Below are 57,671 nucleotides of genomic sequence, written 5' to 3'. Positions count from 1 at the left end.
AATATCTGTCTGCTAATAAAAACATCCCTGACCTCATGGTTATAATAGTCGAACACGGCACGCAGAGTTACGGTACTGTCACTAAACATAATGGCATCGTCCGTTTCTAGTGCAACCATTTCTCTGATGGCATTTTGGGCTGAATAGATGCCATGCGCACGGACAAAATCATTCTCCTGCACCATCTCCAGAGATTTAGAATCAAGAAGACTATCCAGTTTATCTTCCATTCCTTCAGGATTTTGCATGAGGGAAGCCTGAAATTGTTCGGTTGTCATAAGCCCGGGTAAAATGGCAGTATGGTAGCTGTTTACAGGGCTGAATTTACCCCCGACTCCGTGATGAATGAATGAGACCATTAATATGGAGATGATGGTGAAGGCTAATACCAGAACTGATTTTTGCAATAGTTCTGTTCCCTTTCTTCTGACTGAAATTAAGCCAAAAATCATGAATAGTGTTGACAGAAAAACCATTGATAACATGTTGGAAGGATCCATACTACAACTAAAAACAAATATGACCGAAACGAGAATGAAATCCCTACGGCATATTTCTTTAGCAAAGAGCAAGATTCCACCTGATAATACACTCAAACCACTAAAAATGTGCGGTTCAATGGTGCTAACAGTAACCGACGCAGTTGTGAACCCCGTTATAAAGGTGATGAACCCTAAAGCCCACAATGGATATTCTGGCAATTTTATGAAATACTTAAAGAATAGATATATGAGAACGGCCATAAGTCCAGCCTGAAAAAAGATCACCAGCCACAAGGATGATGCCCAGCTTGCATGGGTAATTACCAGGCCATACCATAAATTGCCGAACCAGGGCACCTCGCGGGTAAAGCCACTGTTAATAAAGGTCCCCGAGGCCGATGTTAACAAGGGATATTTATTGGTCCACCCCATATAACAGAGAAGAATTGCCCCTAGAATAATTATCAGACGATTTTTGTTCATTGTTGTGTTATAAAGCGGTTCATCTTAAATCACCAATTATTTTAGTTTCTCCGTCCGGTATAGATAACCGGACCAACTTTGCCTATGATTGAAAATTCCGGGACAAAGCCCCAGTATCTGGAATCCATAGAATGGTATCGGTTATCACCCACCAGAAAAAAATAATCCAGATGGAATGTATAGTTTTTGGATGCTTTCCCATTTATCAATATTTTGTCATTCTCAACTTCCAGTGTATTTCCCTCGTAGCGGGTAATGACATCTTTATAAAGAATAACATTAGAGGAGTCCAGAGAGACAGTCATCCCTTTTGCCGGAACTAATAATGGTCCGTAATTCTCCCTGGTGTATTGCCTGTTATGTGGAAACAATTGTGGTCCGGGCGCCCCAATTTGAAAGTTATCCATAACAACAGAATCAACAAGAGTACAATTTCTAAAGGCCTTCGCAGTCCCTGAGGTCATGGCATAGTGATGCGCGCCATTCGATTGCCACAAATGGTCACGGGCAACAATACCATACTGATTCAAGCTGTCCTCCAGCAATTCTTTCTCGTGAGTATATACGCAATAGGAAAACTTTACAGAAAATGGTTCTGCTTCCTCTTTTCCACCAACATACCTTCTGTTATTGATGATGGCGATGGTATCCCCGGGCAGAGCCACGCACCTTTTGACCAACTTTTCCCTGCTCCATGGTGCAGGATGATCAAAAACAACAACATCACCTTGCTTAATCCCGGCAAAACCTGGTATGCGACGGTATTCCCAAGAGATATCATGGATACGGTCAGCCTTTCCAAACATAAAAGCTACTGCTTCGGCAAAAGGAATATCCCCGATCCGCATGGGAAACCTTATCCCATAGGCCAACTTATTCACCACCACTATGGATCCATCAGAATAGGTCTCTTCCATGCTGAACTGCTTAACCTGAAAAAACTCAAAAGCCAGCATTCGAAACACAATTAGACCAATGCCAATCAACAACACAATAAATATCTTCTTTAAATAACGCATATTTTTATTAGTTAGCTGTAACCGTTATTCATTGGTCATTTTCTGCTTTTCTTTTACTAGATAATAGAGGTTATCGAGAAATATGCCAATAAGAATTAACAAAAAAGGAATGACAGGCAACAATACCCTTTCCCAGGTATCATCGTCTATCCCTGCTAATATGGAAGTCACAATAAGACCGGCAGCGGATATCAAAAGGAAAATATTAAACCACTTCCATTTTCTTTTGGCAAAAAGAAAAAAGGTTATAAGAAGAAAATCCAACATTAAAATCAAATAAATAATGACTCCCCGTACACCAAAAAAATTTCTTTGGGCAAAAGCTTCAAACTTCCATATTAGATAAGAAGAATAAGAGCGCGTTTTCATTGCCTGTTTTACCAATGGATCAATATTTTCCCGGTCATAACCATATGAATTGCCTGGAATACGTTGTATGCTCCTCATGTTTTCTGTATAAGGGTAGTAATCGGGGAACGATTCAAACCGATTCTTATTCTTTTCGAAGTCATTATTAAGGTAATAAACAGTGTAGTATTTTCCTGTTTGGATGGTTGTGTCGATAATACTAACAAGCCTTTGATCGGGAAATTCTTTATAAGCAGAACTCAGTATTACGTTCATAAAGTTATTGTCATGGGTAACCGTGGATAAAGCCAATACTTCATTTTGCTTACTATTAAGCCAACAATAACCTCCCAATAAAGCAAACACTATCATTATTATTCCCATAAAGCCTGGCAATAGATGTGATCCCCGATTTTTATACAATTGAAAAAACAAGGTGGTATTAATCAATACACATAGCACAACCATACCCGGCTTCAACATAATCAGCCATAAGAGAACAAGCTGGACAAGGACCAGTTTTCTCCAGGAAAAAGCTTTTAACAACGTCGAAATGAAGTACAGAAGTACTACTATTGAGGATATAAGAATGGATTCAGGGAATATGGCATTATTGTAATTAAGAAGAATTGGATGTAAAGCGAAAATAATGGATACAAAGAAAACTAGCACCCTGCTTTTTATCCAGCTTTTACATATAAAGTAAAACGGAACAATGCTTAAAAATGAAAAAACATGTTGAGCAGTTATTATATGAGAAAGGAAATTACCATCTCCCAGAATTTGCACTATCCTTATAAAAATTGGGTAGCCCGGCGTTCTCAACTCATCAATAATTCCTTTAAAAATATTGTTCGCCGCATAAGTGTAGGAAACAGTATCTGCATTATAAAAAACACCTCCATATAACTGTTGATATATATTGCGAAAAGTAAATGCCAACAATAATATCCAAAAAATATCTTTTTGGAAAAATTTTAAAAATACCGCCATTCTAGGATGCTCCATATTTCCGTAATTCATTAAGAAAGCCACGTTCAATTAATTGTTAATTGGGGCTCATCATTTTGCCACTACATTAAGTTTGATGCTATCACCAATAAGACCGGGAGCCTTGAAGCTAACCGTAATATCTCCTTCTTTGTCTAAAGACTGTATGTAAGCCTTAATTTTCCCTTTATGACTGCTCCGGTAAGGAAAAGAGTAAGACTCGGTATTCAACGGATTTCCATCTTCAAGGGCCAACAAACGTGCAGGTCCTTGCACTAAACATTCAATTTTATGATTCCCTTCCGGAATGATGTTTCCATTAAGGTCTGTTATCCATACAGAAATTTGAGAAACATCCTCCTTGTTTGCTCTCAGAGTTAATTCGTCGGCATCGACTTTAAGAGCAAAAGCTGCTTTATGCGTCTCCAATTCAGAAAAAGCAACCGGTTTTCCATTCAAATAACCAACAGCACGCAGCTTTCCAGCTTTATATGGCAGTTCCCAAATCATAATTTTAGAAGGGAAATCCTGCATCTTGTTAATGCCCAGGCTCTTCTCGTTTAAAAATAGCTCAACCGCTTCACAATTTGTAAAAGCCGCCACAACCACATCTTGCTTTTCTTTATAATTCCAAACCGGCCAACTGGACTTCAATTCACTAAGTTCTCTATTTCCATCAGATTGTTGCTCCAAGGTGGATAACTCAAGTACAGGAGAAGCCTGCCACAAACTCTTCCAAAAATAATATTCTGGTAATTTGTTGCCTGCCAAATCACAAATTGCATTAGAAAAGGATCTGAAAGGAAACTCTTTTGCCTCTCCTAAGAAATCAAATCCTACCCACAGAAACTGTCCAAGGAAGTAGTCATTGGATTCGGCGAAAGTCCAGGTTTCCAATGACCGGTCCGATTCACTTGAATACATAATACGGTACGGATAATTGTCCTTTTCCCTTTCAATAATTCCTTCAAGATAGTTATAACCTACTACATCTAAAGCATCAATATAACCAATGGCAGTTGCTAAATGAGGCATTGTTATGCCAGACGTTACCGGCCGTGTGTTATCCAGCATTTTTACATACATGGAAAGGTTTCTGGCAACCTGCCCTAATCTGGAAGCATCTGGCAGGGCACTCTGGTATCCTGCCCAATGATACCTGGCAGGCTTTTCTTCGCTTTCAAGTAAAGGGTGTGAGTAGGGGTCATTAGGATAATCAATTTCATTACCAATGCTCCACATGATGACGGAAGGATGGTTCCTGTCCCGCCTCACAATGGATTCAATATCTTGCCGATGCCACTTTTTAAAATAGGCGGCATAACCCTCATGGCCGGGATAGCCAGCATTCCGCCCATTTATCCATTTTCGCTTTGGTAGCTCCCATTCATCAAACGCTTCAACAATGACCAACATACCCAATTCGTCGCACAAATTCATAAACACGGAGGAATGTGGGTTATGAGCCAGACGCACTGCATTGCAGCCCATTTCTTTCAGGATTTTTAACCTGTCTGCTAATACCATTGGTGGAACTGCTGCACCCAAACCACCTGCATCATGATGGATACAAATCCCTTTCAACTTAACGGTACTGTCGTTAATGGAAAAACCTGTCTTTTCGGAAAATGATATATCCCGGATGCCAACACGTGTTTCCTTTTCATCCATCACAACACCTTCACGGGTTAAACGGGTTATTAATCTGTATAGATGTGGATTGTCCATGTCCCATAAATGTGGGGCTTCAACTTCAAGATTTTCAATCAGATTGTCCTGGTTCCCGGATTTCAGACTAACTGTACTGGAGGTTTTAAATACAGTATCCAGGTCAAAAACCAGATAGTTCTCAACATTGAAAGTTGCATCTGCCGACAACTCATTAACAAACTCAACTTCAGCTTTTACAATGGCTTTTCCTGTTGAAACCTCAGGTGTTGTTACATAAACACCCCATGGTACAATATGCAATGGATGAGTAGTAATTAATTCAACATCCCGATAAATCCCGGATCCGGTGTACCATCTTGAATCAGCATATTGAGAGTGGTCTACCTTTACCGCCAGAACATTCTCCGCGCCATGCTTAACATGATCCGTAATATCATATTGGAAGGCCACATAGCCGTTGGGTCTGTAACCTACCTGTTCACCATTAATCCATACCGTACTGTTGTTATAAACCCCATCAAAACGAATAAAGACCTTTCGGTTTAACGCTTCTTTTCCAATAAAAAATCTCTTCCTGTACCAGCCAATTCCTCCGGGAAGATATCCTGAGCAGCTGGCCCACATAGTATCCATCTGTTCTTTTATGGACCAATCATGCGGCAAATCAACAACATCCCATGAGGCGTCATTAAAATCCAGTTTATAGGCACCTTCGGCATCTCCTTTGTGAAAGAGCCAATCGTAATTAAAATGGCCTTCTAACCTTCCCGCCAATTCTGGAGAATCATATCCTGTAGTGCACGAAACAAAATTTGCTATCAAACCGCCAATCAGAAGACTTCTGAATGTATTAATAAATTTTCCTTTCATTATTGCTTTTTTTCGGTTGCTGATCGTTGTGATAGATTGTTTATTTGATAATTCGTGTGTAACAGGAACTTTCGGGCGGTGAAATTCCAGACCAAAGTAATGGCGGTTGCAAAAATCTTGGATAACATAAAATACAATCCAGCTTTCTCAGTGAAATACCAAACCAACCCCGTGTTGATGACCAAGCCCACCGCAGTAATAACCATGTATAGCAAAAACTCAAAATACCGGTTAGAGATAACCCTGGTTTTAAAAATCCATGCGACACATAAAAAGTAGTTAACAATGGCACCCGTCATAAACGAAATCATCGATGACACGAGATAGTTTAAGTCCACAGCAGTTGTCAGGTAGTACAATAACGCAAAATCAATTATTGCACAAGAACCTCCCACAATAAGATACTTGGATGCCTGGGTTAGAAAGGTTCTGTTAACCATGTTAGTTGTTTTTTGATGCCAAAGCCCTTAGATAGCTTTTTACCAACTCAGTTGACTCACTTGCAGCAATCTGAAAGTTCGAACAAGTAAAGCTTTCATCCACCTCAAAGAAATAGGGTTCATCAATTACGTCTATGGGCAGGTCAAGACTGCTGGGCAGGTAGTAAACAGGCCATTTTAGTTCAAACATTTGGGTAAAAATGCGAACTTTGCGCAAATTGCTGAATTCTCCTAACAGAAATAGGTTATCAGGCATTTCCGCATCCATCATATCCAAAACACGCTGAAAGTTCTGTTGCGTACAATCAGAACAGTTGGATTCAGAAAATTTTAGGATTCGAATGTTGCTGTCGATGATTTCACTGAAAGGGATAGTTACCCCTTCCAGATTAACAACAGCAACCTTTTTGTCAATTTTAAGACCATTGGAACGAGCTTCAAAATCACGGAACATGGCAATACCATTTAGCGTGGACTGGTATCTTTTGATGCTATCTGTTTGCACGCTTTGCCCAGCAATGGAAGCATCGAGACGGGCTCGCGCATTCAAATTTAGCCATAGGCTTAGTATCAAAGCAAAAGTTAGGATTACCGGAATCGTATTGATCTTTTTCATAATATCTTGATAAAATTGGTGCTCAAGCAAATTATTCCTTGATGTCCTTTTAATCATTCTATGTTGGACCTGTTAACAATCAACTGGCATTCTCAAATATTAAAGATGAACCTGTTAATGGTTTTTCAGTATTAATCAAACTTTGGACGGTAAAATACCAGTGCCGGATTAGAATCATAAGTAAGATCATCCGGGATAGAAAAGGCTATTTCTTCTTTATTTTCAACCAAACCTGCAGCATCTACCCAAGTTATATTACTGTTTTGGTGATGACCAATTGACGACCAAAAAAAGGCCCCATGCAATAAATCATTTTCCAAACTGTTGTTAAATATTTTTATAATGGAAGTCCTCCTATTGTAAAAGCAAAAATATAAATATCGCTTGAATACGAATTCGAAAGAGATGAACTCTTCGTTGCTAATGAATAAATTGACAAAGTGCATCTTTTGAATTGGAGGGTGATTTATAATATTGTATACAGTAAGCTTTAGGACTTCTTCAATTTCTTCAACTGTCATTGACTTTTCAAAATTCACATAATACTCTGGTTTTATCTGGTTTTCGGTGACAGTATAAATGGTGTCAATATAACTCCGGGATAAAAATATTGTCCCTAAAGCATTTTTTGTTAAATGTCTAGGCCAGGAGATGTCCATTGTTCCCAATCTATTAATATGAGATGAAATAAAAGCCTCCTTTTTCAAGTTATACAAATGATAATGATAGCGTGCCGAAGGATGATAGAATAGAATTGTTTCACTATTGACCATGCTGAAGTAAATATAACCATGATCAAGTGGGATATCATCGGTCCAATTTATGTCAATCGACTTTACAAAATTTAGATTTTTATCTAAAACGAAGAATTGGTTGGGCTCTCCAAAAACATATATTTTATCTTGATAGAATGACACATCTTCTATTTCAATATATTCTTGGGGACCTCTACCAATAGCATTGTATGAATTTATAAAATTCCCCTTCCTGTCAAAGCAAAAAATACTTTTGGCTGATTCCCTGTCAACTACAAAGATTCGATCCTCGGATACCAGGACTTTATCAATTTCTCCTATAATCGATTCATCAGTGTATTCCAAAAAGACCAGAGAATCGATTGAAACAACATCTGACAGTTTCCCATTATCTATTATGTCACTCTCCTTTACATCAATGGTTGTAATCTCATGAGATAAAGGTTTTGACTCTTGTGATGTTCTAATGCACGAACCAAAAATAAAAATTACGATAATCAAATATGTTGGTTTCATATAAATTTTTTATTATTTCTGAATTTTTGTAGGGAGCCAGAAAACCGGGCTCCCTACAAAGGATGAGAAAGATGCTTTAAGTTTAGTCACAGCCCAGATACTTTGTTGATCCACTAACACATCCGGTCACATCGTCTGGTGCAACGACCTTTTGGCAAGTAAATTTTTGTCCTGTGATGGATTTACCTGGACATATAGCATTATTATCACTAAGTTTAAATACCCATCTGAGTGTTCCACTCCCCGAACCACTACCACTCGTTCCATCAGCCAAAATCTTCCCTATCACATCCCACTTTAGAAAAGCAGGAGTTTGTTCGCTGGTAACCACGTGCACGTTGAGTGCTACAATGGCCACAATGGCCAAAGTGGATACCCCATTAAAAAACTTCTTTTTCATAATAATAAAAGATTAAATAATTAATTTTGCGTCAATTGTATCCGGGACGCATTTCCGGGTTTGTTGCTTACACAGAGAGCGCGAAGCTTTTATCAAGTTCTGAATTCGATGTGAGGCTTATGCGCATCTCTGTGTAACTTTTATGTGCTTTAACTTATCACTTCATCTTATTTCCATTTTTCATCATATTTCGAATGCTTTTGCATCCTGCTTTGTACTAAGGTCTTTTGCATAGCTAAAACAAGGCTGTCGACCAACAGAGTCCCCTGCACCATCACGAAAGGGATAATTGGTAACAATACCCTGTTGCGGGTACCATCATTCACCCCACCCACAAAAAAAGCCAACAGTAAGCCTAATAGCATGAGCAGGTTTAAAGCACGTGCATAATCAATAGTTTTGAACTTAATTGTATTCCTTAAAATCAATACCATATCCAACAGAATAAGGATATAAACTGTCAGCCCTGTTATGAAAAAGAACCTGAAACTTGCAAAATCAAATACTTTTTTGAGTATATACCGGGCATAGGTTGTTGTGCGGGCTGCGGTTTTAAGGTATGGTCGTATGTTTTCTGTCGTGTAGCCCAGCTCGTTGGGCGGGATGATGTATATGCCCCACATATCATGCTGGTGTCTGTACTCCAATGGATAATCGGCAAAACCTTTTTGGTATCTGTCATGGTCGTTATTCAGATAAAAAACGGTATAGTAGTGCCCCTTGTGGATAACTGTGTCGATGGTGGTGATAAAATCCTTATCAGGCAATTCGCGATATGCTCCGCTGAAAATCACGTTGATAAAGGTATTGTCGTGGCTGATGGTGGTTAGACCCGGATACCCGTTTTGAATATTGTTTAACCCGCAATAACCTGCCAATAGAAGCACAGACGCCAGAAAAGAGATGGCAACAGGTTTAAGATGTTTTGCATCACGGTTGGTCCAAAACCATAGCACCCAAACAAAAGCTATCACGCCGTAAAAGACCAGACTGACGGGTTTTACCATGACCATGAAAAACAGGAACATGTTAAGGGCAATGGCTTTGCCTGTTGTAGGGGTCTGCACAAAGCCCGAAAACAAGTAAAGAGTAAATACCAGGGAGGCAATGAAAATGGCTTCTGGAAACAGGGCATAGTTGTAGAACAGCAAAGGCGGAAAACAGGCATATAGAACGGTCAATACGTTCACAATTGCCCGGTTTTTAACAACCCTCTTGGCAAACAGGTAAAAAGGTATAATACTGAGAAATGAGACCAGATGTTGAAATGCCACAAGGTATTTGAAAGGATGTGCTGGTGTAATCAATTCAGACACTCTCATCAACATTGGATATATCGGAGTTCGGGAGGCGTCAATAGCGCCCTTGAAAATATTTTGGGCAGCGTAGTGGTATGTTACACTATCGGCATTCTGCGGCATTCCCGGGTTGACAAGGTGGTATAAATTTCTTATAGTGAAAGAAATGATAAGCACCCAAAAGAGGTCACTTTTGAGGAAAGTCTTGGTTTTGTATGTTAAGGTTTCAATTTTCACTTTCTCTACTGTTTAACGAGTCCGGTACTGGTAATGACACACGATTCCTGGTAGGTGTCGTAATCAGAATTGATTCCTCCTAAGTCGTGACCGGCATTGTGCATGATATTTTCTGCGGCCATAATCCCCATTAGTATGCTGTGGTCTTGGTTGTTATATTTAAAAGAACCGTTCCGACCTATTACGTGTAAGCCATCTATGGAAGAAGTGTATTTTTCTATGGGATCAAGCGCATCCTTATAGCCCCGATTGTAAACAGGATAGGATTTTGGTAGGCGGAAAACATGGCCTGCTTCGATATCACCGGGTGCTACCAGAGTGGTAGCCACAATCTCTTTCTTTGCCAGACTAATCAGGCGATCATCATCGTAACCCCAGAGTGGTTCATCATCATTGCTCCAGTATTCCAGAGCGAGGATTGATTTTTGTTCATGGCCATATAGTCCCGGCACCCAATTGCGAAAATTGGTTACCCTGCCCATGTGCATATCAGGGGCGTGGATGTAGAGCCAGTTATCGGGAAAAAGTTCGGTTTTGTTAACCAGTAGATATACAAGAATGGTATTGCGGTATTTCAATTGGGCAGCTAAAGCCTTTAATTCTTGTGGAGCCTCCGGTAATCGTTCAATCATCATGGTAAAAGGCATGGTGGATACCACATGGTCGTATTCCTTAACTGTGCCATCCATTAATTCTATGCCTGCTGCCTTATGGTTTTGCGTGAGGACGCGGTACACTGGTGTTTTAAGATACACATTGTTTCCATTCTCTTTAACTCTGTCGGCCATTTCTTCATAAACCGATCCTGAACCGCCTGTTGGGTAGGCAAATTGGTCCACCAAAGTGCGGTGTTTGTTGGATTTGCTTTCTAAAAACGCATTTTTCACGGCTTCAAAGAGGGAAAGTTTTTTGATTCGCTGGGCTGCGAAGTCAGAATCCAGTTCCTTGCACGAGATGCCCCAAAGCTTTTCAGTGTATGTTTTAAAGAATATCTCGTAAAGCCGCCGCCCAAACCTGTTTTGTACCCACGATTCAAAGGAGCCGTCCCTGTTTTCGGGTGTTGCTTTCTGGTAAAAGTAGCTTAACATGCATAATGAAGCCTCAACAATACCTAAGTTTTGAAGAGCATTGAAAGGTTTGAGCGGATAGTTGTAAAACTTGCCTTTGTAATAGATTCGCGTAAGCCGATCAACCATTTCATAATTGTCTTTTACAATTTCCAGCCAAAGCTTGTTTACCCTGGCGTCGCTACTGAAAAAGCGGTGAGGCCCCAAGTCCACTTTTTGCCCCCATAAAGGGATGGTACAGGCCAACCCGCCAATTTGCGGACTGGCTTCATATACATCAACGTGGTGATTGTTTTTCGAAAGAAGATAGGCGGCTGTCATCCCGGCTGGACCGGCACCGATTATGGCAATTTTCATGGGTGAGTAGGAGTTTTACAATTAAGGTCTATTATTTCAAAAATAAATCAAGCAATAACATCAATGAAATAACACTTTATGGACCTAGTAGGAGCATATATGGCGTAATTTCAAGAGACGACCCCAGCAGAAAGAAATGAGGTGATTAAAGACAAGGAATTGGAACTTGTTTATCTGTGAAGATCCCTCTTTTAGTATCAAATTTACTAAAAATGGGATGCCAAGAATTTTGTGTGGAGCGGTGAAAAAAATCGTAGGTTGTTAGCATGGGATAGATATTAAGGTTAAAATAACTAATTTTTTATTGACACAAATTTGCTTAAAAAATCTTTGTAAATCCAAATCTTAAGGATGGAATTTGGCGATAAGTCGATTTTGTGATATCTTTTTTAAAAAAAGTCACAATACTGTATAAGAGTTGTAGTGTTGAAAATCAGGTTCGGCCAGCCTTCAAAAAGCTGCCAGAAACAAGGAATGGATCGTTATCACCGGCTGGAAACCTCACTACAAGTGGGTCAATTACGACATCAAACATCTGGAAGATCCCCAAGGCATCTTCCCAAAAGATGTTTGTGGCATCGTTTCCCGCAAAGGTTTTGAAGAGGATAAGCCCAAAGCGGCAAAATTCTTCAAAAACTTCAACCTGACCGAAAGCCAATTGTATGCGTTGCTTGCAACCATTGACAACAATGGGGAAAAGACCGGTTCCATGTAATTTTGGTAGGATTTGAGATAATAAGCTTAAATTTGTCGCCAAAGCAAGTTTTTGCTGGCGTCATTCAAATAATATATGCTACGCACATTCCTATGATATTTACGTTGCTGTAATTAAACCATTTTAATCTTGAGTTGTCTTTATACCTATCAACCTAATAACCCAATGACCTATCGACCTAACAACCTAACGACCTAATGACCTAACGACCTATTTTAAAAATATAACATCATTTGATCAATGAAACGAAAACTTTGGATTGCCCTCGCGGCTTTTGGCCTTCTTCTGACAGGAATTCTGGTAATGTTCCTGCTTTTTTCTTTGAAAGAAGAGCCACAAAAAACATCAAAACCACAACATGATATATTTGTAGAGGCAGAAACGGTAAGCTATGGCGATATGCAAGCCGTGGTCACCTCGTCGGGTCGTCTGCATACCTACAATGAATTGGTGGTCAGTTCCGAAGTGTCGGGTCGCTTAAGCGAAGGCGATGTGGCTTTCAGACCGGGCCAGACCTTTCGCAAAGGTCAGGTGATTGCCAAAGTGCTCAATCCTGAGTTTCCGCTCAGCGTAAAGGCGCGCAAAAGTCGGTTTCTGCAAACACTCGCTTCTGTTTTACCCGATCTGCGACTCGATTATTCCGATTCGTACGATCAATGGTATCGGTTTTTTGAACAAATAGACATCGAAAAACCCCTGCCTGAATTGCCCGAATCGCTTTCCTCCCAGGAACGAATTTTTCTGGCTTCCCGCAATATAATCAGCGATTATTACACCATTTTGGGAGATGAAGCGCGTTTGCAAAAACACAACATCACAGCCCCCTTTGCCGGCGCCTTTAATGAAGTGGTTCAGGACCCGGGAGTGGTTGTTAATCCGGGCACGCAGCTGGCCACCATTGTCCGCACCGACCTTTACGAACTGGAAGTGCCGGTCACCATGGAAGAGGTCAAACTATTGTCGGTAGGTGATTCCGTAAAAGTCTCTACGGACAACGACCTGCAGGAGTGGTTGGGTAAAATCAATCGCATAGGTGCGGTGGTGAACCCCTCCTCACAGGCCGTAAGCGTTTTCGTTGTTGTTAACGGGGATGAAGGCATGTATGACGGCATGTACCTCACCGCTCGTTTATATGGAAGTATGCTCAATGATGTCATGGAAATGCCGCGAAATGCCATCTTCCAAAAGAACAAGGTCTACGTTTTGGAAGACAAAACACTGGTTCAAAAACCCGTCACTATTGTGAAACGCAACCCACAGACGGTTTATTTCAGAGGGCTTGACGAGGGTGATGAGCTGATTGTAGAACCACTTCTGAATGTGACAGGAAATCCCAATTACCAAATTCTCCGATAAAAAGTTATGCGCAAACTAATAGAAACCTTTGTCCGGTATCCCTTTTATGCCAACCTCTTTATCGTGGTCATTGTCATCTCGGGCGTATACGGATTTCTGGAACTTAAAAAATCGTTTTTTCCTCAAAGGGAATCCCGCAATATTTATGTAACGGTGAGCTACCCCGGTGCCAGTCCCAAAGAAATGGAAGAGGGCATCACGGTGAGAATTGAACAAGCCATCCGGGGACTGGTGGGCATTAAGGAAATCAACTCCAACTCGCGCGAAAATTTTGCCCGGGTCAGCATTGAAACCACCGGCGAATATGACATTGACGAAGTCTTGCAGGAGGTCAAAAATGCCGTTGACGGCATTTCAAGTATGCCGGTAGATGCCGAGCGCCCCATCGTTTACAAACAACGATCGACCACGCCGGCCATCCGGCTGGGTCTTTATGGCAGCGCCGATCTGATGCGACTGAAGACGCTGGCCCAGCGGATTGAAGATGATTTTTTGCAAAGCGGACTGATGAGTCAAATCAGCATCGGCGGTTTTCCCGCCCTCGAAATTGCTGTAGAAATTGAGGAAGAAGTACTCCTGCGTCATGGTCTGACCCATACCGATATAAGCAATGCCATATCGCGCAATAACCGGGATGTATCGGGCGGAGAATTGCGCAGTGATGAACAATATTTAATAATTCGCTATCGGTCGCGGACGGTCCATCCCGACGAAATAGCCAACTATGTGGTCATGGCCGACCCCAATGGGAAAACCATTCGCATCAGTGATCTGGGAAAAGTGTTTTTACAGTTTTCTGAAACACCGAGCGGCGCCTGGCTGAATGGTGAACGGGCGCTTTATCTGTCAGTCAACAAACTGATTACTGAAGACCTTGAGGCCATCTCCAATTATGTCAACCAATATGCCGATGAATTTAATGAGAAACACGCCGATGCGGAACTCATTGTCACCTTTGATTTTCTGGATTTGCTCAATTCCAGGTTGCATCTGCTGTATAGGAACGGGGGAATGGGCTTACTTCTGGTTGTCATTATTTTGGCGTTTTTCCTGAGTTTCCGACTTTCCTTATGGGTGGCATGGGGCATTCCCTCTTCCTTTCTGGGTATGTTTGTGCTGGCCAGCATGTATGGCGTTACCATTAACATGATATCCCTCTTCGGAATGATTCTGGTCATTGGTATTTTGGTGGACGACGGAATTGTGGTGGCCGAAAATATCTTTTCACATTTTGAAAAGGGAAAATCACCCCGGCGGGCGGCCGTTGACGGTACTTTGGAAGTACTGCCCGCGGTAATCACCTCTGTTACCACCACCATTATTGCTTTTGTCCCCCTTATGCTGATCCAAGGAAATATGGAAATGATGGGTGAGATGGCTTTTGTCGTGGTATTCTCTCTGGCCTTTTCATTGATTGAGGCCTCGCTGGTATTACCCGCACACATCGGTTCCCCTCATATTTTGCAGCGCCGCAATGATGCCGTCAACTTTGGAAATCGCTTCCGGAATCGACTTGAGCGTTATATATTCTGGATGCGCGACCGTTTTTACGGGCGCATTCTGGCCTTCATTCTTCGTCATCGGCACATTGCCCTGGTGGTACCGCTTGTCCTTATACTGATTACGGCCGGACTCTTTGGGGGTGGTTTCATATCCTCCACTTTTTTCCCGAACATTCCACCCGACAGTTTTAATGTCAATGTGGCTTTTACACCCGGTGAAGGCGAAAAGCAAACCCATGATTATCTTAGCCGTTTTGAAAAGACCGTATGGGAGGTCAATGAGCAACTAATGGAAGAACACAAGGATACGGCCAATTTTGTGGATTATACCTATCTGGTGATGGGCAGTTCGTTTGACGGACTGGAGAATGGCACCCATGCCGGGCACATATCTGTGAGCTTACGCAACCTGGAGGGAAGCGACATTTCTGCATTTGATATTGCCACCAGAGTGCGTGAAGCCATTGGGCGAGTACCTGCTGCCGATAAATTTTCAGTGGCCGGACGCAACAGGTGGGGAAAACCGATTTCCATCAGTTTGATGGGCGAAAATCTGGAAGAACTGGATCAGGCCCGTGATTTCCTGCTCAGTGCGCTTGAAGACATACCTGAACTAACGGACATCGTTGACAATGAAGCACCCGGGGCTCAGGAAGTTCGTCTTGAATTAAAGCCCAAAGCGCATTACCTCGGACTGGATATGTACGTTATCATGAACCAGGTACGAAATGCCTTTTTTGGCGCTCAATCGCAGCGACTACAGCAAGGAAAAGACGAAATACGCGTGTGGGTTCGCTATCCACCCGATGACCGGGAGCATATCGGACAACTTGAAACCATGAAAATCAAAACCCCTCAAGGTGAATTTCCTCTGAGCGAACTGGTGACTTATACCCTGGAACGTGGTCCGGTAGCCATTGCCCGCTTTAACGGCAAAAGAGAAATGCGGATTGATGCCGACCTGGTAGATCCATACGAACCTGTTCCTGACATCTTGGAAGAAGTGAGCAACACCATCATGCCCCAACTCCAGGCACAGTATCCGGGCGTGACCTATCTTTATCAGGGTCAGCAAAAATCAGCTGCCGAGTCGCAAAATGAAATAGCCAAATATTTCATTCCTGCTTTCGGCCTCATCATGATCATCATCATGTTCCATTTCCGGTCATTCGGTCAGGGAGCCATTGTCCTGATGATGGTCCCACTCGGATGGATTGGTGCTGTTTGGGGCCATGGATTGCATGGCATTCCGCTTTCGATGCTGAGTGTTTGGGGAATGGTAGCTGTTTCTGGCGTCATTGTTAACGATGCGGTGGTCTTTCTTCAGAAATACAATCAGTTTCTTGAGGAAAGCTATTCCGTTGCAGATGCTGCCTTTAAGGCAGGTCTGGCCAGATTCCGCCCCATTGTGCTCACCACACTGACCACCACACTGGGCTTGTATCCCATTATTCTGGAAACAAGCCGACAGGCGCAATTTCTCATCCCCATGGCCATGGCTCTGGCCTATGGTATCCTGTTCGGAACCGGATTTATTCTACTGTTCTTTCCTGTTGTTATAATGGCCTTGAATGATGTCAGGCTATTATTAAAATGGTTGGTAAAGGGGAAGCGTCCGTCACGTGAAGAAGTGGAGACCGTAAACGTTTTCAAAAACAGGACCATCGATTAATCGCCATTTTGACAGTTTAAACATCAACAATGAAGCACATAATCAGACATAAAGTAAAAGAGTCATTGGCTATTCTGCTCATCTCTTTTTTAAGTTTTTCCGGTTTAACCGCGCAGGAAACAAAGGCCGGCTACACGCTGGATCAATTGATAAGCGAGGCACTGAAAAACAATTATGACATAAGGGTAAGCCACACCGATTTAGACATTTCAGAACTGCGCAATACCATTGGTAATGCCGGGATGTTGCCTTCTCTGACATGGGAAAGCAGCTTCAATAACAGCTTGAACACCCGCTATGACAATGAGGACCCAACCGGCCTTCTTCAAAACGGCGTTCGGCTCAATTGGGTGCTGTTCCATGGCTTTTCTGCACATGTAAGAAAGGATCGGCTCGAAACCCTTGAAGCACTTTCGGGAGGCAACTTGGCGCTGGTGGTCGAAAACACCATACAAGCAGTTGTTCTGGCCTATTACCGTGCCCTGTTTGAAGAAGAGCAACGGTCTTTATTGCGCGAAGTCATGCAGCTTTCAGAAGACCGGCTTCAGTATGTGGAAGACGGCGTTTCGCTGGGGACCACAAGCAGTTATGATGCTCTGCAGGCACGCTCTGCCTGGTTGACCGACAAAGCGGCCTTGCTTGAGCAGGAAGTGGCCGTTCTTACATCTGTGAGGGAACTCAAATACCTCACCGGCATGCAGGAAAATACAGATTTAAGCATTAGCGGCGATCTGTCCTTCCAGGCTTCCCAATTTTCCCTGGATCAACTGCTGGGTCTCATCGAAACCAACAACCAAAACATCAGGAATCAATATCTCAACCTTTCATTACTGGAGAAACAACGCGTTCTTGAGCAGCGATCACGTTATCCCCGCCTGAGCACCAATGCCGGCGCCACGCAAAACAACCACCCCGATGCCTTCAATCCCGGAAATGATCTTCCCGGCGCAACAGACGGATACCTTTCGTACTACGCCAACTTTTCGCTGAGTTTCACCTTATTCGATGGCGATCGTGTCAACCGGAATATCCAGATTGCCCGCATGGAAGAGGCCATTGGCCAAACCAACCTTGAGGAGATGAAACATCGGCTCCAAAACCGGCTCTTAAATTTGTACGATACCTATCAGGTAAACCGCGAACTGGTGGAAGTAGGAAAAGAAAATATGGAAACCAACCGGGTAAATATGCAACTGTCGGAAGAAAGATTTAAAGCCGGTGCCATTAATTCCTTCAACTTTCGGGATGTTCAGCTGAGCTACCTCCAAACCTCCCTGAATTATTACCGCTCCATTATAAACCTAGTGTCCACACACACCGATCTGGTACGTATTACAGGAGGCATTATTGAAGAATATGAATAAACAAAAAACTCACTTCAACCGCTTAACCCCCCAATGTTTTATACATGATATTGCCTGCTGGCAATGATTCATTTCTTTAGTTCATAATTTGTACTTCGACCTCCTGCTGCTTCTTTTTGCAGGATGTTTTTGTCAATCAAATCATTAATATCTCTTATCGCAGAATCTTTTGAGCATTTAGCAATCTTTGCCCATTTAGACGATGTCAATTTCCCCTCAAATCCATCCAATAGTTTATTCAAGAGCTTCTTCTGTCTTTCATTTATGATAGTATTTGAGTGTTTAGACCAAAAAGCTGCTTTAAATAAAACTCTGTTTAATGTAGCATCCGTCGATTTTAAAGCATTTATCAGACAGCATAAAAACCATTCAATCCATGGGGTAATATCTAGATTTCCTTTTTGTGTCTTTTCAAGTATTTCATAGTAACCCTTTCTTTCTATTCGTATTTGTGCTGACATACTATAAAAACGTTGATTACTTTTATCAGATTGAGCCAATAACATATCTGTCAAAGCTCTGGCTATCCTCCCATTTCCATCGTCAAATGGATGAATGGTCACAAACCATAAATGTGCTATGGCAGCTTTTATAACTAAATCAATTTTGGAATTATTTTTAAACCAATCCAAAAACAGATTCATTTCATTCTCAACGATTGAAGAGTCAGGTGCTTGAAAATGCACTTTTTCCTTCCCCATAGGACCTGAAACCACCTGCATTGGACCAGTTGTATCCTTTCGCCAATCAGCTACTGTTATTTTGTACATTCCACTTCGTCCAGTTGGGAATAATGCCGCATGCCAATCAAAAAGTCTTTCGGCTGTCAATGAATTAAAACAGTTTTGTGTGGCATCCAACATCATTTCAACAATACCGTCAATATTTCTATCCGACTCAACTGAACCTGCGATGTCCATTCCCAATCTGCGGGCGATTGATGAACGAACCTGGTCAGGATTTAAATATTCTCCTTCTATCTCTGACGATTTTAATACATCAAGCGTTAAAGTATCAAGTAGAGCTTCGTTTCTCAGGTCGAATCCTATTGATTCCATCTTTCCAATAAGTCTTCCCTGTAGATTTCTGGCCTCGCTTAATAAGTTAACTATTTCATCACTTCTCCATGTAAAATTAGGCCAGTTGTCATGTTGGTGAATAAATGCTTTCATTCGTTGCGATATTTGCATCAAATATACCTATTATTCGTCGCATTAAATAACAATCAATGCCATTTGTGCAATGTTTAGATGGGCTATTCGTTGCACGGTCATTTTTTTGATGTGCCCCCTTTTATGGTATCGTTACAAAGAGCATTGTGCACGCTACCCCTAAAAAAACCTCCTAAGATTAAAAATCTTAGGAGGTCTATTGTGTGCCCAGAGCGGGACTCGAACCCGCACGCCCTTAAGAGCACCAGCCCCTCAAGCTGGCTTGTCTACCAATTTCAACATCTGGGCAATAATTTCCAAAGAAATGCGGTGGAACTTTATCCCCGGCTTTCTTAAGCGTGGCAAAGGTATAAAAATTTGATTATCCCGAAAACACAATGAATTAAAAAAAGCGACGGAAACAATCTTTTTTTCATCAATCCGGTAACACATTTAAAATAAGCCACCCCAATGTTGCGTTATTGCTTTATAAAGATTGATTTTGGTTTTTCCCGTGGTTTTTTTTGCTATTTTTCCACTTTAATTAAAACCTGAAACAAAAAATTGCGTAATCAAACCCTACAAGCGCTCTAAACTAAATGAACATGGCCAGTATATTCGGAATTCATTTCGGAAGCAGATTTGTTTCCACCAAAAAATTTGAAGCATCGCTCATCAATGAGCGCAACGATTTTGAACGATTCAACAGTTTTGAAAACTCAGAACTGCTGAAACGCTACCAGGAACTGGATGCCCTTGTCCACTCCGGCGAATTTGAAAAAAAAGTACGTGAATTAAAAACGGCCCGTTATAAGGACACCGAGCAATGGCGGCAACTCGACCAGTACAATGCCATGAAGTCCTCATCAGATATTAAAACCTATCTGAAATTTACCAAAGCCGGTCTTCATGAACGTATGAAGCAGATTGCGGAGTCTGACTCCTATCAGTCCTATCTGGCCATGAAAGCCTTTGTCAACTCCGGAGAATTTCACTCAGCCAAGGTCAAAAAGGACTTCAAGCAGACCGAAGCCTATACCAAACTCAAGACCTATGAGCAATTGAGTAAGGACCCCAACATTAAGTTTTATCTCAAAACAGAAAAAAAGACCAATTACAAGACCTTCACCAACCTGGAGAACAGTGAGCGGCTCAAGACCTTCTTTAAACTGGAAGCCATTGTACAATCCAAAGAATTTCAGGAACACAAGGCTTTTATGGAGGACAAAAAGCGCTTTAAGAAGTCGGAAGAGTACAGTCTTTTAGAAGAATACGAACGCCTCAAAAAAAATGAGGAAATTAAGTGGTACCTCGACATCAAAAAGAAAAACCCCTTCAAAGAATTTCGGCAGTGGGACCTGACTTTCGAGGATGATTTTGATGCCATGCATCTGGATACTTCCAAGTGGATGACCGGCTATTATTGGGGCAAAGCGCTGATGAATGACGCCTATGCGCTGGCAGGCGAAAAACAGTTTTTCAAGGATGACAATGTGGAACTGCGCGACAGTGTTGCCAGAATTGTGACACGCCGGGATGGTGCCAGGGGAAAAGTCTGGGATCCGGCCCATGGTTTTACCACCCAACACTTTGAGTATACGTCGGGACTCATTTCTACGGGACAAAGTTTTCGTCAGAAATACGGCAAGTTTGAAGCGAAAATTCGCTTCAATCACAGCTATCCAATGCTGAATGCCTTCTGGATGGTGGGCGAAAAAATCACCCCTCAAATAGATGTGATCAAATCGGCCTTCAAAAACGGCAAGAGCATAGAATGTGGTGTACATGTGATGGACAAAAACCAGGCGGTGCATCAAATGCGCAAAGCTCCGGCACTAAATTCAACAACAACTTCTACATCTACACCCTTGAGTGGTCACCGGAAGCCATCGTTTGGAAAATCAACGGACAAGAAGTGCACCGGGAGATCAAGCATATTCCGGACGAGGCCATGTACCTGGCATTTTGTACCATACTACCGGAAAACCCGGCTGATAACAGTCTTCCGGGATTAATGGAGATTGACTGGATCAGATGTTATCAGAAGAAGAAGGACTAACCCATCTGGAACTTCTGGCCCCGGCCAAAGATGCCGATACCGGAATAGCCGCCATTGAGCATGGCGCAGATGCAGTTTACATAGGAGCTTCCAAATTCGGAGCCCGTCGGCAGGCGGGCAATTCGCTGACGGACATTGACCGACTGATTCAGTTTGCCCGACCATTTCATGCACGGGTTTATGTAACGCTCAACACTTTACTGTACAACCATGAACTAAAGGAAGCGGAAGCGCTGATCCGGGATTTATACCGGATAGGTGCCGATGCCCTCATTGTTCAGGACATGGGCATTTTGCAGATGGACCTGCCGCCCATTCCCTTGCATGCCAGCACGCAGACCGATAACCGAACACCGGAAAAAGTGCGCTTCCTGGAGCAGGCCGGCTTTCAGCAGGTGGTATTGGCCCGTGAGCTGTCCCTGAAGCAAATCCGCCAAATAAAAGCCGGCACCACCGTCCCCCTGGAGTATTTTGTCCATGGCGCCCTGTGCGTCTCCTACAGCGGTCAATGCTACATGAGTCAAGCCCTCAACGGCCGAAGCGCCAACCGCGGCGAATGCAGTCAGCCCTGCCGCTTGCCCTATGATTTGCTGACGGCGGACGGAAAAACCATGGCGAAGAACCAGCACCTGCTTTCACTAAAAGATTTAAGTCTGGCGCACCGACTTCAGGATCTGATCGATGCCGGTATTACGAGTTTCAAAATTGAGGGACGACTCAAGGATGTGGCTACGTTAAAAACGTCACTGCCCATTACCGCCAGCAGCTGGATGCCCTGATCGATCAAAACCCCGCCTACCGGCGCAGTTCATCAGGCCGGGTGGCCCCGACCTTTTCACCGTCACCCGAAAAATCTTTTTCGAGGGGATTCTCCTCCTATTTTCTGGACGGTCGCCACAAAGGCATCTGGTCACTGCACACCCCAAAATCGATGGGCGAAAAAATCGGCAAAGTCATCCAGGTCAACAAGGACCACTTCCTGGTTGAAAATGGGGATTTATTGAACAATGGTGACGGACTCTGCTTTCTTAACCGACAAAAAATATTGACGGGACTCAGAGCCAATGTGGTCAAAAACCAAAAAGTATACGTGGATGTGGTAAACGGACTTTACGCCGGGGCCACCCTTTTCAGAAACCAGAACCACAACTTCGACAAAGCCCTCAGCAACAGTCATAATGTCCGGAAAATAGCCATCGAGCTCCTGCTTTCAGAAACCCCCGAGGGCTTGCGACTAAATCTGCGCGATGAAGATGGACTGTCCACCACCCTAAACACCACCATCGAAAAACAACCGGCCAACAAGCCCGAAAGGGCGCTGGAACAAATTCATCAGCAACTTTCCAAATGGGGCACCTCTCTATTCAGGGTAGAAACCATCAAAATCGATCTGGAAAAGCCTTTGTTTGTCTCCGTTTCCGTCCTCAATCAAATGCGACGTGAGCTCGCCGAAAAGCACATACAATATCGCAGAGAGCAATATCCACGTGCAACCGCTGCCATTGTCCCCACCACCCATGCCTATCCAACAACAACGCATGACTATACCTCCAACGTCACCAATCACCTGGCCAGAGCCTTCTATGAGCAGCATGGTTGCCAGGATGTCGCCGATGGCTTTGAAATAAAGCAACCGGCCGGCCCCAAGCAGGTCATGACCACCAAGCACTGCATCCGCTATGCCACAGAGCAATGCCCCAAAATTAATCCCGGAGCCTCAGGCGAAAAACTCATCCTGAAGTCCGGGAAAAACCAATACCAATTAATCTTCGACTGCAAAACCTGTGAAATGCAAGTTTTTACTTTGCATTAGTAGTTGAAAGTATAACTGAACCCGACTTTGATCCAGCGCCCGGGCTGCGTCAACTCCCCCATATCCGCATATTTTGTATCCAACAGATTGGTAGCCTCGGCATACATCCTGAATTGCGGCGTCTGCTGCCACATCACCCGCACATCCGTCAGCCAAAAAGGTTCATAATCCACCCGGGTATCGGTGGCCGATAGCTTATAATAACCGGCCCGGTCGCGGTACAGCATATTCCATTGAGCAGAGAGACGCTCCAGTCCCAGTCCGTGAGACACCCCAATGTTCAGCTTTTGTCGCAGATGGTCCAGCACATAATACGACTCATAGCCCTCATCCGAACTAAGATCCTGCCAGGTATAGCTGTAATTCACCGCCAGGGTCTGCAAGACATTCTGCCCCGGCAGAAATGCCTGAAAATCCATCTGCCACGAAAATTCCAATCCCAAAGCCTCCACCTCATTGATGTTGGAAGTGGTATATTTTTCTTCACCGGGACGCCTGCCCCAGTCGATCAGATTTTCACCCTTTCGGTAAAATCCACCCAACTGGGTATCGTGCCAAAATGACCGCCAGCGAAAGGCACTTTCAATGGTTTGCGCCTCCTCCGGTTTCAATTGCGCATTGCCCTCATTGGTCGGGCCCGAATAAAACAAATCCGTAAAAGTGGGCATGCGCAAGGATTTATTATAGGCCGCCATCCATTTGAAGCCGGGTAAAATCCAGTAGCTCACATCAAGTCCCGGGTACCAGTCCACTCCATATCCCGTTTGTGAATGGCGGTTCATCAACAAACCACCCGACACATTCAAGCGCCCCACCCTGAAATTGTGCTCGCCAAACAAAGAAATATTGCCCCGATGAAAATACCGCGTAAACTGTCCCTCCGGCTCGCCCGGCACATCCATGGGTTCATCTAGCGGCAGTCCCAGCACGTTGCTCCAGACGGCCTCGCCCCTCACCTCTCCGCCCACTGAAGTCGTACCCAGCGCCCAGTCGGTAGAAGCATTCACATTGGCACCCGCCACATCCGTCAAGTGATAATTATGTCCGGCATACCAGCCGGCCGCATTCTTGTTTCCTCGAAAAAGTTCAAAACGGTCGTGGTGCCGACGCCAATAAACATTGGGTCTGATTCTGATGCGTTCCCCTGTCTCCATCGATAGTGAACCAAATAGGGTACGCGTGGCTTCAAATTGATTGGGATAAGTGGCCGAATAGAAGGAGTTGGCGCCAAAAGCCTTTTCGTTGTAGCCCAGCTGAAAGGAGAGCTTTTCTTCGCCCAGGCTCAGACGTCCGTTGTAAAATAAATTGAGTAATTCAAAGTCGGTGTTATCTCTGTAGCCATCACTATTTCCCTTTTGTGCCGAAAAATAGTGCTTCCAACTTCCGGTGCGATGCCGAAGACCAATTTGTCCGTTAAACAAGTTGTGACTGCCCTTAAGGCCCGAAACGGAAAGCCCGTTCTGATCGCTGGTCGTCGTAATAAAATTGATGGCGCCATTAAAGGCATTGGGACCATAAACCCGGGCGGCCGGTCCCTGAAGTATTTCCACCCGTTCGATGCTTTCGAGGCTGACGGGCAGGTTGAGGGCATGATGCCCCGTCTGTGGATCCGTCACATTGACCCCGTTCAATAAAATCATAACCTGGTCGAAAGACCCGCCCCGCATGCTGATGTCGGCCTGCATGCCTAAAGGACCGCGTTCCCTTATGTCCACACTCAAAGCCATGCGCAACAATTCCGGAACGCTTTGAACCGGCAGCTTTTCGATCTGGGCCCTCGAGAGCACCGTCACTATGCGCCCCGCTTCAGAGTAGAGCGTGGGACCGCGTCGGGCGGACACCTCGACCTCCTCCAGATTAATTTTGGTATTGATCGAGTCGGTTTCCGTTTTAGCGAAGGTGGACTGATACCCCAAACAGGTAAAATAAGCCGTGAGCAAAAATCCGATGCGGATTTCGCGGTTTAAAGTGTTGAATACCGCATAACGTGTATGCATCCATTGTTTAAAATGCACCATTCTTTGTTGGTGCCAGAAATTGGTTAAATTCATGATATAAAAACAATTAAATGAATAAAAAGCCCGGGAGCCCAAGCTCCCGGGCACTGGTAATTGGTACAAATATAAACATAAAGGTCAGGAAACATCCCCCAAAATCCTTACTTTTGAGATTCAATAATGGCATAACAATTGTCTGTGGCAACATTAAATCGAATCCTGAATGGTACGAAAGCAACTTTTTCGTATATTCATCTATTTAGTGCCTGCCTGAAGACATTTGGTCTTTGTGCATAAACAACTAAAATCAATTGAATGAACAGAATTTTCAACATCGGTTTACTGTTGCTGTTTCTGGTGCAGGTGGGCGTTTCGGCACAAAGAGATTTGAGCAGACATCACCAGACGAAGTTTGATGAGTACCTTGCCTCCTCCATTGAAAAGCTTAGCATTAGCAATCGACACGGGATGATTCATTACACCGGATGGGACAAAGACACGCTGGCCATCCGCGTCAGCATCTGGGTGGAAGCCCCTAATTCAGAGATGGCGACGGAAGTGCATGAGCAGATTAATATTTCACAGCAACCCGTGGGAGATTCGCTGGATTATCGTACCAGTTTTGAGGAGAACTTTTTTTCCAATTTTGCTTTTGGCATCGATTATCACATTTTTGGCCCGCGCCATCTGGCCCTGGAACTCCGCAACCTTTTAGGGGATATCACCCTTGAAGAATATAACGGAAGTGCCTCCCTTACTGCCGAATATGGCAACCTGACAATAACCAAAAATGCCGTAGCCATGCCCAAAGCCATCATCCAAGTCACCAATGGTGATTTAACAATTGGCGATCTGCAAAAGGCAGAAATCACGCATAAAAACGGACAGTTACAAATTAAACATGTCGGGGAATTATCGCTTATCTCAGATTTTTCAACGGCGACCATTAACCGGGTCGAAAAAATGAACCTCCGGGCTACCACCGGAAAAATGAACATTGGACAAGCGGGGTCTGTTAACCTGACAACCAAACGGACGGATATTGTCATCTCTGAACTTCGGCAACACGGTTTTATTGAAAGCCAGCGGGGAAGGATCCAAATTCAATCCGTCCATCGCTCACTTCAGGAGCTCACCCTGGCAGGAGACCTTACCCCTATTGAGTTACAACTGGCAGATGATTTGCCTTTTAACCTGCACGGACAGGTCACTAACGGCCAATTTATCTACCCGGAAAAGAAAAAAATCAGAACGCTGAAAGAAAACAACACGCTTTCTTTTTCGGGCGCCTACAACTCAAAAAACAAAACAGTACCCAACTTTATCATCTTTAATAAAAACAGTGATATACAATTAATTACAAAATAATATTAAAAACATATAGCCATGCAGATCTCGGACAAACTACTACTTCTTCGAAACAAAATGGGCGCTTTAGGAATGGATGCCTGCATTATACCATCGGGCGATCCCCATTTGAGTGAATACCCCGCTGAACATTGGAAAATCCGTGAATGGCTGAGCCATTTCACGGGATCGGCAGGAACCCTGGTAGTAACCGCAGAGGAGGCAGGCTTATGGACAGATTCGCGCTATTTTTTGCAAGCCGAAGAACAGCTGGATGCCAGTAACATTCAACTCTTTAAAGAAGGAGAAAAGGACGTTCCGGATTATACCACCTGGCTGAACGACGTGTTGATGCCCGGAGAAAAAGTGGCCGTTAATGGCGCCACCGTTTCGGTGAGTCAACTGCGCCGAATTACCCGCGAATTGCGCAACGCCCGTGTTCAGGTCGACTCCACCCATTCAGTGGCCGAAGATGTTTGGGAAGCGCGCATTCCCATTCCGGAAAACACGGTCTTCATGCACGAGGACAAATGGTGTGGCTTTACAAGGGCCCAGAAACTGGAACAAGTCCGCAGCCACATGAAAAAAGAAGGCCTCTCCTACTACATCACGGCCACCCTGGACGAAATTGCCTGGGTGCTGAACCTGAGAGGCAATGACGTCCCCTTTAATCCGGTGTTTCATGCCTTCATGATCATCGAATTTGACAAAGTCACCCTGTTCATCAACCCCCACAAACTAACGGCCCAGATTGCCCGCAAACTGGAGGCCGACAACATCAAAATTTCCCTTTACGAAGAAGTCTATAAACACCTGCAGCACATACCGGAGGATGCCGTGGTTTTGCTGGACCCTGACAGAACCAACTCTGCCCTCTACGCCGCCCTGTCGCCCAAAGTGACCAAAAAAGAAATGGTCAGTTTCATTACACGGCTCAAAGCGCAAAAGAACGATACCGAAGTCAAAAACCTGAAGCAGACACTCATCAATGATGGCGTGGCCATGGTTCATTTTCTGAAATGGCTGGAAGACCATATCGGCCAGGAAACCATCACCGAAGTTTCTGCCGCCAAAAAGCTTAAATCCTTTCGTGCCCAGCAGCCCGGATTTGTAGGCGAATCCTTCGGCACCATTTCCGGCTACGCCGGTCATGGCGCCATTGTGCATTACAACGCCAATGAGGCATCCGACATCGAATTGAAGCCAGAGGGGATATATTTGATCGACTCCGGGGGCCAATTCCATGGCGGAACAACCGACATCACCCGCACGGTGCCCCTGGGCGCTATTCCAGACCAGGCCAAAACCGATTACACCTTGGTTTTAAAAGGACACATTGCGCTGGCCTGCGCCATTTTTCCACAAGGAACCCGTGGTGTTCATCTCGACATTCTGGCCCGCAAAGCCCTATGGCAGCACGGCCTCAATTACGGACACGGAACAGGCCACGGTATCGGCTACTTCCTGAATGTGCATGAAGGTCCGCAAAGCATCCGTCCGCAGGACAATGGTTTCGAAATAGAACCGGGCATGGTTTCCTCCAACGAACCGGGTGTCTATCGCCGAAACCAATACGGTATACGCATCGAAAACCTGATCATCTCCAAAGTCAAAGAAGAAACGGACTTCGGAACCTTCATGGAATTTGAGACCCTCACCCTTTGTCCCATCGACAAAACCATGATTGACAAAAACCTGCTGACACCCGATGAAATCACCTGGTTCAACAACTACCATCAGGAGGTATATGAAAAAATAGCGCCCCTATTGGACGACGAACACAAAACATGGCTGCAGAAAAAAACCGCCGCTTTGTAATAACAAACCACAGGCAGGTGTAACGACAAAACATCTGAAATTGAACCCTTTTCAATGGCCGTTTAAATCAATTCCCCGTTAAGTGGTAATTATTTGTAGGCAACTAAATTCTTTAGTTTGAGGAGGGGGAGCCCGTCAGATGGGCGGGCCGGCGGTGGTGAGACGAAGTTGCCGTGGGCATTTATGGGGTTGGTGCGGTTGGCAGGAGGCAACAAGGATGCGGCTGGCAGCATCCATCTGACTAGAATTTTTTGTTACCTTTTTGGAGCAATGCCAAAAAGTAAAAAAGAGCCTTTGTGGCTCAAAAACAAATTATAAACATTAAACAATGAAACCATCACTATTCCTGATCCTTGTCATTCATCTTTTAGCGGCATTTTCCCTACAAGCCGCCCCGGCTGAACCGGATGGCTACAACATCCGGGTGAAGTTGAGTGAGCTCAATAATCAAGACCTCATTCTTGGGTATTACTACAATAAGAAGATGTATGTAACGGATACCAGCCGCATTGAAAACGGCACCGCCGTTTTCAAAGGAGAAGAACCCCTGACAGGGGGGCTGTATCTGTTTTATCTGCCCGACGGCAAATACTTTGATGTATTGATCAATGATGAACAGCATTTCACCATAGAGACCGATACGGCCAACCTGATTGGCGAAATGGAAATAACCGGAAGCAAAGAGTCCCGCCTGTTTTTGCAATACCAGCGTTTCATTGAGCAACAGCAAAAAAAGGTCAATGAAATCCGGGCAGCCATCAAAGCCAATGAAAGCGATCAGGCCAAAGTAGAGGAACTGAGCCAGCAGTTGGAAGCGACCAATAAAAGTGTGGCCGACTATTGGGACAAAGCCATGGAACAAAACCCGGGCACCTTTTATGCGCAATTTATTAAGGGCATGAAGGATCCGGTGATGCCGCCTCTGGATATTCCGGAGCAGGTGCAAAACGTGGATTCATTCAGACAGGTAAAGCGCTACGAATTTTACCGCGATCACTATTTGGAAAACATCGACTTTGAAGATGAGCGCCTTTTGAGAACACCCTTTTTTGTGCAAAAACTGGATACCTATTTCGACCGACTGTTGATTCAAATACCGGATACCATGACCAAAGCCGCCATTGATATCATTGAGAAAAGTCGCGGAACCGAGGAAATGTTCCGTTTTCTGGTACAGTACACCTTCAACAAAGCCAACGAAAGCAAAATCATGGGCATGGATGCCGCCATGGTGGCCCTGGCCGAAAAATATTACCTGTCGGGTCAGGCCGACTGGGCTTCTGAAGAGTTTTTGGAAAATCTGCGTACGCGTGTGCGCGATATTAAGCCCACCCTGATCGGGAAAAAGGCCCACGACATGCAAATGGAAAGCAATACCGGAGAAATTTTCCGGCTCCACGAAATTTCAGCTCCGGTAACCATTCTGGTGTTTTATGAGCCCTCCTGCGGCCATTGCAAAACCGCCATTCCCAAATTGTACCAAGAAGTATTTGAACCCTACAGAAACAAAGGCGTACAGGTCTTCGCCGTCTATAGCATGGCCGATCCGGAGGAATGGCAGACCTTTATCGATGCCCATGAACTTTATGGCTGGATCAATGTCTATGACCCCTACCACCAAACCCGTTTCAGAAACCATTACGACATCCGGTCAACGCCCATGATTTATGTGCTCGACAAGGATAAAAAAATTGCCGCCAAGCGTTTGGATGTCGAACAACTGCCCGGCTTTATCGACCACCTGCTCAAACAACAATAAAAATTTATGAAGCATACAAGTGCCCCCGTACGAACATTGTCAAAGCTGCTCTTCATTGTCGGCATCAGCGGCCTTATAGCCGCTTGTAACGAAAACAATGAAGAAATACCGGCACCGGGTGCTATATCAGCATGCCCGATGAAGGCTTTGAACTGGAAGTAAATGACAGTCTGCTTTTATCGCCCAAAATCACTTATGAGGTGAATGCCTCCTACACCTGGCTACTCAATGATCAGGAAATTTCGACAGAAAAGGAACTCCTGCATATTTCCAAAGAACTGGGAAAGACCAACTATCAATTTGTGGTCCGGACCGATTATGGCTCAGACACCCTCAGCATTCTGATATCTACCATCCAACTGATTGATTTCAATGATTTGATACTGGCAGAAAACACCTACCAACTGGCCACGCCTGATGAAAATGGCGCCCTTGTTTCTGAAGGTGCGGTTTTTCCCGGATATGGCTCTACGGAACAAACATGGACCGGGTTTGCCTTGAGTAATTTATACAGTCAATCCATCACAGAAGAACCAAGCCCCTTTAGTGCGTTTGCACCTGCAGCCGCTAAAAACAACTTCCTGATATACCTGCAACCCATGGCGGACCAAAACGCCGGTTTTGCTTTTGAAAATGGGGCCATGCATCAATTGAGCAGCTTGTCGGTTACCAACAGCACGCTGACCTACCTGTTAATGCTTTATGGCACAGATGACATTCCGCGCTTTGGCGATACCACGGACGGCAGAGATCCGCTTGATTGGTTTTTGCTCAGCATTGAGGGCTATGATGCAGACGGAAATAAGACGGGCGAAGTAGAATTTTATCTGGCCGACTATCGCTTTGAGAACAAGAAACGCAACTACCTGATCAAAGAATGGTCGGCCGTTGATTTAAATCCTTTGGGAAGGGTGAATGAAGTCAGGTTGATACTTTCTTCCTCTCAAAACACCGAAAGCGGTGAAATACAAACGCTTCCTTTGATCGCCATCGATAACATCAAGATTATTGAGTAAAATCAGCCACCGCTCACCACCAGCTTTTCCACATAGACCTTACCCTCAAACAGCAGTCGTGCCACATAAACACCGGGCCTTAAAAAGGAAACATTCAGGTTTCCTTTACCGTTGTAGATCAAAATTCTGGATGAATGAACAGATTGTCCGGTCAGTGTTACAAATTCAATTTGCGCAAAACCGTTCCCATCCGGAATATAGACTTCCAAATGGTTATGGACCGGATTGGGCGCTAATTTAAACGGATCGGAATAAACAATGGCATCCGACGTATCTAAAATCTGTACATCCGACAACAACAAATCCACCCAAAAAGCCGAACTTTCCGCATGAACATCCCAATACGGTAAGGGAAGCCATTGATTATTAACATTTTTAACCCAGGCAGAATTGACTCTGGCAGCACTAAAGTCGGATTGATACAAGGCAAAAGTATCAGTAAGTTCCGGATAGTTGATTTCTATGCCCGCCCACACATTCCCCGTCAAATCAACCGGCTCATTCAATAACACCAGGTATTCTCTGTTGGCTTTCAGCTGTGACAGGTTAATTTGGTTTTGCGACCAGACCACCAATTCGGGCTCATTAATGCCTTGCCAGACTTTCAAATTGAGTTTTTGCGTTCCGGTGGTGGGTGATTTGGCCGGCATGACATATATGCCGTGCAATCTGGCAGATTCAAAAGTGCCCATGAATTCGCCATAACTTTGGTCCTGTCGACTGTTATGGCCTGAAAAGTAACCCTCATTAAAGCCGGTGTACCAGGCACCGGCCAATTCTCCGGAAACGAGGTTGGACCAGCGTTGCACCGCTTTGTTGTAATAGTCAAATCCGCTCGAAGACTGGACGGCTGGACCGTCCGGCGCCAGCCACCAGGCCAATTGCTGATCAGGCGCACTATGAAAATTCCAAGCTTTATTCAGCCGTACAAAATAATCATTCACCGGGTTGCCACAATAGGCGGAACCGCCACTTAAAGATCCAATCAATAAGCCATTGTTATCAAATAAAGGTGCTCCCGAAGAGCCCCCCTCCGTGGTTCCCTCTTGCCACCTGTCGACCCGCCAGTGTGAATCGGACTCAAAATCAAAAAAGGAAGAAGCAGTCGGCGCATGGTCGGCCCGGGCTATTTTTTTCACATCCCCTTCAGGATGGTGAATGCTGCGAACAGGGGCGGAAGGGGCGGTTGTCAGGGACCAACCCGACCAGTAGGGCCGAAAGGAGGCCGGAGGCATGGAAGACATCTCCAAAAGTGCCATGTCCATATCTTTTCTGTAAGCACGTCGTTCAGAACCTGAAATGGTCTGAATAAAAGATCCCTCCACACGGGCATCGCAATTGGGTACCTGGTAATTAAAAGTAAAAATAACCGTTTCGTGAGAATTCTCATTGAGCAGACAATGCGCAGCAGTCAACACATAGGGTGTTCCATCATTGCGTGTGTTATTGACAAGCGTACCGGTGCACAACTCCGTTCCGTCCACAATCAGTCGACAAACCGATTGTCCGTTGTCCAGCCAAAGATCATCCAAATCACAGGTGATATCGGTGTGACAATCATCACTTCGGCCAAATCGACTGCCTTCAACGGGTAATAATGAGGCCACATTTAAATAATCGTGGTTCACCGCCCCGATTAGAAGATCCGACGATTGTCGGGCTCCGGCGGAGACCACCAGCTCCACAATCACCTCATCGCCGGGCACCGGCGTGGTCGCCAGTATGCCGGATGGCAAATTATTCTCATGGGTATAAGCCCCCAAAACCACACTCTGGTCGGGGTTATAAATAAAAAGCGAAGCCCCGGGTACCAGTTTAAAACGGTCAAAAATGAGGTTGATGGAATAAGCCCCCTTCGATTGGATGGCCAGTCTCCAGACCCGGGTCCCATCCACCTCCTGCTGCCATTGGCCTGAATTATCAGGAGACAGTTCCATAAAAAAAGGATGCGCAAACCTTAAGGGTAGCGCCGACTCCTTACCGTCGGCACTGCGCTTGTCTGAATAAACCGATTGGGGCAGCGGGGGCATCTCCACCGCTTTAAAACCGGCTTCTCTGGCAGTGGATACAGGTGATAGCAGAGGCCTCCCCCCTTGATTCAACTGAGCCCACACTTCTGAATTAAAAGAATAAAGAAGCATTAGGGCGGACAGCACCATGCGCAACGCACCCGACCATTTTTGAAAACCTGAAGATGGCTTGATATTTTGAAAGATCATTTATCGTAATTTACTTAAAACCCGCTACCCACTCATACATAAAATGAACAGCCAGGGTTACAAATTGGTGGCACCATTTAAGGGCTGTCACGGTCCACCAAAATTACGATTTATTCTGAATATTTTTTAATCAGCCGTACCATTAACGCATTGAGCAACTCAACGTCATAATCACCCACACTGGCCTCAATGTGATCATTGCCAATTCCACTGTCGTTGGTTATAAACACATAAGTCCCGTTGGTAACAATGCCCAAAAAGCGCATCAAAAATTCGGTTTCCTTGTCAATACCACTTGCCGTCACAGGAATCAGTTTAATGCCCTTTTCCGCGGCCAGCTTCACGCTGTTGTGAATGTCATTGACAATGGCTGTTTCATAATGCGGGGGCGCATCCAAAATAAGAAAGGCGATGCGGGTTCTGGCATTGTCCGACCACTGCAATTCGTTCATGGCAGTGCTCAGGGCCGTATGTACCGCCTCGGGATAATCGCCACCTCCATTGGCTACCTGCTGCCCAATAAAATCAACCGTGGTATTAATGTCTGTTGTAAACCCGGAGTGCTTCACCACATACTCATCCCCCTCATCCCGGTAAAAAACCGTACCCGTCAAAATATCTATCGCTGCATTTTCGCTTTCAACCGTTTCAATCACACTTTTCAGATCCGCCTTCAAAAACTCCAGCTCGTCGCCCATCGACCCCGTGGCATCCACAATAAAAGCCAGCTCCACCCGCGATAAGTTCTCAGGGCTGCTGCTTAAAGTGACTTCATTGACCCCCTCGACAAAGCGCTTCAGATTTACAGTCTGAACAGTGCCATTGATCTTTAGGGAGTAAGCCGACAAATCGGTCACCGTCTCCTTCTGATGCAAGCCCAACCAAATATCCGCCCTGCCCAGATTATCGGTGCGCGTTGCCCCCACAACAGTTCCACCCTTGGAGATTTCGACTTTAGCATTGACCAGCGAACCACCAACCCCATTCACCAGAAAAGCCACTCGGTTATTGGTATAAAACTGCCAGTATTCAGGTATTTCGGAATAATCCTGGCCATTGAGCAAGCTCTCCCAAAAGGTCCAGTTCTCCAGATCATTCCATTCACCGGCCGTTACCAGACCCGCATAATCCTCGTTGTCATTGCCATTTCCATTATCGCTTCCTCCCCCACTGCCGCCGGAAGATGAGCCGCCGTCCGACAAGCTAAAGTGTCCTTCAGTGCGAGCGCTGTCCTTGTCCTCTCCTGTCACCGATTCATCACCGTCACAGGCAGAGAGAAAAAATAAAAACCCAAAAATAAAGGGCCAATGCATGTTTTTAAACAGTTTCATAACCAGGTAGATTAAGTAATTAAATAAAAAAAAAGACCCATCATTGTTAGAATGATGGGTCTCGTTATAATTGGTTGCGCCTCAGCGCCCAAAATAATTTTTTACCAGGTTGTTAAACCAGCTTAATCGTCGATACCTTGTCTGAAATCCGGCATACCATCTTCGGTCCAGTGCAATACCCGGGCACGGGTATGGCGATTGGGGTCGTATAGAGATTCGCCTTCAATTTCTTTGTAATCACGGGCATGGTAAATCATCACATCCGTTTTGCCATCCTCAGCCACAGTGAAACTGTTGTGACCAGGACCATATCGGTTGAATTCTTCATTGCTATAGAATACCGGTTCCGGCAACTTATTCCAGGAAGCAGGATCCAACAAATCATCCCCTATTTCTGCCCACAACAGTCCAATGGCATAATTGGCATCTGTGGCACTGGCAGAAAAAGAAACGAAAACTTTGCCGTTTCTCTTTAAAACAGCGGCCCCCTCGTTCACCTGATACTTATGCTTCTCCCACTCATATTCAGGCTCAGTAATCACCACTTCAGGTCCTTCAAGCGTTATGGGATCCTTCATTTTAGCAATGATCAAACCGGTATTATGGGGCTGGGCACGTTCTGCCCAAATCAGGTAGCGCTCTCCTTCCACCTCAAAAGTAGTGGCATCGAGGGCAAAATCATCGCGCTGCGTCTGAATCTGACCTTCTTCCACCCACTCTCCGGTGGTTGGGTCGTCCGACTCGCTAGACAACACGTGCATGCGAATCTTCCAACGATCCTCTGCCGGAGCTGCGGCAAAATGAATGTACCATTTACCATCAATGCGGTGAAGCTCAGGCGCCCAGATATGATTACCCATGGGACCAGACTCATGCTTACGCCAAATAACCTTCGCCTCAGCTGTAGCCAAACCATTAATGGTATTGGCTTTACGAATTTCAATTCGGTCATATTCCGGAGCAGTCGCAATCAAATAATAAGTACCATCCTCGGCCTTATGAACCCATGGATCCGCCCTTTGCAAGGCCAAAGGGTTATTGAATTTAATTTCCTCAGCGGGCTGACTACATCCGGCTACCCAACTGCTCGCAACTAGCAAAAAAGCTAAAAGCCTCCACGTCTGTTTTACTTTCATCAGTTATAATTTAAGTTAATGATCGATCTAAATAGCATGTTTATCCATATCAATAACTCAAAGATATCATTAGCCCATAAAAAGAGGGTGGATTAATGGGTAAATCTTCCCGCTCAAAAATCCACCCATAGATTTTGGGATGACGAATAAGCATGTTTTCAAATTCCTTCTAACGGTGTGTCAAATAATTACAATGGCATCAACCCGTATTCTTAACACCCCCGGAAATGGCCGTAGTTATCACCAGTAATTTTTGAAGAAGCGCATTCCCTTTCTCCGTTTGACGCTCCTCCTCCTTTACCATCCGCCATTCTCTGAGTTTATTCACCTGCAGGTGATGCAAAGAAAAAAGCGGACGCTTTCTTCTGTTGATATTTTCCAAAAGGCTCACACGGCGACTCTGGGTCTGGTCGCCCAATAACGAAGCTACTTGTTGAATACTTTCTTTATGTTCGTTGAGTATCCGGTCTAAAAATTCGTGACGAACCTGCTCATTCTGAACCAGGGCCGCATAGGAAGTCATCAATCCCGTATCCGCATTTAGCAAGCCGGTTTCGATATGTATCAGCGTATATCTTAAAAAAGGCCACTTATGGGCATTTTCCTGTAATTGCCTGTATAGGTCGGGATGCTCCTTCTGCATCGTTTTTAGTCCGTACCCAACACCATACCAGGCTGTTAAGTTGTACCTCGACTGGTTCCAGCTAAACACCCACGGAATGGCTCTAAGGTCGGCCAGCGACCTGCGGCCGGTTCTCCGCGCCGGACGAGATCCGATTTTGCTCTGCTCCAACACATCAATGGGCGTGCTCTCACTGTAGAACTTAATAAAATCAGGGTGCTTGATCATTTTCTGATAGTAATCCAACGACAGTTTGGTCAGCATGTCCAAGGCCTCAAAGGGATACGGTTTCTGCTCAGGCGGATACAGATAATACCCCGTCTGCAGTGCAGAACCCGATAACAACATTTCCAGGTTATAATTGGCATTGACCAGGTTCGCAAACTGCTGCGCAATGGTTTCCCCCTGCACCGTCAGTTTAATCTCCCCGCTGAATGAACCCATGGGCATACTGTCCAGAAAACGGTGGTATTTTCCACCTCCCCTGCTGATGGTGCCGCCAATACCATGAAAAAACCGCAATTTAACCCCATGCTTGTTGGCCACCTCCGTCAGCACCCGCTCTGCCTTGTATATATTCCAGCGACTGGCCACAATGCCACCATCCTTATTACTGTCACTATACCCCAGCATCACTTCCTGAAACAATCCGGTGGGCAACTCCAATAAGCGGACAGCCGGATGTGCCAGATACCTGTCAAGAATGGCAGGGGACTGGTCCAAATCTTCAATGGTTTCAAACAAAGGAACCACCTGAAGTCCGGAATCCAATAAACCCACTTCCCGCATAAACAGGTACACCGTTAGCAAATCACTCACACCACGTGTCATACTCACAATCAGGGAACCAATGCCATCCGATCCATATTTCTCAATATGGTTCTTAACAGTTCTGAAACAATCCAACACCTGATTGGCTTCTGGTCCAACCGATGCCCCGGAAACCACAAATGGCCGGTTACTTTTTAGCTCCTCGGTCAGAAAAGCAATCCTTTTCTCTTCGTCCCAGTTGGCAAAATCGGTATCGTTACTGGAGGCAAAAGCCAACATTTGCTCAACAGCCTTATCGTGAAAAGCACTGTTCTGCCGAATATCCAAACGGGCCAGGTGAAAGCCAAAAGCTTTCACTTGTCGCTCCACCGGAAAAAGAAAAGTATCCACAATAAGATCAGCACCTAATTCCAGCAGGCTCTCCCTTAAAAACCGTAAATCATCCTGCAATTCAGCCGCAGAAACATAAAGCGCCTCACTGCCTCTGTCGCGTTCTTTACGGGTGTTGACCAGTTTGACCAGACAAAGATTGAGGAACTGTCGCCAAGGTTCGTGGGGATTACGATCCACCGCTTTCTGTCCGGCCTTACCCAAAGCATCCTTCATCCCATCAATCCGATCCAGTAAGTTTTGGGGCACCTCATTTCGGTTATCGGAAAAACTCATCTTAGTGGTCAGTTCAACCAACTGTCCCTCAATCAGGTCCAATGCCGCCATGCGATGTTCCATCAATGTTTCACGGGTTACATCGGCCGTCACATAGGGGTGACCGTCGCGGTCGCCTCCTACCCAACTGCCCAATAAAATCGTCGGAAACTGCTCTGGTTCCTGCAATTTCTTCTGATCGAAACCAAAGGCCCGCCAGGTATATTTTAAGCGCTCATCGCTCAACTTTAAAGCCTCCGGAAATACACGGGTAAAATAGTGCAAAACACTGCTGCGTTCCGAACTCACATCCGGTTTTTCAAGATAAACTTCCCCACTGCGCCACCAACGTTCCAGCAAGGCATGAATGGTCTCATCAATCACCTTCTTTTCCGTCTCGGACCAAATCACATTCTCCTTTTTTACCAACAAAAGATACAATTCGCGGTGAAGTTCCAAAATGGATATCCTTTTGGCTTCGGTGGGATGAGCGGTCAATACCGGATTGACCAGAACATGAGGCAATATGGCCGCAATCTGGTCCTCACTCAGACCTTGCTTTTGCCATTTGGTGAAGGTTTCCGCCCATGAACCACGAATAAAGGAGGCCCCCAAACGATTTTCAACCTTCCGGCGATATTGAGCGGCCGAATTCTCTTCAACCAGATTCATCAATTGAAACAAAATACTCAGCGCCTGCACCAGCTTATCTTCCGACACCCGAGTTTTTGACAGCACTTCCTCATCCTTATTGATGGCCGATAAAACTTCGGCCACCGAATCCTCATGCAAGTTCTCCAGCATTTCGCGCAAAAAGAGACTCACAGAATCTAAATCCTGTTCAATTTTATGGAATCCTTCCGTCTCAATCTGCTGTTTAATAACAGCAATCTCATTTTCAGGCACTTCTTTTCTCATAAGAATATTTTGATGGTAAAAAAAAAGCAGGCAGTATCGCCCATTATTAAGTCTGTTAAAAGTAAACAAGCGCCGATTTATTGAGTTCAATGGACATTGTCATCAACTTAAACCTACGCCAAACAAAAATAAGGCAATAATACGTGAATCGAAACATCGATTGACAAAATCACAATGATTTAACGCAAATAATTCCGAATAAAACAAGGCCAGGCGGCCAGATGAGAAAAATGGGAAGAAGAACAAATCGGGAAGCGCAGCAGTTTGACCACTATGGATCTGTATATGGCTATGGATCAGACACCTAATGGCATAAAAAAAGGAAGGGCTTGTCAACGTTCTGACATGCCCTTCCTTAACCTTAACCCTAACCCAGTTGCAAATATAAAGGGAATATTTTAGAATCCTACTATGTTGGTAGTTTTTTTATTCATTTTTTATTCATTTTTTATTCATTTTATATTCATATCAAATTGTACAACCGTATTTTTGCTGATTATCAAAAAATTTATCACAAAATCAGACAATACTATTTGGACTCATTCTAAACAACAATCATGATAAACTAAATAATAAAACCTTATAGTTTTGCTTTTCAAGCCCCTCTATTTTATTTAGCTCCTTGATCATTGACCCAAATAACTTATATTAAACCACTTAACCAAATACGTATTTAACCACCTCCCCGCTTAGAAAAACAACTTAACAAAAATTTAACATACAATTGTTGTAGTGAAAGGCAATAATCCTATTTTTGTAACATGACCTACTTTAGTGGCAGCACAATGCGCCAAAACCACCAAACATCATCAAATATGTACCTACAATGGACACAGGACCTATCGGTCAATAACCAACAGATAGATTCAGAACATCAAAGATGCGTCGGTAAATTAAATCCAACAACCATATGATAGAATGGACCAAAGATTACAGCGTGAACATAGATACTCTTGATCAGGAGCATCAATCCCTTTTTGCCGCCCTCAACCGGTTTTATGAAGCCTGCAAAAATGCGCCACCAACGATAATCTGGAAATACTGTTAACCGACCTCATCAAATATGCCAGGATACACTTCCAAAACGAAGAAGCTTTCATGGAGAAAATAGGTTTTCACGGTCTCGAAGCCCACAAAAAATCACATGCGGCTTTTGCGGAACAGGCCGCGGATTACCTGCACCGGTATAAAAAAGGGACGGCTCCCGCCTCTTATGAGGTCACCCATTTTTTAATGGACTGGATCACCCAACACATCAAAAGGGAAGATATGGAATATGCCAAATTTGCCGGAAAAAAATAAGGCAGTCCGGTGCAGATCACAGGACCATAAAACCAACTATTTCAGCTGCTTTTTTATCCACTCCATGATGCCGTAACGGGTTGTGGTTGAAATCCAATGCTCATTGACAGGGGTGATGAGCGCTTCTTTATCACCCGACAGTAAGTTATAAACCATAATTCCGGCCCTATGCTATAGGATATTTCCAGATCATCCTGCAAAATACCATATTCATACAAAGCCACCGTAATATGGGCCTCCTCATTCAAAGCATACAACCAATTGCTATGGTCGGGGGTAGTTACCCACAAGACTTCACTTCTGTAAGGTCCATTCTGCCCGTTCATCACACAGACGGTCCATACAAAAACCAAAAGCAGTCCTATTTTCTTCATTCCGTAAAGTTTATCCAATTATAACGGGCATGTCCCGATCAGGAAAGAAAGCCAACAAAGGCTTAGAATTGGGTATAATAAAAGAGAGGGCCGTCAGCATTCTGACGAGCCCTCTCTTAACCTTAACCCTAACCCAATACAAAAGTAATGCATCGTTAGAAATTATGCAAGCAAAACCAGAAAAAAAATGCACCATTTTAATAAATAATTATTTTTTCCATTCGGGCTCGACCTTTGTACTTCATAAAAATTATGGTAATGAGATATTTAGCTATCAACCGTCCCTTACACCCATTAATCGCCCCGGCACTCCATGACATTTTTTAACACCATCCACCTAAATATTAACCCTCTAGAAGAAACTGTACGGAGCTTCCTGCCGTATTAAATGCATCCAAAACTAAATCGCGTCGCATGCAATTCTTTGCCAAAATCAGAAACAAGATCCTGTTTTTCACGGGTATCACCCTGACTTCCTTAGCACTTATCATCACCCTCCTGTTTGGCACCATCACCTACCGGGCGTCTGAGAGACAAGTGGCTGATCTGGAAACCAGACTGATGTCGGCCTTTGATCGTCTGCTCCAAAGCGAAGTTGAAACGGCCGTCAGCATGCTTCAGGGCTTTGCCGACAAAGTGGATAGCGGCGAACTGGAAGAGGAGCCAGCCAAAGAACTGGCCGCCTACATGCTGAAGAACTTATTTTATGGTGAGGACGGTTATTTCTTTACCGACACCAAAGAAGGCATACATGTATCCATGCCGGGAACAGAACATCTGGTGGGCACCAGTCGATTGGATTACGTAGATGCCAACGGCAACCTCTTTGTAAAAAACATCATTGATGTGGCCTTAAGCGGTGGCGGGGTCACCGAATACTGGTTTCCCAAACTGGGGTCCGATATTGCCATGCCCAAACGCAGCTACTCCATTTATTTTGAACCATTTGAATGGGTCGTAGGCACAGGACTCTATTACGATGACATTGACACCGTCATCAATGAAACCAAAGAGGCCCGTAAAAAAGAGGCCTTTTCTACCATTGTCATCGTACTTATTACCACCCTGTTACTTACCATAATAGGCGTTATCATCGCCTATTTTATAGGAAAAAAAATATCCACGCCCATTGAAAAATTGTCAGGTAAAACCGAGCAGGTGTCCACCGGCGATCTGAATGTAGACATTGCTATCAGCACCAATGATGAAGTAGGTGTATTGGAAAAATCACTGGAAGCAATGATTCACCGACTCCGGCAAATTGTCCACGAGATTCATGAAGGCGCCTCCAATGTCGTCACTGCCTCCCAGCAAATGAGTGCCGCCTCACAGGTGATAGCTGACGGGGCCTCTGAGCAGGCTGCTTCAACGGAAGAAATCAGCACCTCCATGGAAGAGATGGTATCCTCCATTCTGCAAAATACCAGTAATGCGCAGCAAACAGACAAAATTGCTGTTGACTCAGCGCAACAAATCATTAAATTGAGGGAAGCCTTTCATGAAACCCTGGAAGCCATGAAAAAAATCACCGAGCGCTCCAGTGTCATCAAAGACATCAGCTTCCAGACCAATATACTGTCGCTCAACGCCGCCGTAGAAGCCGCGCGTGCAGGAGAAGCAGGCAGGGGATTTTCTGTCGTAGCAGGGGAAGTCCGTAAACTCTCAGAAAGTACCCAAAAGGCTGCCCTGGAAATTGATGCATTAACCAAAAACAGTCTGCAAGTGGCCCAGGACACCTGGGAAATGCTGGAGCAACTGGTTCCAGAATTTGAGAAAACCGCAGAATTGGTGAAAGAAATATCCGCTTCAGGCGAGGAACAGCGCATCGGCGCCGACATGATCAATAATGCCATCCAGTCGCTCATGCAGGTCACCAACCAGAACTCGGCAGCCTCCGAAGAATTGGCATCCAGCTCCGAAGAGCTGGCGGCCCAGGCAGAAACCCTCAAAGAAGCCATTGGTTTTTTCAGAGCGTAATCAACTCTTTGTCCTCATCCCAAAAAACCATGCGTTTCTCATGATAGGAAATGGTGGCCATATGGGCAGTCATGGCCTCTTCAAAAGCCTGGTCAATATCACAGCTGGGCTGTTGTCCCGACCGTATGCAATCCAACCATTCGGCGATGTGCAAATAAGTGGTATCCACCCGTTTACCATCGCGATAGCTGTATAACAAGCCCCTGCTGGCAAAGTACTGTTCAGTGGCTGAAGTCACCGCATCCACATCCTTTTTACCGGGCGTATAATTATAGATGGGATATCGCGGATCAATTTCTCCACTTATAATTTTATTCTTGTAGCGGGTAGATTGTTCCTCAGCCGTGACCACCAGTCGGTCGGACACCTCCATGCAGGCATCATGCCCCATAAACAACTTGGGACGATACTTGCCACTCGAAAGTGTCGCACTGTAAAGCATGGTCAGGTCCTTTTTAGGAAATTCATAAGCCACTTGCAGGGTATCCGGCACCGTGCGCCCATCCTTATAAAAATAGATACCGCCCGACGACATGGCCGAATGTGGTATTCCGACCTTCATAATTTGATTAACCGCATCGTACTCATGGGTCAGCAGGTCGCCGTTGAGTCCCGTGCTGTAATCCCACCAGCAACGCCAGCGGAAAAAACGTTCCAGACTAAAGTCGTGCCAGGGGGCCGGACCAATGAACTGCTTCCAATCAATGGTGTTGGGATTGGCATCCGGGTGAATGGGGTAAACCCATGCACCATTGGGGTCATTTCGGTTGGTGCAGACTTCAATCAGGGATACATTACCCAGCAGTCCCGCCTCTACCGCCTCCCTCGCCTTGATATAACTCTCGGTCTGCCGTCCCTGATGTCCCAACTGAAAAATCACCCCACTATCTTTAATGACCTTTCGTACTTCATAGGTCTCTTCCACCGTCCAGGTTAAAGGCTTTTCAACATAAACATGCTTACCGTGCCTGGCCGCCTCAATGGTCATGGGCCCATGCCAGTGATCCGGTGTGGCAATAATAACGGCATCCACATCATCGGCCGCTATTAGCTCCTGATAATGACGGTATCGTTTGGGTTGAGTCACAGAAGATCTGCTGCTGCCCTCCTTTTGCGAATTGACTGCTGCCTCCATGGCCGTACCGGCATGCACGTCAAACACATCACACACCCCGGTAATCACCACATTTAAATCCTCCTGTGCCAGATATTCCTCGTAGCGCTTATCGTGCCGGTTCACCGCGGCATTGGCTTTCACCTCCTCCATCCAGGCAGGATGGGCAAAGCCGGCAGCTCTCAACAATTGCGTACCCCTAATACCACAACCAATAATGCCCAGTCGGATCTGGTTGTCACGAGCAACAGACGGATAGGCAGGTGCCGGCGCGTCGTAACTGAGTCCAATGCCCCGTCTTAAATTACTTTTGAGCAGATGTTCGTGACTGCGACGTTTGTAATAACTGTAGGCAAAGGCGCCAAATATAGGTAAGGTAGCAATCCCCTTCAACACATCGCGGCGGTCCATTTTCACCTTTGGTCCGATCGCTTTTTGGTCCCCCTTATCCGTGTTCTTATTTTTATCATCCTTCATCCCCATGGCAACAATATGGTTAATTGATTAAGAAATTTTCAAAAGGCGGTCTATCCCAATCCGGTGCCAGGTAGGAAATACCAACAGAACAGCCATACTAAACAGCTCAATGAGTGTTTTATTCACAATCAAATAACTGCCTTCAGAAGGCATGCTGTAACTCAAAAGTGGCAATGGCGGATGCGACAAATAATAAAAGGCCAATAAGACCATTCCACCGATCAGCGAAACACGGGTAAACAAACCGGCCATCAGTCCAACCCCAATCAAGGTCAGGCCATAAATATTTAACAAATCAACCCCCTTAACCAGGAAAGGACTCGACACCAAAAAGAGGAAAAAACCCTCCAGAGGGCCTTTCGAGTCGATCAGGTAGCATAAGCCGACCAGTTGGGATTCGCGATTTTACTGACTCCTTCGTATAAAAAGTGCCAGCCGATGAGCACGCGTGTTATGACGAGCAAGGTCAGTTGAGTTGAAGATAGAGCCATGCTTATTATTCTTTTTGATTTATTACCGCCTCAATGCATCCTTAAAAATCTGAGACCCTAAAGATGCAAAAAAATCACAAAATCAACCATGAGATTTATAAACAAGCGAATTATTCGTTCGTCTTCATCTGATAATCCCTGAAAGAAATTCTAAAAAACAGGCGGTAAAGAACAGGCACAAAAAGCAGCGTAATAAGTGTGGCAAAAAAGAGTCCAAAGATAATGGCCAGAGTCAGCGGCTCCCACAGCAAGTCGCCCGAAAACCAAAGGGGCAGCATCCCCATGGAGGTGGTCAGCGTTGTTAGTACAATGGGACGAAACCGGTTGTTTGCGGCTTGGACAAAGGCATCCCGAGGATCTATTGCCGGATTTTCAGCCATTTCAACATCGATGCGATCGATTAAAATGATGGCATTGTTGATGACAATGCCGGCCAGAGCAATCACGCCAAGAATTCCAAAGAAACTGACAAACGACCCCCCAATATACCATCCTGCTACCACGCCTATCATTCCCAAGGGTATGGACAGCACAATGATAGTGGCTTTACGCATGGAGTTAAATTGCAGTACCAGAAGAATTACTATGATAAAAAAGGCCAGTGGCAAATTGGAAAAAATAGCCCCCAGGTTTTCATTCCTGTCCTCATCCTCACCACCAAATTCATAACTGTAGCCGTTTCCCCAGGTTTCTTGCTGTGCTTCCATCCAGGGGGCTATGGACTTAAATATGTCAGAGGCCGTATAGCCGCTCTCCAGATAAGCCTCAACCGTCATCGTTCTTTTCAAATCCTGGCGGATAATTTTGGAAAATTGCCAGTCCACATGTACATCGGCGACCTCTGCCAAAGGCACACTGCGATCTGCGGCGGCAGAAAAAATATTAAAAGCCCGGACCGTCGCCATATCCTGGGCATCGCTGTTTCCGCTTTTCAACAAAATGGGAATTTGCTGATCCGCTTCATAAAAATCACCCACTTTCATACCCGAGAAGCCCGTATTGAGCGCCTGCGCAATCTCCATATTGGTCAATCCGGCCCGTCGTGCCTTTTGCGGATCTATGTCCACCTTCAACTTCTTCATTTTTGGGCCCCAGTCATCCCCAATATTGCGGGCCCCTTTAATACCCGTCAAATGGGTCTTAACCTGTCCGGAAAGGAGGGCTAGCTTTTCCGGATCATTGCCGGAAATTCTGATTTCCACGGGTGTACCGGAAGCCCCCGCACCGGTCAGCCGGTTGACACGAATGTCGGCATCCGGAATGTGATTAAAGCAAAAACTGTCCACCTGAGCTATGATAAAATCATTGTCCACATCCCCGGTGGTGTTTAACAGCATGTGCGCGTAACCTGAATTCACTTCATTTTTGAAATAGCCCAGGTCGTAAGGCTCAGGACCTTCCCCAATAAAGGAAGAAAAATCCAATACCCCCGGTTGATCTTTTGCATCCACTGGATGGACCAGCAAACGATTCAGAATAAAATCCCCAATTTCATCCACCGCCTTCACGGTATGTTCAATTTGTGTCCCCGAAGGGAATTTGATATCCACCGTGACCAGATTCCGGTCACTGTCGGGCACCAACTTAAAGGGTAAAAACTTCACTAAAAACACAGCCAGAATAAACAAAGTGCTGATAAATCCGAGAAACAGGAAGGGGCGCATTAAAACACGGACAAGTACACCGTTGTACCATAAATTGGCCTTATCCATATACCGGTCCATCAAGCGCTCCTTTTTCACTTTTCCCGGTTTTTCCGATTTGACAATCCACAGCGCCAGCAGCGGTATCAAGGTGAATGCCAGAATCCATGAACCTAAAAGCGTAGAACTAACCACCCAAAAAAGCTGGGAGGAAATTTCGCCCATGGGGGTGCCCGCCAAAGCAAAAGGCAGAAAAGCCGCCGAAGTCGTTAGAGAAGAAATCAACAATGGAATGAAAAGAATTTTACCGGCATAGACCGACGCTTCAAAAGTGGACATCCCTTTATTCTTATTGATCAGAATGGATTCAGAAACCACAATCCCGTTGTCCACCAACAAGCCCAGAGAAATGATGAGCGCCGCCAGAGAGACTTTATTGAATCCCAGATCCAGCAGTCCCAGAAAAAAGAAAGAGACAATGATGACCATGGGAACCAATGCCGCCACGAGTGAGCCGGTGCGGAAACCCAAAAATATAAACATCACCACCAGCACAATAACCATACTTTGCAACAGATTGATCAGAAAATCATTGATCTGACCATCCACCACCTGGTCCTGAGAAGCCGACCGCACCACTTCCACACCCAAAGGCATTTGGCTGTTGAGCAAGCGTAAAGCGGCGTCCACTTCCTCACCCAACCTGACAATGTTGGCACCATCCTTCAAGGAAATAAAAAGGGCAATGGCCGGTTTTCCGTTTATTTTCACCATTTTTTCACGTGGTGATACATAGTCACTGTAAATACGTGTGGTGATGTCTTCCAGATACACCGTTGTGCCGGATGTGATGGGGATTAAAATCTTGGCCAGATCATCCACCGACTGGAACCTTCCCGAAGGTTCCAGGGCTATCCGCTGTCGCCCCAGATTGATCTCTCCGGCAGGAAAAAGCACATTGGTGGCAGAGATAATGTTTCGCAATTTACCGGCATCCAACCCGTAACGTGCCAATTGTTTGTCGTCATACTCCACAAATATCCGCTCGGCCTGAACGCCCCCCAGTTTAATCTTTGCCGCGTCCGGAAGTAAAAGCAAATCATCCCTTACCTCCGCGGCATAATCTTCCAAAACTTTGTAAGGAACACCATCCCCCACCACGCCCAAAATAATACCAAATACAGAACCCACATCCTCATCCTTCACAACAGGTCCATACAGCCCCTGGGGCAAAGCCGGTTTTAAATCAGCCACCTTGTTTCTTAACCTGGTCCACACTGCGGACAGCTGGTCTTGATCCACCTCTACCTTCAGTTCAACAATAATCACCGACAAGCCTTCACGCGACTCACTGACAATGGTTTTGATTTCTGACATTTCGCGAATGACCTCCTCCAAAGGTTCGGTCACCAATGCCTCGACAGTCAACGGGTCAGCACCGGGATAACTGCTTACAACGGAGGCGACTCTTACCGTATAGGGGGGCATACTGTCCCTTTCCAGTTGGAAATAATTAATGGCGCCCAACAGGGCAACGACCAGAATAGCAATGAGGGTTACCCGATTGTTATTCAATGTTAGTTTTGTAAAATTCATGGGATGCTCATTTATGCGTAAAATCTTAAAGCGAGTCTGTTGAATCACTCATCCTTCATCAGTTTAACTTCTTTGCCATCATGTAAAAAGCTTAGACCTGCAGTAATAACCAGATCCCCGGCCGCCACACCATCCAGTATTTCATAGCCATCCGGTTTAAGCTGACCTACAGTTACCGCTCTTTTAACGGCCGAGTAGATATCGGGCGCGTCGGTTTTTGCGGCGAGGTAAACAAAATGACCCGAATGGTCTTTGCCCACTGCATCCGCAGCAACGGTCAAAACCGCGTTGTCCCTCTCGGACCCTTCTTCGGCCAGCGAGAATATTACCGTACAGGTCATGCCCGGCAGCAAATGGTCTCCGCTATCATTGAGCCGAATCACTACCGGATAGGCGGACAATCTGGCGTTGCCCGGACTGATTTCAGAAACAACACCTGTTAACGCAGTAGCCTTGGGGCTGGCCAGATGCACCCTCACCTGATCGCCCTGCACTATCCGACCAATAATGCTTTCAGGAACGGCCGTCGCTACCTCGGGATCATTGGCAGAGGCCACTATGGCAACGGGCATTCCGGAACCAATCATTTCATTTTCTCTGACGAGAACAGTAGATATCACCCCCGAAAAAGGGGCACTCAGCAGGGTGTAATCCAGCTGATTCCGGGCAGCTGTCATCTGTGCCCGGGCGGTGCAAAGCATGCTTTCAGTATTTTCATGCCGGGCCTTCATGCTTCGTAATCACTCAGGGACACACTGTTGCTCAAATAAAGATGCTCCATGCGTAACAAGGCAGATGCGCTCATCTTCATCTGGGCCTCTGCATTTTTAAGCGCAGCTTCACTTTTAAAGAAATTAACCTGATAATCGGCGTCATCCAGACGGGCAATAAGGTCACCGGCCTTCACCGTATCCCCCATTTGCACATGCATTTGCGCCACCACCCCACCCACCTTAAAACTTAGTTTTGTATCCAGTCGTGCCTGCACCACACCGGAAAAGGAGCGCTTCTCACCCATGGATGAAGATTCAACCACCTCATAAAAAACCGGTCGGATCGCCTCCTTTTCAACCTCCTTGCTTTTACAAGCCACCAAAGACAAGGGAATCAGAAATAAATATTTAAGTCGCATATTTCAATTTTTAGTATCTGTTCTATTACCTACACCAGATTCGCAGGTTTACTTCCTTTCAGTCAGGTAGTTGGTCAGCTTCCATTTGTAAGCCTCTTTTTCGTGCTCAGGTTCGAGAAAGGAAAAATAACCCTGCAAACGTTCTGTCTTTATGATGTTAAGGACATACTTCGATCGAGCGGTCAAGGCCAATTGCCTGGTTCTGTACATGGCATTTTGTGCATCAATTAATTGCGTCACGCTAATAGCGCCTTGTGCGTAGGCATTCCGGGTTATTTGGTAATTTTCCTCCGCAGCTTTGGCTGCGGATTCTGAATGCGAGACTTCTCTGTAAGAAGCCAGCAGCAACTGCACATTAGAGCGTATGCCCGATTCCATCCGGTTAACCAAATCCGCTTGTTGCCACGCAATCTTTTCCTGTTCAATGGTACTGCGCTGAACTTCTGCTTTCTTTCTGCCCCCTTCAAACAAGGGCAGACTCACACGAAGACCCACATTCCATGTAATATCATCCGGAGGTGCAGGCACGGGTAATTGAGGGTTCCTGATGGTTCCTTCCCTGATAAAAGCTTGATCGGCTCCTCCAAAAAGGGCCACCTCAGGGCGATACATCTTGCGGATATGCATTGCTTTTTGCCGGTCCACCATTTTCCCGGCCGAAAGCAACTGCTCCCATTCAGGAGAATGGAGATACATCTCCTCCAACAGAAAATCGGCCAACAACTCGGCGAGAAGGGGATCTTCAAAATAACCCGATAAAATAGTCTGGTGGTTGAGCACCAGGCTTTCTATTTCTTGCTGTACAGGCAAAGCGATGGTTTGATCTATGGGTTGGTTGAGCAGTTCATTTAACCGGTACATGGCCACCTTATAGTTGGCTTCGGCCGTGCCCAATTCTATTTGACTCAGACTCAACTCTGTCTCCCAGCGATTAAGATCCGAAATACTCCCTTCTCCACCGGCTTCCATCATTTTGGCCGTTGTCCTATTCTGTCGGTTCGCCTGAACGTTGTCATTTTTTATCTGCCAGTTATTCCTGGCATGTATCAAAGCAATATAAGCCGCCGAAACATCCACTACCACATCCAGCGCCGCTTGTCGGCCACTGATCTCTGCATGCTCTGCCAACAGCTTTTTAATGGACAGATTGGCAAACACCGATTCGGAATAGATGATTTGTTGCAGTGTTGCCGAACCGGTAACCGTGAACTCGCCTCTTTGGCCCATAGAAGCTTCCACCAAATTGGTACTTAACTGAACGCCGGTTCCCGAAACACTCAACTGCGGCAAGGTATTGGCACGGGCCATTTTCACCTCCATATCCGCCAATAAAACATCCTGATGTGCCAATTTTCCCGCTATGTTGTTTTCCAGAGCCAGCGCAACAGCCCGTTGCAGCGTCAACTCTTCACCAGGCATTTTGGTCACATTCAACAATACCGCATCTTCCAAAAAGGACCATTTGGGAAACAGCCCCATTTGCCGGAGCCCCTCCATATTGACCACTACCCCATCCTGGTCCTGCATATCCACCGCAGACAATCCGGAAAGGTTATGACCCTCGGTCACCTTCAAAACCCGAAGCGCCAGTCGCCGTGCCAGTTTTTGAAACAAATAGGCGTTTGAAAAAGTGGTGGTGGCTCCATATTCCAGATAGCCGGGTCCGTTGATGACCAGACTCGGAATGCTTTGCTCATTAAGTTCCTGAAAAAGCCCCATCAAATATGCGGGAGAATTTTGCACAAGCGGCAGGACAATAGCCGCGTCAGCACCCGGCTGCAACAAAGGCCCCACATTTGTATCCGCATCAACCGGCACCACCGACCATTCGTAATCGTCAGAGATGGTCTTCAGGAAATCCAACAACTCGGGAAATTCTGAATAAAGTGCCTGCGGTAGAATCAAGACCGGCTGCCGGACATTAAAAGCCTGAGCAAACTGATGAATATCTGATTTCAAACGGACAAAGGAATCGATCCAGGCAAAATTAGGAATGCCTGAACTGTTATCGGGAAGCATGGCCAGTTGTTGCCATTCTTTATCCAGGATGGTCGCTGCCATCACCGGTTTGGGATAATCCTCCAGATGGGCGACCAGATCAGAACTAATATACCCAAGCGCAATGATCATATCTACCTCATCATCTGCCATAAAGGTATTCAGGTGCTGTCTCGACAAAGAGCTTTGCCAGTCCGCATTCAGCACCTTAAAACGGATATCGTTTGAAATACCGGATAAAGCCCTGATTTCTGTCTCTATGTTTTGTGTCAGCTCATCAAACTCCTTTCCGCTGCCATCCTTAATCAATCCTATGGTATAGGACTGTGCCGACACCATAAGCGACAAGCCCATCAATAGAACCAAAAAACCATTTCTTAATAATAACCGTCTCATAATCCATTCTTTATTTCTTTTATAAATCAACTGAATACCAGGACAAAAGGCCCTTTTATTCCTTTTCAGGCGGAGCTGTTTTTTCCCATCTGAGCTTTTTGGAAAACAGAAATTTACTGCCTTCAGCCATGAGATGGTCCGTGTGGACAGACAGGATTTTTAAATCGACTGTTATCCCTTTATCCGGTGCATACATTTGACCACCAGTCCATTCCTTGGTTTTGGAGCTGAAGGTCAGACCGGAAACAATCCGCTTTCCCAACAGCGGCTGGTCTCTAAGCGACTTATCCGGATGGTTCACATCCTTCCTTTCACTGTAATTGTCGGTGTTACTTATCCTTCCTGAAACAGAATTCCCATCCGCGTACAACTCAATAATTAATCCATTAGGGATTAAATAAAAACCAAAAATATCTGCAGAATCAGCGTTGCTCTGCTTTGTCGGGATACCTGCCAGACTGTTAATGGTCACCAGGGCCATTACAAGAAGTATCATGAAAATGATTGCCAGATCACTCATAGCTGCATATTTCTTAATAGATGAATGCATAAAGTTTTATTATTAATGAACCATTAAATTCGGTTGGGGTATTTCGACCAGGCAACATTAGTTAATACTCACTAACTTCTAAAAGAAAAAAAAGGGAGGCCCATGTAATTCCCCAAATCCCCTCTTTATTCTCTGATCGTCCGACCAAGGCCGGTCATCCCTGCAAGGATCTTAAGATGGTATCGACCAATTCAGCGCCCTTTTTCTTCAAATCAAAAGCATAGCCCTTAGTTTTCCATTGGCGCACCAGCAGGCGCACCGGACCTAAAAACATCATGGACAAGAAATCTTTGGGCGTATCAGCCATTTTGGAACTCAACGGTATCTGGCCCATCATTTTGCTAATCGCTAATTCATTAAGTTCCTGAATTTCCAGCACCTTTTGGCTGAGACGAATTTCATTCTGAAAAATTTCTTCAGCAAAAATCACTGAAACAAAGGTGGGGTTCTCAGAGAAAAAAGTAAAAATCATTGAAAAGAAGTGCTTTAAACGCTCCTCTCCCGAATCCCCATCGGCATGCTCTGACTGAAAAGTGTGATAATTGAATATTTTCAGCTTAAAAGAATCCAGCAAGGCCGACAAAATAGCCACCTTACTATCAAAATGACGATAAATGGCAGGTTCCGAAATACCAATTTCTTTAGATAAATTTTTGATGGTAAATCCCTGAATCCCCAATCTGTCAATCAGAATAATGGAGGCATCTATTATTTGTTGTTGCCGTTCAGAAAACATTTCTCGATATGTTAGTTAGTATTCACTCACAAAGTAAATCTATTTTTTTTAAATACGCAAGAGGAAGAGCAGAAAAAAGTGCCGACAACTTTCTTTCGGTGGTTTTCCCCCACACTACCAAAGGACAGATCTTAAAAGTCAAAGCATTAACCCTGATAGCTAATTGGAAAATTCGGCGCGAGATCATTCAGGAGCACCTGCACTTGCGGCGCCTTTTCTTAGACTCGCAAAATCAGAAAACCATAATCACTCGTTTTTGTTTAACCAATATGCCACACGTCCAAATAAGATACAAGCCACGAGTAGTGCTTATCTTAAAAGAAGTACAACACATTTGGCGAATTCAACATGGCCATTTTTGAAGATATTTAGACCTATGAACAACAAAAAAACAGCCTATTCCATTCTGGAGCTGGCACTAGTCCCCCAAGGTGGAACCATTAAGCAGACACTTCACAATTCTCTGGCACTGGCTAGAGAAGCGGAAGCGCTCAAATACAGCCGGTATTGGTTTGCCGAGCATCATAATTCTGACTTTATTGGAAGTAGTGCCACCTCCATCCTTATAGGGTACGTGGCAGAAAATACCCAAACCATCCGGGTCGGTTCAGGTGGTGTTATGCTTCCTAACCATTCCCCATTAATAATAGCTGAACAATTTGGCACCCTGGCTCACTTGTATCCCCATCGTATCGATTTAGGTCTTGGAAGAGCTCCCGGCACAGATCCACAAACAGCACAGGCCATTCGATCTGATTTCAGGCAGGCCTCGCAATCCTTTCCTCAGGAAATTGAAAAGATTCAACAATACTTTTCCCCTGAAAACAAAAGCTCAAATGTAAGAGCTACCATAGCCGAAGGCACAGATGTACCGCTTTACATATTGGGATCCAGTACCGACAGCGCCCACCTGGCAGCCAAAATGGGACTGCCCTATGCTTTTGCCAGCCACTTTGCCTCCACCCATTTGTTTGAGGCTTTGAAGATATATCACGAGGAATTTCAACCTTCAGAATTTTTACAACAACCCTACACCATGGCAGGTGTCAATATTGTTGTGGCAGATACGGATGAAGAGGCCCAAAAGCTGTTTACCACCATCATCAGGATGTTCATAGGGATATTAACCGGAGCCAAAAATGGTTTACAGCAGCCAACTGACATGACCCACGATCTAAAGGAAATGATGAATCATCCTACCCTCCATCAAATGCTGAAATATTCTTTTGTAGGCAGTAAGCCAACCGTAAAAAAGCAGATTCTGGAATTCCTGGAGGCCACCCATGTGAAAGAACTTATTGCCGTATCCACCATGTTTGCCATTGAAGACCGCCTAAAATCCACCCGCTTATTTGGAGAAATAATGCAGGAGATATAAAAACCCTTGATCTTTATTGTCGGGGTGGCGGGATTCGAACCCACGGCCTCGTCGTCCCGAACGACGCGCGCTACCGGGCTGCGCTACACCCCGTTTTGTGTGATTGCAAATTTATAAAAAATTTAATTGAGAGCTTTCAGAAGCTGATTTATTTTTTTTTTAGGGGAAATACATCTCAAAAGACCCATGTCCATTATTCATTCTCTATGTGATCCAGATCCGTGGTCTTTGCCACTATCGTGGCCACCATGGCATCTCCGGTGACATTGACCATCGTTCGGACCATATCCAGAATCCGGTCCACCGGCAATATAATAGCGATCCAGGCAGGATTCAGACCAACGGAGGTCAAAACCACCATCAGCATAACAATACCGGCTCCGGGAATGGCAGCGGCGCCAATGCTGGCCAGGGTGGTGGTCAGTACCACCGTTAACTGCTGGGCCAGGGACAAGTCCACCATGTGCATCTGAGCCAGAAAGACCACTGCTACGGCCTGGTACAGACTGGTACCATCCATATTTATGGTGGCGCCTATGGGCAGCACAAAGCTGGTAATTTTTTTATCGACTTTCAGATTTTCTTCCACGCACTCGAGCGTCACCGGTAAGGTGGCTGCACTGCTGCTGGTTGAGAAGGCCAGCATTTGGGCGGGAGAAATACCACGTAAAAACTCCCGGAATGATAACCCGCGGACCATGATGGACATGAGTCCGGGATACACCACAAAGGCCATCAACAACAAGCCTCCTAATACAGCCAAAGAATACCAGGTGAGGCCCTTAAAGAGCTCCAGAACCATAGCCGGATTGTCGCCGGCTATCTCCCCTACCATGCCCGCCATTAAAGCAAAGACGAAATAGGGTGCGCCCCACATCACGATATCCACCATTTTTATAAAGGTGTCGGACAAGGCATCCATGATGGTGGTAATGGATTCGGCTTTTATCTTGGGGATAAACAACACCGAGACACCAAAAAAGAGGGCAAAAAAGATCACCTGTAACATATTGCGATTGTCCCCCAAAGCCAGAAAAATGTTTTCCGGCACCATTTCTTCCAGGAAAGTCAAAGGTCCCCGCTCCGCGGCTTTTTGAGCCACTTCCAGCCGGTCGCCCACAGAGCCAATTTCTTCATAACCCACTCTGCTACCCACTTCTGCCAAAATGGTCTGGTAAGCCGGATTGTTCATCATCCAGCGACCATCCTTGGGCGACAGTCCTTCAGATTGCAACCATATTTCATAATTGATGCGGTTTTCGATGCGCATTTGTTCGTCAAACGCTTTGCCCGGCTGGGCCACGTTGACAATCAGCAGACCCAGAAAAATGGAAAACAAGGTGGTCGCCAGATAAAGCCCCATGGTTTTACCACCCAGAAGACCCAGATTTTTAGGATTCCCCAGCTTGATAATGCCGCCAATTATGGAGAAGAAAACCAGCGGTACCGCAATTAATTTCAACAAATTGATAAAGATGCGACCGAAAGGAGCAATCCACTGAGCGGTGAAATGTGACCATCCCAGCCACCCGCTCAACAATGCCCATATTACACCGGCCACCAAACCAATAATTATCTGAACATAAAGCGGAATCCTCTTCATTCCATCCATTTTTGAAGTTAAAAAGCGGGTGAATTCGGACAGTTACAAATAGGTTTTATTGATCAAAACGGCATCGGCCAACACCATGGCCGCCATGGCCTCAACAATGGGCACGGCCCTTGGAACCACGCAGGGATCGTGACGCCCTTTGGCCTTCATAACCACCTCATTGCCCTCATTATCAACAGTGTTCTGATCCTTAAGAATGGTAGCAACCGGTTTAAATGCCACTCTGAAATAGACATCCTCGCCGTTTGAGATGCCACCCTGCACCCCACCTGAGCGGTTGGTGCGCGAATGCACCCGTCCATCCTTCATATAAAACTCATCGTTGTGCTGAGAACCCAGCATTTCAACGGCACCAAAGCCAGTGCCATATTCAAAACCTTTCACGGCATTGATGCTCAGCATGGCCTGTCCCAGACGGGCATGCAATTTATCAAACACCGGATCGCCCAAACCAACAGGCGCACCCTTGATAACACATGAAACCACCCCTCCCACAGAGTCGTGGTCGCGACGGATGCCATCAATATAGCTGATCATTTTTTCAGCGATCTTCGGTTCCGGACAACGAACAATGTTGGTCTCGGCCACCTCCAAATCCAATTCCTGATAGGGCGTTTCCATTTTAATAGCGCCTACCTGGGAGACGTAAGCCTGAATATTCACACCCAATTTGCGAAGCATTAATTTAGCCACCGCTCCACCCACCACACGGGCTATGGTCTCGCGGGCCGAGGAACGTCCTCCCCCTCTGTGGTCGCGGATTCCATACTTCGTCTGATAGGTATAGTCGGCATGCGAAGGCCTGTATATATCTTTCAAATTATTGTAATCGCCAGAGCGTTGATCCTTGTTCCAGATAACAAAGGCCAAAGGTGTACCCGTCGATTTCCCATCCATCACCCCGGAAATAAACTCCACCCGATCCGATTCATCCCGCGGCGTAGTTATTTCTGATTGTCCCGGCCGGCGACGGTCCAGTTCATGCTGAATAAAATCCATATCCAGCTCCAGTCCAGGCATTACCCCTTCCAAAATACCACCAACGCCACGTCCGTGCGACTCTCCAAAAGAGGTCAGCTTATATAGTGTTCCAAATGAATTACCTGCCATTTTTTAGTATTTAATTCTAACAACAACAAACTAAAACGCAACCCCGGGCCTCTGTTTTAAATCGTACGGAATTGCATAAAAAGAGATTGACCTTTCCGTCAACCCTTCAAAAATACAGCATCCAATCCATTCTACAAAAAAGAGAGCGGAATTAGTTGCCAGCCGTTGGACTTTGGCATCCGGACTGTACCCAAATAAAAAAGGAACCATCCATACAGAGAGTTCCCTTTTTATTCAAATTCTGGAGAATTGATTAGCAGCTACAGCCTGAACCACAGCCACCTGTATCGCAACCATCCGTACCACAACCGGCAGCTTCCACCAACTCTTCTTCAGTGGCTTCACGCACAGCCAGAACAGCACCTGAGAAATGCAGATCTTCACCGGCCAATGGGTGGTTAAAATCCATTTTAACTGTATCGTCTGTCAACTCAAGAACGATGCCATTCAAACGATTACCCTGAGCATCCTGCATAGGAATAGAGTTTCCAACCGTCAGCATCTCCTCGTCAATAGCTCCGTTTACTTCAAAAATATTTTTTGGCAATTCAACAATTGCATCATTGTTGACTTGTCCGTATGCTTCGTCGGCTTTCAAATCAAAATTAAAGCTGTCGCCCGCTTTCATACTTTCCAGCTTTTGCTCAAACATCTCGATCATGCGACCGGCGCCAAACAAAAACTCAAGCGGACTATCTTTGGTGGTTTCTTCAATCATTTCACCTTCAGCACCATTCAATCTTAACTGATAAGTCAATGATACAAATTTGTTTCTTCCAATTTCCATGGTATCTATTTTATAAAAATTAAATATGTTGCACTGTTCCAACATCATAGCACAGAACAATACAACAGAAATAATGCTTTGTAGCAATTATCATACAAAGAAACAGAGATTTTGACTCTTATCAAAAAGATAATAGTGGAAAGTCTGCTCTTTAACACTTTTTTAACGGAACTCCCTGACATCTAAAAACATTCACCCCTAACCCCCCACCCAACCCTATCAACCCTTCCCAACCCTT

44 protein-coding genes and 2 tRNA genes (1 of these 46 running past the window's edge) are annotated in these 57,671 nt (G+C 45.2%); 15 read left to right on the top strand and 31 right to left on the bottom strand.

Annotated features, from left to right (window positions below; translation table 11 throughout):
• The 10 genes from JCM15548_RS11780 to JCM15548_RS11735 form a co-directional block, all read right to left on the bottom strand.
• A protein-coding gene (locus tag JCM15548_RS11780; protein ID WP_157482704.1) for a hypothetical protein crosses the window boundary here: on the bottom strand, window positions 1–767 show its 5' portion. Its footprint begins 316 nt before the window's first position; the window shows 767 of its 1,083 coding nt (coding positions 1–767); its start codon is at window positions 765–767; its stop codon lies beyond the left edge, outside the window.
• Window positions 768–1,006: 239 nt separating this feature from the next.
• On the bottom strand, window positions 1,007–1,984 hold the full coding sequence (lepB, locus tag JCM15548_RS11775; RefSeq protein ID WP_062125562.1) for a signal peptidase I: 978 nt from the start codon (window positions 1,982–1,984) through the stop codon (window positions 1,007–1,009).
• Between the two features lie 24 nt (window positions 1,985–2,008).
• Entirely contained in the window at window positions 2,009–3,340 is a 1,332-nt protein-coding gene (locus JCM15548_RS11770) for a hypothetical protein (RefSeq protein ID WP_157482702.1), read from the bottom strand.
• 54 nt (window positions 3,341–3,394) lie between these two features.
• Window positions 3,395–5,863, bottom strand: a complete 2,469-nt coding sequence (locus tag JCM15548_RS11765) for a glycoside hydrolase family 2 TIM barrel-domain containing protein (RefSeq protein ID WP_062125558.1) — start codon at window positions 5,861–5,863, stop codon at window positions 3,395–3,397.
• The gene (locus JCM15548_RS26340; protein WP_062125556.1) at window positions 5,863–6,303 is read right to left on the bottom strand and encodes a GtrA family protein; all 441 of its coding nucleotides are present in this window, start codon (window positions 6,301–6,303) and stop codon (window positions 5,863–5,865) included. Before JCM15548_RS26340 ends, JCM15548_RS11765 begins: the two co-directional genes overlap by 1 nt.
• Window position 6,304: 1 nt before the next feature.
• Window positions 6,305–6,919 (bottom strand): hypothetical protein, encoded by a 615-nt coding sequence (locus JCM15548_RS11755; protein ID WP_157482700.1) that lies wholly within the window; start codon window positions 6,917–6,919, stop codon window positions 6,305–6,307.
• 131 nt (window positions 6,920–7,050) lie between these two features.
• On the bottom strand, window positions 7,051–8,190 hold the full coding sequence (locus JCM15548_RS11750) for a DUF4934 domain-containing protein (RefSeq protein ID WP_062125552.1): 1,140 nt from the start codon (window positions 8,188–8,190) through the stop codon (window positions 7,051–7,053).
• Window positions 8,191–8,272: 82 nt separating this feature from the next.
• Window positions 8,273–8,590 (bottom strand): hypothetical protein, encoded by a 318-nt coding sequence (locus tag JCM15548_RS11745; protein WP_062125549.1) that lies wholly within the window; start codon window positions 8,588–8,590, stop codon window positions 8,273–8,275.
• Window positions 8,591–8,757: 167 nt separating this feature from the next.
• Entirely contained in the window at window positions 8,758–9,780 is a 1,023-nt protein-coding gene (locus JCM15548_RS11740; RefSeq protein WP_227625738.1) for a glycosyltransferase family protein, read from the bottom strand.
• 350 nt (window positions 9,781–10,130) lie between these two features.
• The gene (locus tag JCM15548_RS11735) at window positions 10,131–11,549 is read right to left on the bottom strand and encodes an FAD-dependent oxidoreductase (protein WP_062125545.1); all 1,419 of its coding nucleotides are present in this window, start codon (window positions 11,547–11,549) and stop codon (window positions 10,131–10,133) included.
• A gap of 478 nt (window positions 11,550–12,027) precedes the next feature.
• Here JCM15548_RS11735 and JCM15548_RS21155 point away from each other — a divergent pair, with 478 nt between their 5' ends.
• The 4 genes from JCM15548_RS21155 to JCM15548_RS11715 all read left to right on the top strand — a co-directional run bounded on the left by JCM15548_RS21155 (window position 12,028) and on the right by JCM15548_RS11715 (window position 18,158).
• Complete coding sequence (locus JCM15548_RS21155) at window positions 12,028–12,264, top strand: glycine betaine ABC transporter substrate-binding protein (protein WP_083985108.1); 237 nt, start codon at window positions 12,028–12,030, stop codon at window positions 12,262–12,264.
• A gap of 240 nt (window positions 12,265–12,504) precedes the next feature.
• Window positions 12,505–13,620, top strand: coding sequence for an efflux RND transporter periplasmic adaptor subunit (locus JCM15548_RS11725; RefSeq protein ID WP_062125543.1), 1,116 nt, complete (start codon window positions 12,505–12,507; stop codon window positions 13,618–13,620).
• Between the two features lie 6 nt (window positions 13,621–13,626).
• Window positions 13,627–16,794, top strand: coding sequence for an efflux RND transporter permease subunit (locus JCM15548_RS11720; protein WP_062125542.1), 3,168 nt, complete (start codon window positions 13,627–13,629; stop codon window positions 16,792–16,794).
• Between the two features lie 29 nt (window positions 16,795–16,823).
• Window positions 16,824–18,158 (top strand): TolC family protein, encoded by a 1,335-nt coding sequence (locus JCM15548_RS11715; protein ID WP_083985106.1) that lies wholly within the window; start codon window positions 16,824–16,826, stop codon window positions 18,156–18,158.
• A gap of 68 nt (window positions 18,159–18,226) precedes the next feature.
• On the opposite strand, the gene JCM15548_RS11710 is transcribed toward JCM15548_RS11715, so the two are convergent.
• The gene (locus JCM15548_RS11710) at window positions 18,227–19,330 is read right to left on the bottom strand and encodes a Fic family protein (RefSeq protein ID WP_062125541.1); all 1,104 of its coding nucleotides are present in this window, start codon (window positions 19,328–19,330) and stop codon (window positions 18,227–18,229) included.
• 204 nt (window positions 19,331–19,534) lie between these two features.
• A tRNA-Leu gene (locus JCM15548_RS11705) sits at window positions 19,535–19,618 on the bottom strand.
• A gap of 1,465 nt (window positions 19,619–21,083) precedes the next feature.
• Between JCM15548_RS11705 and JCM15548_RS25490 the strand changes: the two genes are divergently transcribed.
• The 3 genes from JCM15548_RS25490 to JCM15548_RS23925 are packed head-to-tail and all read left to right on the top strand — an operon-like array spanning window position 21,084 to window position 23,181.
• Window positions 21,084–21,368 carry a family 16 glycosylhydrolase gene (locus JCM15548_RS25490; RefSeq protein WP_262487013.1) on the top strand — a complete coding sequence of 95 codons (285 nt, stop codon included), beginning with the start codon at window positions 21,084–21,086 and terminating at the stop codon, window positions 21,366–21,368.
• Window positions 21,344–22,147, top strand: coding sequence for a peptidase U32 family protein (locus JCM15548_RS23930; RefSeq protein ID WP_227625737.1), 804 nt, complete (start codon window positions 21,344–21,346; stop codon window positions 22,145–22,147). Before JCM15548_RS25490 ends, JCM15548_RS23930 begins: the two co-directional genes overlap by 25 nt.
• Before the next feature lie 41 nt (window positions 22,148–22,188).
• Entirely contained in the window at window positions 22,189–23,181 is a 993-nt protein-coding gene (locus JCM15548_RS23925) for a DUF3656 domain-containing protein (RefSeq protein WP_227625736.1), read from the top strand.
• Here JCM15548_RS23925 and JCM15548_RS11690 read toward each other — a convergent pair.
• Window positions 23,178–25,232, bottom strand: a complete 2,055-nt coding sequence (locus tag JCM15548_RS11690; RefSeq protein ID WP_062125581.1) for a TonB-dependent receptor — start codon at window positions 25,230–25,232, stop codon at window positions 23,178–23,180. The genes JCM15548_RS23925 and JCM15548_RS11690 overlap by 4 nt on opposite strands.
• Before the next feature lie 261 nt (window positions 25,233–25,493).
• On the opposite strand from JCM15548_RS11690, the gene JCM15548_RS11685 reads away from it, so the two are divergent.
• From JCM15548_RS11685 to JCM15548_RS11665, 5 genes are all read left to right on the top strand, one after another.
• On the top strand, window positions 25,494–26,546 hold the full coding sequence (locus JCM15548_RS11685) for a DUF4097 family beta strand repeat-containing protein (RefSeq protein WP_062125538.1): 1,053 nt from the start codon (window positions 25,494–25,496) through the stop codon (window positions 26,544–26,546).
• 18 nt (window positions 26,547–26,564) lie between these two features.
• Window positions 26,565–28,343: an aminopeptidase P family protein gene (locus JCM15548_RS11680; protein ID WP_062125537.1), complete on the top strand. Its 1,779-nt coding sequence runs from the start codon at window positions 26,565–26,567 to the stop codon at window positions 28,341–28,343.
• 328 nt (window positions 28,344–28,671) lie between these two features.
• Window positions 28,672–30,102, top strand: a complete 1,431-nt coding sequence (locus JCM15548_RS11670) for a TlpA family protein disulfide reductase (RefSeq protein WP_062125532.1) — start codon at window positions 28,672–28,674, stop codon at window positions 30,100–30,102.
• Between the two features lie 6 nt (window positions 30,103–30,108).
• Window positions 30,109–30,264 (top strand): hypothetical protein, encoded by a 156-nt coding sequence (locus JCM15548_RS21685; RefSeq protein ID WP_157482698.1) that lies wholly within the window; start codon window positions 30,109–30,111, stop codon window positions 30,262–30,264.
• The gene (locus JCM15548_RS11665; RefSeq protein WP_062125530.1) at window positions 30,234–31,118 is read left to right on the top strand and encodes a DUF4465 domain-containing protein; all 885 of its coding nucleotides are present in this window, start codon (window positions 30,234–30,236) and stop codon (window positions 31,116–31,118) included. The genes JCM15548_RS21685 and JCM15548_RS11665 overlap by 31 nt, the downstream gene beginning before the upstream one ends.
• A 2-nt stretch (window positions 31,119–31,120) precedes the next feature.
• On the opposite strand, the gene JCM15548_RS11660 is transcribed toward JCM15548_RS11665, so the two are convergent.
• From JCM15548_RS11660 to JCM15548_RS11645, 4 genes are all read right to left on the bottom strand, one after another.
• Entirely contained in the window at window positions 31,121–33,337 is a 2,217-nt protein-coding gene (locus tag JCM15548_RS11660; protein WP_062125528.1) for a trypsin-like peptidase domain-containing protein, read from the bottom strand.
• Window positions 33,338–33,447: 110 nt separating this feature from the next.
• On the bottom strand, window positions 33,448–34,668 hold the full coding sequence (locus JCM15548_RS11655; protein ID WP_227625735.1) for a vWA domain-containing protein: 1,221 nt from the start codon (window positions 34,666–34,668) through the stop codon (window positions 33,448–33,450).
• Between the two features lie 122 nt (window positions 34,669–34,790).
• Window positions 34,791–35,804 carry a glycoside hydrolase family 43 protein gene (locus tag JCM15548_RS11650; protein WP_062125525.1) on the bottom strand — a complete coding sequence of 338 codons (1,014 nt, stop codon included), beginning with the start codon at window positions 35,802–35,804 and terminating at the stop codon, window positions 34,791–34,793.
• Window positions 35,805–36,003: 199 nt separating this feature from the next.
• On the bottom strand, window positions 36,004–38,760 hold the full coding sequence (locus JCM15548_RS11645) for a phosphoenolpyruvate carboxylase (RefSeq protein WP_083985104.1): 2,757 nt from the start codon (window positions 38,758–38,760) through the stop codon (window positions 36,004–36,006).
• Between the two features lie 1,005 nt (window positions 38,761–39,765).
• Here JCM15548_RS11645 and JCM15548_RS11640 point away from each other — a divergent pair.
• Window positions 39,766–40,062, top strand: a complete 297-nt coding sequence (locus tag JCM15548_RS11640) for a bacteriohemerythrin (protein ID WP_083985103.1) — start codon at window positions 39,766–39,768, stop codon at window positions 40,060–40,062.
• 53 nt (window positions 40,063–40,115) lie between these two features.
• On the opposite strand, the gene JCM15548_RS11635 is transcribed toward JCM15548_RS11640, so the two are convergent.
• Window positions 40,116–40,436, bottom strand: a complete 321-nt coding sequence (locus tag JCM15548_RS11635; protein WP_062125520.1) for a hypothetical protein — start codon at window positions 40,434–40,436, stop codon at window positions 40,116–40,118.
• A gap of 414 nt (window positions 40,437–40,850) precedes the next feature.
• On the opposite strand from JCM15548_RS11635, the gene JCM15548_RS11625 reads away from it, so the two are divergent.
• Entirely contained in the window at window positions 40,851–42,413 is a 1,563-nt protein-coding gene (locus JCM15548_RS11625; protein WP_062125516.1) for a methyl-accepting chemotaxis protein, read from the top strand.
• On the opposite strand, the gene JCM15548_RS11620 is transcribed toward JCM15548_RS11625, so the two are convergent.
• The 9 genes from JCM15548_RS11620 to JCM15548_RS11585 form a co-directional block, all read right to left on the bottom strand.
• Window positions 42,403–44,010, bottom strand: coding sequence for a Gfo/Idh/MocA family protein (locus JCM15548_RS11620; RefSeq protein WP_227625734.1), 1,608 nt, complete (start codon window positions 44,008–44,010; stop codon window positions 42,403–42,405). The genes JCM15548_RS11625 and JCM15548_RS11620 overlap by 11 nt on opposite strands.
• 21 nt (window positions 44,011–44,031) lie before the next feature.
• Complete coding sequence (locus JCM15548_RS23920) at window positions 44,032–44,298, bottom strand: hypothetical protein (RefSeq protein WP_227625733.1); 267 nt, start codon at window positions 44,296–44,298, stop codon at window positions 44,032–44,034.
• Between the two features lie 74 nt (window positions 44,299–44,372).
• On the bottom strand, window positions 44,373–44,495 hold the full coding sequence (locus JCM15548_RS25485) for a hypothetical protein (RefSeq protein WP_262487011.1): 123 nt from the start codon (window positions 44,493–44,495) through the stop codon (window positions 44,373–44,375).
• A 110-nt stretch (window positions 44,496–44,605) separates the two neighbouring features.
• Window positions 44,606–47,734, bottom strand: coding sequence for an efflux RND transporter permease subunit (locus JCM15548_RS11610; RefSeq protein ID WP_083985107.1), 3,129 nt, complete (start codon window positions 47,732–47,734; stop codon window positions 44,606–44,608).
• 44 nt (window positions 47,735–47,778) lie between these two features.
• Window positions 47,779–48,465: an efflux RND transporter periplasmic adaptor subunit gene (locus JCM15548_RS11605; protein ID WP_062125514.1), complete on the bottom strand. Its 687-nt coding sequence runs from the start codon at window positions 48,463–48,465 to the stop codon at window positions 47,779–47,781.
• The gene (locus JCM15548_RS11600; protein WP_062125511.1) at window positions 48,462–48,866 is read right to left on the bottom strand and encodes an efflux RND transporter periplasmic adaptor subunit; all 405 of its coding nucleotides are present in this window, start codon (window positions 48,864–48,866) and stop codon (window positions 48,462–48,464) included. The genes JCM15548_RS11605 and JCM15548_RS11600 overlap by 4 nt, the downstream gene beginning before the upstream one ends.
• Before the next feature lie 48 nt (window positions 48,867–48,914).
• Window positions 48,915–51,260 carry a TolC family protein gene (locus tag JCM15548_RS11595; protein ID WP_062125509.1) on the bottom strand — a complete coding sequence of 782 codons (2,346 nt, stop codon included), beginning with the start codon at window positions 51,258–51,260 and terminating at the stop codon, window positions 48,915–48,917.
• Between the two features lie 55 nt (window positions 51,261–51,315).
• Entirely contained in the window at window positions 51,316–51,780 is a 465-nt protein-coding gene (locus JCM15548_RS11590; protein ID WP_062125507.1) for a DUF2147 domain-containing protein, read from the bottom strand.
• A 184-nt stretch (window positions 51,781–51,964) separates the two neighbouring features.
• Window positions 51,965–52,546: a TetR/AcrR family transcriptional regulator gene (locus JCM15548_RS11585; protein ID WP_062125505.1), complete on the bottom strand. Its 582-nt coding sequence runs from the start codon at window positions 52,544–52,546 to the stop codon at window positions 51,965–51,967.
• Between the two features lie 376 nt (window positions 52,547–52,922).
• Between JCM15548_RS11585 and JCM15548_RS11575 the strand changes: the two genes are divergently transcribed.
• Window positions 52,923–53,924 (top strand): LLM class flavin-dependent oxidoreductase, encoded by a 1,002-nt coding sequence (locus tag JCM15548_RS11575; protein ID WP_062125501.1) that lies wholly within the window; start codon window positions 52,923–52,925, stop codon window positions 53,922–53,924.
• Between the two features lie 19 nt (window positions 53,925–53,943).
• Here JCM15548_RS11575 and JCM15548_RS11570 read toward each other — a convergent pair.
• From JCM15548_RS11570 to JCM15548_RS11550, 4 genes are all read right to left on the bottom strand, one after another.
• Window positions 53,944–54,017: transfer RNA gene (locus JCM15548_RS11570), tRNA-Pro, on the bottom strand.
• Between the two features lie 100 nt (window positions 54,018–54,117).
• The gene (locus JCM15548_RS11565) at window positions 54,118–55,527 is read right to left on the bottom strand and encodes a dicarboxylate/amino acid:cation symporter (RefSeq protein ID WP_062125499.1); all 1,410 of its coding nucleotides are present in this window, start codon (window positions 55,525–55,527) and stop codon (window positions 54,118–54,120) included.
• A gap of 42 nt (window positions 55,528–55,569) precedes the next feature.
• Entirely contained in the window at window positions 55,570–56,646 is a 1,077-nt protein-coding gene (gene aroC, locus JCM15548_RS11560) for a chorismate synthase (protein WP_062125496.1), read from the bottom strand.
• 253 nt (window positions 56,647–56,899) lie between these two features.
• Window positions 56,900–57,433, bottom strand: a complete 534-nt coding sequence (locus JCM15548_RS11550; protein ID WP_062125573.1) for an FKBP-type peptidyl-prolyl cis-trans isomerase — start codon at window positions 57,431–57,433, stop codon at window positions 56,900–56,902.
• Between the last annotated feature and the right edge of the window lie 238 nt (window positions 57,434–57,671).

Source organism: Geofilum rubicundum JCM 15548 (assembly GCF_000974365.1).
In the GTDB taxonomy this organism is placed as follows: domain Bacteria; phylum Bacteroidota; class Bacteroidia; order Bacteroidales; family Marinilabiliaceae; genus Geofilum; species Geofilum rubicundum.
Note: the sequence above shows the minus strand (reverse complement) of the source record. Positions and strands in the feature narration are given on the sequence as shown.

Coding starts and splice junctions, on each gene's coding strand:
- JCM15548_RS11770 (WP_157482702.1), bottom strand. CDS start 3,340: ATGGAGCATCCTAGAATGGCGGTATTTTTAAAATTTTTCCAAAAAGAT.
- JCM15548_RS11655 (WP_227625735.1), bottom strand. CDS start 34,668: ATGAAACTGTTTAAAAACATGCATTGGCCCTTTATTTTTGGGTTTTTA.
- JCM15548_RS11685 (WP_062125538.1), top strand. CDS start 25,494: ATGAACAGAATTTTCAACATCGGTTTACTGTTGCTGTTTCTGGTGCAG.
- JCM15548_RS11575 (WP_062125501.1), top strand. CDS start 52,923: ATGAACAACAAAAAAACAGCCTATTCCATTCTGGAGCTGGCACTAGTC.
- JCM15548_RS11595 (WP_062125509.1), bottom strand. CDS start 51,260: ATGAGACGGTTATTATTAAGAAATGGTTTTTTGGTTCTATTGATGGGC.
- JCM15548_RS11590 (WP_062125507.1), bottom strand. CDS start 51,780: ATGAGTGATCTGGCAATCATTTTCATGATACTTCTTGTAATGGCCCTG.
- JCM15548_RS11645 (WP_083985104.1), bottom strand. CDS start 38,760: ATGAGAAAAGAAGTGCCTGAAAATGAGATTGCTGTTATTAAACAGCAG.
- JCM15548_RS11635 (WP_062125520.1), bottom strand. CDS start 40,436: ATGAAGAAAATAGGACTGCTTTTGGTTTTTGTATGGACCGTCTGTGTG.
- lepB (WP_062125562.1), bottom strand. CDS start 1,984: ATGCGTTATTTAAAGAAGATATTTATTGTGTTGTTGATTGGCATTGGT.
- JCM15548_RS11565 (WP_062125499.1), bottom strand. CDS start 55,527: ATGAAGAGGATTCCGCTTTATGTTCAGATAATTATTGGTTTGGTGGCC.
- JCM15548_RS11625 (WP_062125516.1), top strand. CDS start 40,851: ATGCAATTCTTTGCCAAAATCAGAAACAAGATCCTGTTTTTCACGGGT.
- JCM15548_RS11605 (WP_062125514.1), bottom strand. CDS start 48,465: ATGAAGGCCCGGCATGAAAATACTGAAAGCATGCTTTGCACCGCCCGG.
- JCM15548_RS25485 (WP_262487011.1), bottom strand. CDS start 44,495: ATGGCTCTATCTTCAACTCAACTGACCTTGCTCGTCATAACACGCGTG.
- JCM15548_RS23930 (WP_227625737.1), top strand. CDS start 21,344: ATGTTATCAGAAGAAGAAGGACTAACCCATCTGGAACTTCTGGCCCCG.
- JCM15548_RS11710 (WP_062125541.1), bottom strand. CDS start 19,330: ATGAAAGCATTTATTCACCAACATGACAACTGGCCTAATTTTACATGG.
- JCM15548_RS11620 (WP_227625734.1), bottom strand. CDS start 44,010: ATGGGGATGAAGGATGATAAAAATAAGAACACGGATAAGGGGGACCAA.
- JCM15548_RS11550 (WP_062125573.1), bottom strand. CDS start 57,433: ATGGAAATTGGAAGAAACAAATTTGTATCATTGACTTATCAGTTAAGA.
- JCM15548_RS11725 (WP_062125543.1), top strand. CDS start 12,505: ATGAAACGAAAACTTTGGATTGCCCTCGCGGCTTTTGGCCTTCTTCTG.
- JCM15548_RS11755 (WP_157482700.1), bottom strand. CDS start 6,919: ATGAAAAAGATCAATACGATTCCGGTAATCCTAACTTTTGCTTTGATA.
- JCM15548_RS11665 (WP_062125530.1), top strand. CDS start 30,234: ATGCCCGATGAAGGCTTTGAACTGGAAGTAAATGACAGTCTGCTTTTA.
- JCM15548_RS11600 (WP_062125511.1), bottom strand. CDS start 48,866: ATGCGACTTAAATATTTATTTCTGATTCCCTTGTCTTTGGTGGCTTGT.
- JCM15548_RS11660 (WP_062125528.1), bottom strand. CDS start 33,337: ATGATCTTTCAAAATATCAAGCCATCTTCAGGTTTTCAAAAATGGTCG.
- JCM15548_RS11610 (WP_083985107.1), bottom strand. CDS start 47,734: ATGAATTTTACAAAACTAACATTGAATAACAATCGGGTAACCCTCATT.
- JCM15548_RS11585 (WP_062125505.1), bottom strand. CDS start 52,546: ATGTTTTCTGAACGGCAACAACAAATAATAGATGCCTCCATTATTCTG.
- JCM15548_RS25490 (WP_262487013.1), top strand. CDS start 21,084: ATGTGGTGTACATGTGATGGACAAAAACCAGGCGGTGCATCAAATGCG.
- JCM15548_RS11690 (WP_062125581.1), bottom strand. CDS start 25,232: ATGAATTTAACCAATTTCTGGCACCAACAAAGAATGGTGCATTTTAAA.
- JCM15548_RS21685 (WP_157482698.1), top strand. CDS start 30,109: ATGAAGCATACAAGTGCCCCCGTACGAACATTGTCAAAGCTGCTCTTC.
- JCM15548_RS11720 (WP_062125542.1), top strand. CDS start 13,627: ATGCGCAAACTAATAGAAACCTTTGTCCGGTATCCCTTTTATGCCAAC.
- JCM15548_RS11750 (WP_062125552.1), bottom strand. CDS start 8,190: ATGAAACCAACATATTTGATTATCGTAATTTTTATTTTTGGTTCGTGC.
- JCM15548_RS11765 (WP_062125558.1), bottom strand. CDS start 5,863: ATGAAAGGAAAATTTATTAATACATTCAGAAGTCTTCTGATTGGCGGT.
- JCM15548_RS11650 (WP_062125525.1), bottom strand. CDS start 35,804: ATGAAAGTAAAACAGACGTGGAGGCTTTTAGCTTTTTTGCTAGTTGCG.
- JCM15548_RS11680 (WP_062125537.1), top strand. CDS start 26,565: ATGCAGATCTCGGACAAACTACTACTTCTTCGAAACAAAATGGGCGCT.
- JCM15548_RS11745 (WP_062125549.1), bottom strand. CDS start 8,590: ATGAAAAAGAAGTTTTTTAATGGGGTATCCACTTTGGCCATTGTGGCC.
- JCM15548_RS11715 (WP_083985106.1), top strand. CDS start 16,824: ATGAAGCACATAATCAGACATAAAGTAAAAGAGTCATTGGCTATTCTG.
- JCM15548_RS11670 (WP_062125532.1), top strand. CDS start 28,672: ATGAAACCATCACTATTCCTGATCCTTGTCATTCATCTTTTAGCGGCA.
- aroC (WP_062125496.1), bottom strand. CDS start 56,646: ATGGCAGGTAATTCATTTGGAACACTATATAAGCTGACCTCTTTTGGA.
- JCM15548_RS26340 (WP_062125556.1), bottom strand. CDS start 6,303: ATGGTTAACAGAACCTTTCTAACCCAGGCATCCAAGTATCTTATTGTG.
- JCM15548_RS11735 (WP_062125545.1), bottom strand. CDS start 11,549: ATGAAAATTGCCATAATCGGTGCCGGTCCAGCCGGGATGACAGCCGCC.